48 protein-coding genes and 1 pseudogene (1 of these 49 running past the window's edge) are annotated in these 57,671 nt (G+C 57.7%); 39 read left to right on the forward strand and 10 right to left on the reverse strand.

The window, feature by feature from the left end; translation table 11 throughout:
• Nucleotides 1-704: 704 nt before the first annotated feature.
• The 9 genes from ASH01S_RS17930 (at nucleotide 705) to ASH01S_RS17940 (ending at nucleotide 6,706) form a co-directional block, all read left to right on the forward strand.
• On the forward strand, nucleotides 705-1,130 hold the full coding sequence (locus tag ASH01S_RS17930; RefSeq protein WP_245629025.1) for a reverse transcriptase domain-containing protein: 426 nt from the start codon (nucleotides 705-707) through the stop codon (nucleotides 1,128-1,130).
• Nucleotides 1,131-1,219: 89 nt separating this feature from the next.
• A complete protein-coding gene (locus ASH01S_RS09955; RefSeq protein WP_067927275.1) occupies nucleotides 1,220-1,444 on the forward strand; it encodes a UTRA domain-containing protein in 225 nt (74 codons plus the stop codon).
• 98 nt (nucleotides 1,445-1,542) lie between these two features.
• Nucleotides 1,543-2,286, forward strand: coding sequence for a PTS mannose/fructose/sorbose/N-acetylgalactosamine transporter subunit IIC (locus tag ASH01S_RS19015; protein WP_067927278.1), 744 nt, complete (start codon nucleotides 1,543-1,545; stop codon nucleotides 2,284-2,286).
• Nucleotides 2,279-3,121, forward strand: coding sequence for a PTS system mannose/fructose/sorbose family transporter subunit IID (locus tag ASH01S_RS19020; RefSeq protein ID WP_217996313.1), 843 nt, complete (start codon nucleotides 2,279-2,281; stop codon nucleotides 3,119-3,121). Before ASH01S_RS19015 ends, ASH01S_RS19020 begins: the two co-directional genes overlap by 8 nt.
• 19 nt (nucleotides 3,122-3,140) lie before the next feature.
• Nucleotides 3,141-3,536 carry a PTS sugar transporter subunit IIA gene (locus tag ASH01S_RS09970; protein WP_067927284.1) on the forward strand — a complete coding sequence of 132 codons (396 nt, stop codon included), beginning with the start codon at nucleotides 3,141-3,143 and terminating at the stop codon, nucleotides 3,534-3,536.
• Between the two features lie 7 nt (nucleotides 3,537-3,543).
• Nucleotides 3,544-4,035 carry a PTS sugar transporter subunit IIB gene (locus tag ASH01S_RS09975; protein ID WP_217996314.1) on the forward strand — a complete coding sequence of 164 codons (492 nt, stop codon included), beginning with the start codon at nucleotides 3,544-3,546 and terminating at the stop codon, nucleotides 4,033-4,035.
• Between the two features lie 106 nt (nucleotides 4,036-4,141).
• Complete coding sequence (locus ASH01S_RS09980) at nucleotides 4,142-5,311, forward strand: hypothetical protein (RefSeq protein ID WP_157067084.1); 1,170 nt, start codon at nucleotides 4,142-4,144, stop codon at nucleotides 5,309-5,311.
• Nucleotides 5,308-6,048: a sugar isomerase domain-containing protein gene (locus tag ASH01S_RS09985; RefSeq protein ID WP_083517018.1), complete on the forward strand. Its 741-nt coding sequence runs from the start codon at nucleotides 5,308-5,310 to the stop codon at nucleotides 6,046-6,048. Before ASH01S_RS09980 ends, ASH01S_RS09985 begins: the two co-directional genes overlap by 4 nt.
• A gap of 325 nt (nucleotides 6,049-6,373) precedes the next feature.
• Nucleotides 6,374-6,706: a YmaF family protein gene (locus ASH01S_RS17940; RefSeq protein ID WP_373278567.1), complete on the forward strand. Its 333-nt coding sequence runs from the start codon at nucleotides 6,374-6,376 to the stop codon at nucleotides 6,704-6,706.
• Nucleotides 6,707-6,908: 202 nt separating this feature from the next.
• Here ASH01S_RS17940 and ASH01S_RS09990 read toward each other — a convergent pair whose 3' ends face one another.
• The 5 genes from ASH01S_RS09990 to ASH01S_RS10010 all read right to left on the reverse strand — a co-directional run bounded on the left by ASH01S_RS09990 (nucleotide 6,909) and on the right by ASH01S_RS10010 (nucleotide 13,531).
• Nucleotides 6,909-7,733, reverse strand: a complete 825-nt coding sequence (locus tag ASH01S_RS09990) for a carbohydrate ABC transporter permease (RefSeq protein WP_083517020.1) — start codon at nucleotides 7,731-7,733, stop codon at nucleotides 6,909-6,911.
• 59 nt (nucleotides 7,734-7,792) lie between these two features.
• The gene (locus tag ASH01S_RS09995) at nucleotides 7,793-8,710 is read right to left on the reverse strand and encodes a carbohydrate ABC transporter permease (protein ID WP_217996315.1); all 918 of its coding nucleotides are present in this window, start codon (nucleotides 8,708-8,710) and stop codon (nucleotides 7,793-7,795) included.
• Nucleotides 8,711-8,788: 78 nt separating this feature from the next.
• Entirely contained in the window at nucleotides 8,789-10,060 is a 1,272-nt protein-coding gene (locus ASH01S_RS10000) for an ABC transporter substrate-binding protein (protein WP_067927296.1), read from the reverse strand.
• Nucleotides 10,061-10,139: 79 nt separating this feature from the next.
• Nucleotides 10,140-12,347 (reverse strand): amylo-alpha-1,6-glucosidase, encoded by a 2,208-nt coding sequence (locus ASH01S_RS10005; protein ID WP_067927299.1) that lies wholly within the window; start codon nucleotides 12,345-12,347, stop codon nucleotides 10,140-10,142.
• A gap of 179 nt (nucleotides 12,348-12,526) precedes the next feature.
• Entirely contained in the window at nucleotides 12,527-13,531 is a 1,005-nt protein-coding gene (locus tag ASH01S_RS10010) for a LacI family DNA-binding transcriptional regulator (protein ID WP_067927302.1), read from the reverse strand.
• Between the two features lie 310 nt (nucleotides 13,532-13,841).
• On the opposite strand from ASH01S_RS10010, the gene ASH01S_RS10015 reads away from it, so the two are divergent.
• From ASH01S_RS10015 to ASH01S_RS10075, 13 genes are all read left to right on the forward strand, one after another.
• Entirely contained in the window at nucleotides 13,842-15,197 is a 1,356-nt protein-coding gene (locus ASH01S_RS10015; protein ID WP_083517021.1) for an MFS transporter, read from the forward strand.
• Nucleotides 15,198-15,225: 28 nt separating this feature from the next.
• The gene (gene hutH / locus ASH01S_RS10020) at nucleotides 15,226-16,785 is read left to right on the forward strand and encodes a histidine ammonia-lyase (RefSeq protein ID WP_067927307.1); all 1,560 of its coding nucleotides are present in this window, start codon (nucleotides 15,226-15,228) and stop codon (nucleotides 16,783-16,785) included.
• Nucleotides 16,786-16,820: 35 nt separating this feature from the next.
• Complete coding sequence (locus ASH01S_RS10025) at nucleotides 16,821-18,008, forward strand: helix-turn-helix domain-containing protein (RefSeq protein ID WP_067927310.1); 1,188 nt, start codon at nucleotides 16,821-16,823, stop codon at nucleotides 18,006-18,008.
• Nucleotides 18,009-18,071: 63 nt separating this feature from the next.
• A complete protein-coding gene (gene solA / locus ASH01S_RS10030) occupies nucleotides 18,072-19,214 on the forward strand; it encodes an N-methyl-L-tryptophan oxidase (RefSeq protein WP_083517023.1) in 1,143 nt (380 codons plus the stop codon).
• A gap of 143 nt (nucleotides 19,215-19,357) precedes the next feature.
• Entirely contained in the window at nucleotides 19,358-21,208 is a 1,851-nt protein-coding gene (locus ASH01S_RS10035) for a PucR family transcriptional regulator (protein WP_067927313.1), read from the forward strand.
• A 187-nt stretch (nucleotides 21,209-21,395) separates the two neighbouring features.
• Nucleotides 21,396-22,715, forward strand: coding sequence for a cytosine permease (locus tag ASH01S_RS10040; protein ID WP_245629022.1), 1,320 nt, complete (start codon nucleotides 21,396-21,398; stop codon nucleotides 22,713-22,715).
• Nucleotides 22,716-22,796: 81 nt separating this feature from the next.
• Complete coding sequence (locus ASH01S_RS10045; protein WP_067927316.1) at nucleotides 22,797-23,867, forward strand: S-methyl thiohydantoin desulfurase family protein; 1,071 nt, start codon at nucleotides 22,797-22,799, stop codon at nucleotides 23,865-23,867.
• Nucleotides 23,868-23,928: 61 nt separating this feature from the next.
• Nucleotides 23,929-25,515, forward strand: coding sequence for a hydantoinase/oxoprolinase N-terminal domain-containing protein (locus ASH01S_RS10050; RefSeq protein WP_067927319.1), 1,587 nt, complete (start codon nucleotides 23,929-23,931; stop codon nucleotides 25,513-25,515).
• Complete coding sequence (locus tag ASH01S_RS10055; protein ID WP_067927322.1) at nucleotides 25,502-26,653, forward strand: S-methyl thiohydantoin desulfurase family protein; 1,152 nt, start codon at nucleotides 25,502-25,504, stop codon at nucleotides 26,651-26,653. Before ASH01S_RS10050 ends, ASH01S_RS10055 begins: the two co-directional genes overlap by 14 nt.
• Before the next feature lie 262 nt (nucleotides 26,654-26,915).
• Complete coding sequence (locus ASH01S_RS10060) at nucleotides 26,916-27,818, forward strand: BglG family transcription antiterminator (protein WP_067927325.1); 903 nt, start codon at nucleotides 26,916-26,918, stop codon at nucleotides 27,816-27,818.
• A 217-nt stretch (nucleotides 27,819-28,035) separates the two neighbouring features.
• Nucleotides 28,036-28,506, forward strand: a complete 471-nt coding sequence (locus ASH01S_RS10065; RefSeq protein WP_067927328.1) for a PTS transporter subunit EIIC — start codon at nucleotides 28,036-28,038, stop codon at nucleotides 28,504-28,506.
• Nucleotides 28,507-28,596: 90 nt separating this feature from the next.
• Entirely contained in the window at nucleotides 28,597-30,060 is a 1,464-nt protein-coding gene (locus ASH01S_RS10070; RefSeq protein WP_067927331.1) for a PTS transporter subunit EIIC, read from the forward strand.
• Between the two features lie 139 nt (nucleotides 30,061-30,199).
• Entirely contained in the window at nucleotides 30,200-30,700 is a 501-nt protein-coding gene (locus ASH01S_RS10075) for a PTS sugar transporter subunit IIA (protein ID WP_067927335.1), read from the forward strand.
• 157 nt (nucleotides 30,701-30,857) lie between these two features.
• On the opposite strand, the gene ASH01S_RS18510 is transcribed toward ASH01S_RS10075, so the two are convergent.
• Nucleotides 30,858-31,025, reverse strand: coding sequence for a hypothetical protein (locus ASH01S_RS18510; protein WP_157067085.1), 168 nt, complete (start codon nucleotides 31,023-31,025; stop codon nucleotides 30,858-30,860).
• Between the two features lie 241 nt (nucleotides 31,026-31,266).
• On the opposite strand from ASH01S_RS18510, the gene ASH01S_RS10080 reads away from it, so the two are divergent.
• The 6 genes from ASH01S_RS10080 (at nucleotide 31,267) to ASH01S_RS10105 (ending at nucleotide 39,538) form a co-directional block, all read left to right on the forward strand.
• Entirely contained in the window at nucleotides 31,267-31,704 is a 438-nt protein-coding gene (locus ASH01S_RS10080; RefSeq protein WP_157067086.1) for a hypothetical protein, read from the forward strand.
• 207 nt (nucleotides 31,705-31,911) lie between these two features.
• Nucleotides 31,912-33,483, forward strand: a complete 1,572-nt coding sequence (locus ASH01S_RS10085; protein WP_067927340.1) for a Wadjet anti-phage system protein JetA family protein — start codon at nucleotides 31,912-31,914, stop codon at nucleotides 33,481-33,483.
• A gap of 4 nt (nucleotides 33,484-33,487) precedes the next feature.
• Complete coding sequence (locus ASH01S_RS10090; RefSeq protein ID WP_169794219.1) at nucleotides 33,488-34,159, forward strand: DUF4194 domain-containing protein; 672 nt, start codon at nucleotides 33,488-33,490, stop codon at nucleotides 34,157-34,159.
• Nucleotides 34,156-37,620, forward strand: coding sequence for an ATP-binding protein (locus tag ASH01S_RS10095; protein ID WP_067927351.1), 3,465 nt, complete (start codon nucleotides 34,156-34,158; stop codon nucleotides 37,618-37,620). Before ASH01S_RS10090 ends, ASH01S_RS10095 begins: the two co-directional genes overlap by 4 nt.
• Entirely contained in the window at nucleotides 37,617-38,885 is a 1,269-nt protein-coding gene (locus ASH01S_RS10100) for a Wadjet anti-phage system protein JetD domain-containing protein (RefSeq protein WP_067927356.1), read from the forward strand. The genes ASH01S_RS10095 and ASH01S_RS10100 overlap by 4 nt, the downstream gene beginning before the upstream one ends.
• Nucleotides 38,886-39,013: 128 nt before the next feature.
• Entirely contained in the window at nucleotides 39,014-39,538 is a 525-nt protein-coding gene (locus ASH01S_RS10105) for a hypothetical protein (protein ID WP_067927360.1), read from the forward strand.
• A 12-nt stretch (nucleotides 39,539-39,550) separates the two neighbouring features.
• On the opposite strand, the gene ASH01S_RS10110 is transcribed toward ASH01S_RS10105, so the two are convergent.
• Nucleotides 39,551-40,432, reverse strand: a complete 882-nt coding sequence (locus ASH01S_RS10110; RefSeq protein WP_067927363.1) for a LysR family transcriptional regulator — start codon at nucleotides 40,430-40,432, stop codon at nucleotides 39,551-39,553.
• A gap of 204 nt (nucleotides 40,433-40,636) precedes the next feature.
• On the opposite strand from ASH01S_RS10110, the gene ASH01S_RS10115 reads away from it, so the two are divergent.
• On the forward strand, nucleotides 40,637-42,412 hold the full coding sequence (locus ASH01S_RS10115; RefSeq protein ID WP_083517027.1) for a thiamine pyrophosphate-requiring protein: 1,776 nt from the start codon (nucleotides 40,637-40,639) through the stop codon (nucleotides 42,410-42,412).
• Nucleotides 42,413-42,473: 61 nt separating this feature from the next.
• Nucleotides 42,474-43,919, forward strand: coding sequence for an MFS transporter (locus tag ASH01S_RS10120; protein WP_067927367.1), 1,446 nt, complete (start codon nucleotides 42,474-42,476; stop codon nucleotides 43,917-43,919).
• A 159-nt stretch (nucleotides 43,920-44,078) separates the two neighbouring features.
• Here ASH01S_RS10120 and ASH01S_RS10125 read toward each other — a convergent pair whose 3' ends face one another.
• Entirely contained in the window at nucleotides 44,079-45,017 is a 939-nt protein-coding gene (locus ASH01S_RS10125; RefSeq protein ID WP_174520728.1) for a hypothetical protein, read from the reverse strand.
• Between the two features lie 42 nt (nucleotides 45,018-45,059).
• Nucleotides 45,060-45,728: a FadR/GntR family transcriptional regulator gene (locus ASH01S_RS10130; RefSeq protein WP_067927375.1), complete on the reverse strand. Its 669-nt coding sequence runs from the start codon at nucleotides 45,726-45,728 to the stop codon at nucleotides 45,060-45,062.
• Between the two features lie 253 nt (nucleotides 45,729-45,981).
• Here ASH01S_RS10130 and ASH01S_RS10135 point away from each other — a divergent pair, with 253 nt between their 5' ends.
• The 6 genes and pseudogenes from ASH01S_RS10135 to ASH01S_RS10160 all read left to right on the forward strand — a co-directional run bounded on the left by ASH01S_RS10135 (nucleotide 45,982) and on the right by ASH01S_RS10160 (nucleotide 52,818).
• Nucleotides 45,982-48,171: a dihydroxy-acid dehydratase domain-containing protein gene (locus ASH01S_RS10135; protein WP_083517038.1), complete on the forward strand. Its 2,190-nt coding sequence runs from the start codon at nucleotides 45,982-45,984 to the stop codon at nucleotides 48,169-48,171.
• A 99-nt stretch (nucleotides 48,172-48,270) separates the two neighbouring features.
• Nucleotides 48,271-49,528: pseudogene (locus tag ASH01S_RS10140) on the forward strand (MFS transporter).
• A gap of 45 nt (nucleotides 49,529-49,573) precedes the next feature.
• A complete protein-coding gene (locus ASH01S_RS10145; protein WP_245629023.1) occupies nucleotides 49,574-50,362 on the forward strand; it encodes an SDR family NAD(P)-dependent oxidoreductase in 789 nt (262 codons plus the stop codon).
• A gap of 20 nt (nucleotides 50,363-50,382) precedes the next feature.
• On the forward strand, nucleotides 50,383-51,540 hold the full coding sequence (locus ASH01S_RS10150; RefSeq protein WP_067927378.1) for a UxaA family hydrolase: 1,158 nt from the start codon (nucleotides 50,383-50,385) through the stop codon (nucleotides 51,538-51,540).
• 19 nt (nucleotides 51,541-51,559) lie between these two features.
• On the forward strand, nucleotides 51,560-51,883 hold the full coding sequence (locus ASH01S_RS10155) for a UxaA family hydrolase (RefSeq protein ID WP_067927381.1): 324 nt from the start codon (nucleotides 51,560-51,562) through the stop codon (nucleotides 51,881-51,883).
• A complete protein-coding gene (locus ASH01S_RS10160) occupies nucleotides 51,880-52,818 on the forward strand; it encodes a UxaA family hydrolase (RefSeq protein ID WP_067927384.1) in 939 nt (312 codons plus the stop codon). Before ASH01S_RS10155 ends, ASH01S_RS10160 begins: the two co-directional genes overlap by 4 nt.
• A gap of 54 nt (nucleotides 52,819-52,872) precedes the next feature.
• On the opposite strand, the gene ASH01S_RS10165 is transcribed toward ASH01S_RS10160, so the two are convergent.
• A complete protein-coding gene (locus ASH01S_RS10165) occupies nucleotides 52,873-54,840 on the reverse strand; it encodes a XylR N-terminal domain-containing protein (RefSeq protein WP_067927388.1) in 1,968 nt (655 codons plus the stop codon).
• Between the two features lie 176 nt (nucleotides 54,841-55,016).
• On the opposite strand from ASH01S_RS10165, the gene ASH01S_RS10170 reads away from it, so the two are divergent.
• The 3 genes from ASH01S_RS10170 to ASH01S_RS10180 all read left to right on the forward strand — a co-directional run.
• Nucleotides 55,017-55,526: a 2,4'-dihydroxyacetophenone dioxygenase family protein gene (locus ASH01S_RS10170; protein ID WP_067927442.1), complete on the forward strand. Its 510-nt coding sequence runs from the start codon at nucleotides 55,017-55,019 to the stop codon at nucleotides 55,524-55,526.
• Between the two features lie 144 nt (nucleotides 55,527-55,670).
• Entirely contained in the window at nucleotides 55,671-56,945 is a 1,275-nt protein-coding gene (locus ASH01S_RS10175) for an MFS transporter (protein ID WP_169794220.1), read from the forward strand.
• A 37-nt stretch (nucleotides 56,946-56,982) separates the two neighbouring features.
• A protein-coding gene (locus ASH01S_RS10180; RefSeq protein WP_067927394.1) for a 2,3-butanediol dehydrogenase crosses the window boundary here: on the forward strand, nucleotides 56,983-57,671 show its 5' portion. The gene runs 373 nt beyond the window's last position; 689 of the gene's 1,062 nt are visible here — the first part of the coding sequence; the start codon lies at nucleotides 56,983-56,985; the stop codon falls past the right edge of the window.

Genomic DNA, 57,671 nt, shown 5'->3' on the forward strand with positions numbered 1-57,671 from the left:
CGTGAGATGGAATTCGGAAGGAAACTGGAGGCAAACTCCCGGCCTGAGGCACGCGAACCGCATCCGAGGCTGTCCCAGTCGGACGAGTTGCCATGACACAACGATGTCAGAAGTCGCCAAAGGCTTGGCAGTAGGCAGTAAATGCGGCGGGTAGATGGGAGGAAACAGCCCACTCTTATCCGGGGAGGCCTGCCCGGTACGCCGGTAAAGCCGGTAACTGCCATCGGGAGGTGGCGCTGGGCAGGAGTCAGCAGAGGCTATCGTACGCGGGCGAGCGCTCGTCTGCAGAAAGGCCAAACACGAAACGAGGCTGGACTGGATGCGTTCATGCGACGAGCAACGACAGCAGAATACCCCATACGGAGTCTCCGCTCGAAGGGTAGCGGTCAAGCTGCGAGAGGCCGAGCAGGGAGGGCGGAGTTCGTCGTCGGCACAAGTGCAGATTCCATCCTTCGAAGCAGGGAACTCTCTGTTGGAGAGAATGCTGGATCGGGACTCTGCTCCGGGCCCTTCGCCGAGTCGAAGCCAACAAGAGAGTGCCAGGGGTGGATGGAGTGACCGTAGAAGAACTGCGGTCGTACATCCAGATCGACTGGGCGGACATCCGTCAAGCTGCTCACGGGGACCTACAAATCACAGCCGGTCAGTCGGGGCGAAATTCCGAAACCCGAAGGCGAATGCGGGGCTTTGGGATACCGACCGTGATGGATCGACTCATCCAACAGGCGCTGCTTCAGATACTCACCCCCATCTTCGACCCAGATTTTTCCAAGCACAGCTATGGATTTCGGCCGGGCCGGAGCGTCCATGACGCGGTACAGAGGGCCCAAAAGCACATCCAAGATGGGTACCGATGGGCCGTCGACTTGGACATGGCGCTGTCGATGGATGCGACGAGCGGGATCATTTATCATCTCCAGTCCGTTTCGGGCGGTTGGTTTTTATCATATCCGGCGAAGACTTGGGCGTGGCAAACTCGCTGGTCTAGAGCTGGACCATGCCACTCGACTCCAGTGGGTCGTCATGTGGGCCGTAGCTCCCAAGCGATCCTTGCTGTCATACCCCGAATTCATCCCCATATAGATAGACCAACTTCCCCTTTTCGGCGTTCGCACATTCGACCAGTCTAGACTTCAGTGACCTGACGGTCAGGGGCACCCGACGTAACCCCTAGACTTTTGAATCCGTCAGGAAGACGTTGCCGTGAGGAGAGTTCCGAGTGCTTGATAGACAAAGTTCTGTGCCATTGTACCAACAGGTGAAACAGTGGTTGAAGATGGAAATTCGCGAGGGAACACATTTCGAATGTGAAAGGCTTTCCATTCCGAACGGTGAAACTGTGATTGAACTGCGGCGGCTGCGTTTGGCGGATGGAGCGCCGATGGTACTGGAAACGGCTGTGCTGCCGTTTGCGCTGTGTCACTCGCTCATCGAACTTCCATGAATTGTGGGTATGACCATCGCTCGACTTTAGACGTATCTGGATGGATGCTTGTTTTGGATTTCCGTCACGAGGACCCGTGAAAAGTGAGGTGTATTTTTATGCATTCGTACGCCATTTGGGTTCCGATTGTTTTGGCACTTCTCGCGTATGTAGGCATCGTATTCAATCTTGGGCCCGGCTTATGGATTCAGGAAGCGTTAGTCATGGGACTCATCACGGGCTGGATGGTCGGTGACGTAAAGCTTGGATTGACCATTGGCGCGACACTGACGCTGATGTCGTTGGGCATGTGGACATACGGAGGTGCAACCATCCCTGATTTCATGACCGGTGCCATCTTAGGGACCGCGATTGGGGCATTGGGAGGTGGTGAAACGGCTGGTCTCGCTGTCGCGATTCCGGCATCTATCTTGATGACTCAGCTGGATGTGTTGGGACGCGCCGTAACCACCATCTTCATCCACGCAGCCGACAAGTACGCTGAGCGGGGTGATCTGCGCGGCATTACGTGGATGCATCTATTGGGCCAATTGCCTTGGGGATTGACGCGGGCGATTCCCGTCTTCTTAGCCGTTTGGCTAGGTGCAGGTCCAATTCAAAGTGTGATTCACTCCATGCCGCAATGGTTCATGAATGGCATGCACGTAACCGGGCTCATGCTTCCTGCACTTGGATTTGCCCTTTTACTCAATCAGCTGCCGATTCGTAAACACTGGCCGTTTCTTGTCATTGGCTTTATTCTGTTCGCCTATTTGAAGGTTTCGATTCTCGGGATTGCCTTGGCTGCCCTGGCGGCGAGCTTCCTATACATTCGCTTGAAAGGAAGTGAGGCAGATGCCTAACTCGGAAACTTCTTCGTTGTCCGGGACAGTGACGAAAAGAGACGTCCGATCCGCTATGTGGCGGCACCTCATCACCCTGCAATGGTCCTGGAACTATGAACGCATGCAGGCGCTGGGTTATCTTTGGTCGATGCTGCCGATTTTGAAAAAGGTCTATACTGACCGAAATGACCTGATTCAAGCCATGAAGCGTCATCTGCAGTTTTATAATACGAACCCGCAAATCGGTTCACCGCCCATTTTCGGTGCCACCGTCGCCCTGGAATCGGAGAAACTCGGAGATGCGGTCGACAGTTTGAAGGTCGGGTTGATGGGGCCGTTTGCTGGCATTGGTGACACTATCCAGGGGGTCTTGATTCGCCCCATGATTGCCGTGTTTGCCGCCTCGCTGGCTCTGGCCGGAAGCTGGATTGGATCGGCCCTGATGTTTCTCATGGGATTGGTGTGGTGTATTTTAATGGTTCCCCTTTTCTATCTCGGCTATCGCCGCGGCATCGGTTTCGTGGACGAAGTGGTAGGGGGCGGCTTGATAGACCGGATTACCGAAATTGCCACCATCTTTGGCGTCATGGTCGTCGGCGGCTTTGTGCCGAGCATCATGACCAACCTGAAAACACCGCTTTCCTTCCATAAAACTGTAGAACTTGCCGGCAAGGCGACCACCAAGACCATTTCCCTGCAAGATACGCTGGACAAAATCTTCCCTTCCCTCTTTCCCGTTCTGGTTGTAGCACTTGCCTACTGGCTGATGAAGCGATTCAAACTGTCGCCGGTCTGGGTGTTGTTGATTCTCGTTGTCCTCGCCTTTATCACCAGTGCCATTGGCCTGTTTTAGGCACGAAGGGGGTGCCAGTGTGGGTGGCATTATCATTGTCGGACACGGAGAAGCGCCGGCAGCCTTGCTGGCTGCCGCGGAAATGATTCTGGGTCCACAGACCGGAGTGCGTACGCTGAATCTATACCAAGACACCAACTTGGAATCATTTTCTGAAAATTTATTCGAAATCATACAGAAGATGGAGGACGGTAACGGGGTGCTTATTCTGTGCGATGTGTTGGGTGGAAGCCCAGGAAATGCTGCAACGACCATGATGGGCAAGGGTGTGGAGGTGGTGAGTGGAGTCAATCTGCCGATGTTGTTGGAAGTCCTCGGGAAGCGAAACTTGTCTTGCTCACAGCTGGCTGTACTGGCCAAGACGGCTGGTCAAAACGGGATTGCGAGAGTCAACGATTTGCTGCGCGAGGAGTGAATAATATATGCCGGTGAAACACTTGCGCATCGATAACCGCCTCATTCACGGTCAGGTCACTGCAACCTGGGTCCAGTCGATTGGTGCGAATCACATTCTGGTGGTCAACGACCAAGTCGCCCGTGATCCGATTCAAAAAGTACTCTTACCGAAGGCGGCACGTGGTGTCAAAACGTCTGTGCTCAGCGTGGAGGAGGCGGTGGCGTATGTCCAAGACCCGTCCCATGAGAAGGATAGCATCTTGATGGTTGTCAAGCTTCCCTCGGATGCCCTGCGCGTTTTGGAGGGCGGGGTCAGACCCGCGCAGGTCAACGTCGGTAACCAGGCCCCGACGCCAGGCACCGATTATAAGATGGTCACGAAATCGATAGCCGTAACTGCGGCTGACACGGAGATTTATAAATCCATCGCCGCCAAGGGGTTCACTGTGACTGCACAGATGCTCCCGACAGACAGTAAGCTGGACCTGCTTGAGCTCATCCGCAAGAAGGGGTTCTAAACAGATGATGTTCATCGGTGCGGCGGAGAAATTCTTGTGCCCTCCCAGTCTTCACATGGGTGGCTATATAGATCGGAAGGGTTTGAGCCAAGGAACACACGATGAATTGGGCGTCAAGGCGATGTGTTTCATCGATAGCGAGGTAGCACCTGTCTTCATAGTGTCGTGTGACGTATTGGATATCCCGGTAGATTGGCAGGGGCGTGTTTATGAATCGATCAAGGGTTTCCTTTCCTTGGATGATTTTCATCTTGTCATTGCATCGACACATACGCACGCCGCACCGGATATCCAGTTCGTGAGCCCGCCTGAACAGACATATGCCGAAACTGTGTTTGAAACGATTCTATCCGTGTGTCGTGAGGCCTTTCAGTCGAAAGAAATGTGCACGCGTTTTTCTTTCGGCACGACCTTGATCTCTGATATCGGATGTATTCGCCGTCAGGGACAGAGAATCGCGCTGCCACTCACGGTGCAGGCGTTTTATACTCATTCGCGATCCGATAAGCCCCAAGGTATTATCGTGCACTTTCCTTGTCACCCGACCATCCTGGGCGCCGATAACCGATGGTACTCGGCCGAATATCCGGGTGTCATTGCGAGCCGGCTGGCCAGCGTCTTTGAGGGCGCATGCGTCTGTTTTTTCAACGGGGCTGCCGGGGATATCAGTGCCCGCTGTACGCGGCGGGAGCAGACGTTCAGAGAGATGGAACGTATCGGAAATGAGTTGGCTGAGCGAGCCTGTCGGCTGATCCGTAACCCCGACAAGGTGGTTGGCGTCCGGGAGGACTGGAGTTTCCACGCAGCGAGTCGGGAGGTTCTGTTACAGCCGCAACCGTTGAACGATGCGCTGCTAACAACACTTTCGAACAGTGTAAAGACCGAGACGCGCTCGGCCATGAGCAGTGTCCAAGCGGATCGGACACGACACACTTTGCTGCAAGCATTGCAGGCGTGGCGCAGTGGGTGGCTGGCCAATGCCAAGCCTGTGCGTGTGCAGGTCATGGCTGTATCTTTCTCAGCCTGTGTGGATTACGTTTTTTGGCCCGGGGAGCCGTTTTCAAACTATGCGAAGATCATCCAACACGCGAGAACTCATCCGGTCGTGCTCGTCGGCTACGCCGGAGGCGTCGGATACCTCCCCGATGTGGACGCAGATGATGACGTTTCTTATGAAGTCTTGATGAGTCAGTATGGCCGCGCGGCGGGGCAGCGCCTACTGGCTGCAAGTCGAGGGCTATTAGAAACATGGGAAAGAGGGGAGGCCTGGTCATGATCTCCGCTGTTGCATTTTTTCAGACCGTCGAACAAGTTCTGGCCAAGCTACGGGAGACGCAGTTGGTTGCCATTGAACGTGCGGCTTTTGTATTGGCCGAATGTGTGGAGAATGATGGGGTGGTGCACGTTTTTGGAACAGGTCACTCCAAGGCGTTTGCCATGGAGATGTGCCATCGTGCAGGAGGTATCGTTCCGATGCACATGATGTCGCTGGACGACCTGTTCCTCCGTGGCCTTCGTCCAATCGATGACTTACAAGATCCGTCTTTAGAAAGAGATCCGGCGATTGCTCACCAGCTTTTGGCATGTTACGACATTGAACCGAGGGACGCGGCCGTGGTCGTATCCAATTCCGGCCGCAACGGCGTGATTGTCGAAATGGCACTGGCGCTCAAGCAAAAAGGACTGCCGGTTGTCTGTGTAACGTCACTGGCACACAGCCAAGCAGTTTCGTCGCGCCATCTGTCCGGGAAACGGCTTTTCGAGGTCGCGGATTGCGTCATTGACAACTGTGGGCCAATGGGGGATGCCATTCTGACGGATGAGCGTCTGAGCACGAAAGCTTGTTCTGTGTCTTCCGTCACCGGGGCGGTCATTGCCCAATGCCTGACGGCGGAAGTGATACGGATTCTTTTGCGAAGAGGCGAATCCATTCCGGTTTATATGAGTGCCAACTTGGATGGGGCAGATGAGTGGAATGAAAATATTCGTGCTCGCTACCAAGGGAGGATTTAGCCGGCTTTCATCCTGCATAGTATCCTGAGCCAGGCGTGCGAGCATTCGTGCAATCCTGATATACCGTATGACCGGGTGGGTAGTCATCCTGCCACTCCTGATCGATGGTTGGTTGTGTGCAACTTTTTCACGCGAATTTCGTGCCTGGGTACCTCTTTTCACGAATGCAATTCCGCCGTCGACCGAATACGTCTGCCCCCACCACCCATGTGACCCCCAGCATACATTGGACCACAGGAGTCCGAGTGCAGGGGGAGAAGCAAGAGTGGATTCACAAGCACGTGTTATGGGCGTGGTCTATGAGCATGATGAAACGGGCGGCGCCATGCATTCCCATGAAATGTTTCTCGTAACGTGGGATGGAAGAATTTTGCACACCCATGGATTTTGCGGTGTGACATCTTTTGATGTAGGACATCGCCATGGGTATGCAGGCGTCACTGCCCCAGCTCCAAGTGGTGTGCCGCACACTCATATGTATTCAACGGTGACGACGTTCAACGACGGTCATGTTCATTCCATCAAGGGTCGAACAGGGCCTGCCATTCCTTTACCTGGGGGTGGACACTATCATCTCTTCGAAGGCGTTACGACGGTCAATGGAAGAATTCCGCATCATCATTCCTACTGCGGAAAAACAGGACTTGCCAATGAATAGGAGCCACTTCGAGCATTCCAAAATTGATGGTGGTCGGGGAAGGTGCCCACCCTGCGGATGCAGAGGTCATTTTTCGGGCAGGCAATAGCTTGGAACAGAAACCTTCGCACAACACTGGTAGGGCCAATGTTAAGGAGCGCCTTGGTCGCATTCCTTCGGGACCAGGGCTGTCTCGTGACAACATGGCTATTTGTCCTCCCATTTACTTGATCCCGGTCGTCGAGATACCCTTCACAAACTGCTTCTGGAACACTAAGAACACGATGACCATCGGCAGGGTCAGCAAGATCACACCTGCCATGACGCTGTTCCAGTAGGCATCGTACTGGCCGTAAAATGAATTCAATCCGACTGGCAGTGTGTACATATCTTGGCTTGTCGCAAGGAGTACCGGCCAGAGGAATGAGTTCCAGTTTCCCTGAAATGTGAAAATGGTTTGCGCAGCCAGGAGTGGACGTGACAATGGCAAAAAGATGCGCCAAAAGACCCCCCAGTGTCCTAATCCATCGATTCGGGCAGCTTCTTCCAGTTCTTTTGGCAGACCGAGGAAGAACTGACGGGCGAGAAAGATCATGAACGGTGACATCAGGAACGGGATCGTCAAGCCCTGGTACGTGTCAATCCAGCCCAACTTAGCCAAGAGCATGTAGATGGGTACGAGGACGACCTGGGATGGAATCATCATGATGGCGAGGAAGGCGTAAAACAAAAGGCCGCGTCCCGGGAACCTCAGCCGCGCGAACGCGTATCCAGCGAGCGTGTTCACGCAGAGATTCCCCGCCGTCACAATAACCGCGACGACCGTGCTGTTCAGCAGCCAACGAGCGAACGGGAAGTCGTGTATGATGGTTGCGTAGCTCCCAAAGTTCAGGTGACTGATGGGAACGATGCTGGTAAACACTTCATCCGTCGGTTTGAGCGAAGTATAGACGGACCATACAAACGGCAACAAGGACACGCAAGCGTACAAAATGGCTATGATATACAGCACGTGTCTCGGACGCCGATATACCGCCTCGCGGGACACCGCAATTCCTCCTTCTTTCGCAGTGCAATCGCCAGCACCAGTGCAGGCAGTTGCAACACCTAATCTTCGCGGCCGACCAAGTAGTGTTGAATCAGCGTCAGAATCATAATGATGGCAAAGAGTACGAAGGCCATCGCCGAAGCGTATCCCATCTGCATATCCTTGAACCCTTTAATGAACAGGTCCAGTATGACCGTCAACGTCGCGTTTAGTGGTCCACCTGTACCTCCAGAGACGACATACGCCTGGTCGAACACCTGAAAGGTGCCAATCAACGACATGACAATCACCAAAAAGGTGGTCCTGCGCAACATGGGGATGGTGATGTGACGTGTCAACTTCCATCCACTGGCCCCATCTATCGCTGCCGCTTCGTACAACTCATCCGGTATATCCTGCAGTCCCGCCAAGTAGATGATCATGAACTGGCCGACGGTGGACCAGATGGCCATCACCATGATGGCCGGGAGAGCGAAGGTGGGACTGTTGAAGTAATTGGGGCCCTGAACACCGAACAAGGCGAGAAATTGGTTGACCAGTCCGCGCGGCTGGAACAGAAATACAAACATGACACTGACCGCGACCGTCGAGGTGACGGTTGGCAGATAGTAGGCGACCCGAAAGAACGTTTTCCCCTGGACTCGATTGACAATAATGGCCAAAAACAGGGCAAGAGCAGTTTGTACGGGCACCACACCTAATGAATACAACGTGGTATTCCACAACGCGCGAAGAAAGACAGGATCGTGAAATAAATGAACATAGTTCGCCAGTCCGACAAATCGGTTGGACTGTTCATCAAGGAATGAGAATTGTTGGAAACTGATATAGAACGCATAAAGAATCGGGCCAACCAGGAACACAACCAAGGCGGTCAGCGCTGGCAGGACAAAAAGGTACCCTGCCAACGCTTGATCCACCGAACTCCTTCTTGAGGAGTGGTGAGCCACAACAGTATGCGTGTGCACGCCGTTCACCCTGCATGCCCCCTTTTCGACATGTCACAACGGAAGCCGCTGGTTCCGTCCGCGGCTTCCGTTGTGAGAATCACACAATCATTGAGCCTGCTGCGACATCAGGGTCTGATTTGCCTGGGACAATACATCTGTTGGTGACTGGTTCTGCAGAATACCTGCTTCGGTCGCCTTGTTGATGGCATCGACAAACTCCTGCCCAAGCGTTCCGAACTGATAGGGTACAGCGTGTTTCACGCCATCGACAAAGGCTTTATAGTTCGGGTACTTCTTCAAGAACTCACCTTGCACGCTGGTGCGAGAAGGAATTGCCAGGCCAGATTCCGCGGTCATCTTGAGCGCCTCAGGTCCGGTCAGGTAAAACAACAGTTTCGCGGCCTGAGCAGGATGCTGGGTCGACTTGGCCATCGAATAGCTCACCGTGTAGGTCATGTTGAAGTCTTGCCCGTTGGCCGACGGCAAATCCGCCACCCCGTAATCGAGTTTCGGGGCGGTTTGTTGCATGAACGGGATCAGCCAGGCGCCTTCTAAGACCATCGCGACTTTTCCTTGGGCAAACGGGATGCCGGCCCAATCGCCACCCAAGTCCTTCGGCTGTACGAAATTCTTCTGTTTAAAATTGTCGATGAAGAACTTGAGGCCAGGCACATTTGCCTTCTCGGTAAACGTCGCCTTATTGCTGTTCACATCATAGTAGCTGCCACCAAAGTCTTTCACGAACGGGTAATAACGAGCCACATCAATGGGCATGCTCAGGGGAGTCATTCCCTTTGCCTTCAACTTGGCGGCGTCCTGTTCAAATTCATTCCAGGTCTTCGGGGGCGACTGAATTCCGGCCTTCGCTAGCATGGACTTGTTGTACTCAAGCGCCATCGTGTTCATGTCTTTGGGCAGACCATAGGTGACACCTTTCCACTGAAACGCTTTCAGCAGGGCAGGGCTAAAATCGCTTGTATTGACGTGATCCTGCTTGATGTACTTGTCCAGCGGCATCAGCGCACCCGATGCTTCCAATGTCGGTGCGTACGAGGAATCCACATAGAAAATGTCTGGTGCGGTGTGCGAGGCCAACATCGGCTGCAAAGCTTGCAGATAATCTCCCGTGATGACCTCCAGCGTAACCTTGATGTTAGGGTTCTTCTTTTCAAACGCCTTCACTTGTTTTTCTACCAGTTGTTTTTCAGCAGGGCTCGACGACCACATGCCCAATTTCAGCGTGACGGTTTTGGCCTTGTCACTATTGGCAGTATGATTTCCTCCCGACGTGTTTCCTTGCCCGCAACCGATGACGGCCCCTGAACTGACGAGCAGAATACTGGCAGCCCCGAAATACTTTTTGATTCTCCCCTTCATCAGTCATAACCCCCTTTGGAAAATCAGCCCGATGGTCTTCCCGAGATCACCCACGTACCAATTCCTGCGCAAGGTGTCATCACTGAGTTACGTCTTCTATCACCTCCCTGGGTGAAGTCTGGTGCACGGACAAACCGGTCGTATTTGCGAGGATGTGGCATTGCGTCTGTCCAGCGGATGTCCGGTGCAGATCTATACTCAACTTGCCATTCCCAATCCCGATGGACTCAATCTTGAGCCTTGGGATTGAGATAGGAAGCGAAGGATTCAGGTAAACCCTTCCGGCCGGAACGTCAGGGTTCAGACCGAGCATGGCAGCCAGGATGAGAACAGGTGACGCTGCCGCCCACGCCTGAGGGGAACAGGACACCGGATAGGGGACAGGACGTGACACCCTCTTCGCATCTATGCCTGCAAACAACTCGGGCAATCGGAACAGCTCGAACCCTTCGGCAGCCGTCAACATTCCTTCGACAAGCTGTGCAACCGCGTCGTGGCGGCCGTATTTGGCCATGCCCGCGATGATCAAGGAATTGTCATGCGGCCACACGGATCCATTGTGGTAACTCAGCGGGTTATACGATATTTCGTTTGCGGACAGGGTTCGAACGCCAAAACCACTGAACATATCGTCCCCCAGCATGCGGTCAATGACGCGATCCGCAAGCGTCTGAGGCAGAATTTCGCTCCACAACACTTGCCCCATGTTAGAGGTCAAGGTGCGCACAGGCCGTTTGTTGCCATCTAGGGCCAGGGCAACCGCATCTTCGTCGTCCAGCCAAAAGGATTCGATAAAATGCCGACGGAGTCGATCCGCTCGTTCTTGGCAATGCCTCGCCTGTTCCGGCATATGGAGCCACGCGAAGACTTCGCCCCAGCGACGATAGGCGCGAAAGACGTAACCCTGGACTTCGCACAGGGCAATCGGGCCGGTGGCCAGTGTTCCCTCCTTGTGTTGAATGGCATCACCGGAGTCTTTCCATCCTTGGTTGGATATTCCTTCTGCGGCTTCGGACAGGTACTCCACAAATCCGTCTCCATCCCGATCTCCATACCGCTCTATCCACATGAAAGCCGAATCCACGGCTGGTAAGAGTGTCTGCAGCCACTCTTGGTCGGCTGTCCAGGCCGCATAATCGGCGGCCAAATTCAGGAAGAGTGGGGTAGCGTCGATGGTTCCATAGTAGGGCCCAAACGGAACCTTGCCTGTCCGCGTGAGTTCTCCTGCCCGCAGTTCGTGCATAATCTTCCCAGGCTCCTCGTCACGGGACGGGTCCACAATGCGGCCTTGAAACGCGGCCATCGTGGCGAGCGTTCCTCGGGCCACCTCGGCGTCGGCAGGCAGCATTTGCAGAGCCGTAATCAGGCTATCCCGTCCAAACGGAACTGCATACCAGGGAACCCCAGCTACCGGGAAACGGCCATGACCGATATCGGTCAACAGCATGCGAACATCCCTCAATCCTCTGTAGTACCAGGTGGTGAACGCCTTGCATCCAGAAATCCTGGGAGCTTTATGCAACCAGTTTTCGTAGTCGCGAACAATTTGCCGCCTTTCGCCGTCCACTTGCTTAAGACTGACATCCATTCGCTGTGCCGCCGGGGGTCTGGGACTGGCGGAGGCGCTAGCGTCCATCGCTCCAGCCACGGAAGGTGTGACGGACACAACCCATGTACACTTGCCGCGTGGCGGAATCCTCAGACGCGCCCCCACTTTCGGCAGACCCGGGAAAGGGCTTGGGTGATGATGGTCCGCACTGAAACGAACGGTCGTCGTGCACTTTGTACCGTCCTTTGCCATGTAGCGGAACGTCCTGGACTGCGCTCCGCCTTCCATTTCAATTTGCCGCTTTAGTTGCTCCCGGTCCGCAAGCGTTTGGCCTGCTCGTACTTCAAACATGTCAAGAAAGTCGGCATCCATTTCGTAAGCGACCTCGAGAGTAATCGTTTCCGTTGAGAAATTTTCGATCTCTCCCTGTTCATAAAACCGATGTCCGTCGACAAACTGGCGCCGTGTGGCGTATAGGCTTTCACGCGGAACCACAACGTTTTCGGAAAGTCGCCATTCCCGATTCGTATAGTGATAGATTGCCTCAAAGTTTCGAGACACGTCCGAGGCTAGCTCTACAAAAACAGAGGGGGCCGTGGTCCATGTCCATTGGCTAAGCACGCGTGTGTCTCGTGTGAACAGCCCGTATCCAAACGGATCAAGGGAAGGATGGGGGGCATCTCCAGAACTGTTGGACACAAAAAATAGATCATTTTCCTTGATGACGGTAAACTTCATGTTGAACCCAGTTGCCTCCTTTGTAGAGAGCCAAGGATATCCAAAACGTTTTGGAAACCCCGCAAAAAATCGCCGACACTCCTTCAACAAGAAGGGTTCAATGACCTCACAGGACTATACCGCAGCCACGATGGAAGCGAATATCGTTGTCAGCTGGGCAGTCCTCAGGTCGGCGGCAGTCAGCCGCTTTCGCGGACAATCAGTTCCGGCGCCAGCAGCCTCCCCTGGGGAGGTTCGTTTCGTTCCAGCATACCGATGAGCATTTCCGCAGCGGTCACTCCCATTTCATACCTGTGCTGCCCAACAGTGGTCAACGTCGGTGACACCAGTTCCGTTAAATCGATATTATCGAAGCCGACCACGGCCAGGTCGTCTGGCACACGCAATCCATTGGCCAGTGCTTCACGCATGCCGCCAATCGCCATCAGGTCACTGGCGAAAAAGATGGCTGTGACATCTGGATAACACTGCCGCAGTTCGTGAAAACCTTGAGCTCCTCCTGCGAGGGAAAAATCTGATTCGTAGACTAGAGACGGTTCGAAGGGCAGGCCGACAGTCCGAAGGCCTTCTTTGTAGCCGCGCAACCGATCTGCGCTTACCGCTGCCTGTGCGTAGCCGTTGACGAATCCAATATGCCGGTGGCCTTGTTGGAACAGGTGCCGAACGGCGAATTTCGCACCATTGATGTTGTCTGTCATGACGTATCCGCAGTGGTCGCTGAGCAGAGGCAGGTCGATAACGACGCTGGGCAACGGAGACTCGACCACTTCGTGAACGTACGGATCATCGACACGGATGCCCATGACAATCACGCCTTCAAAGCGCCGCTCGGTGCAAAAGTCGAGATAGGATACCAGGTGCTGCTGTGCCGTTGTGGTGCTCACGAGACTGACATCGTAACCGAGCTCTGCCAGCCGCTCATAGACTCCCGCTAACACATCAAACATGAAGTGATGCCCAGTCCGGGATTTACCGAAGTCTGACACCAGCAAACCGATGGTCTGTGTCCTCTTTCTCACCAAGCTGCGCGCCACGTGGTTTGGACGATAGTTCAGGCGCTCTGCGATTTCGAGAATTCGTTTGCGTGTGTCGGGACTGACGTCGGCATACCCATTTAATGCCCGCGACACGGTCGTAATGGATACTCCGGCTGCTTCCGCAACATCGCGAATCGTCACTGGCACCGACAAACACCCTCACCCAAGTATTGAATATAGTGTATCCAAAACGTTTTGGGCTGTCAAACGGTCAGACGAAGCCCAAAGAAGCCCAAACAAGATAAATCGTCAACGCAGGGTTCGACAAAAGCGCAATTTCGTGCTACTGGATCCAAGGATCTTCCCTACTGTCCAAGTTTTCTCCGTATTTATAATGAAGCCATCCACAATCGGACTAGGTGCGGTAGTTCATATGACCGTATCGCGTCACACGAAAGTACCATTTCATTGACTGGTTATAGTCGAAATATTCCTATCAAAGGAGGCGGATTGGCGGGTGAACGCAGCAAGGATTCAGATTGACGATGCTCCTCTGAACAAATTCCACGTTCGCATTACCGCGTTGACGTTCGGATCGAACTTTTCCGATGGATACGCACTTGGAATCATCAGCATGGCATTGAGTCTGATTGGCCCACAGATGCATTTGGGGCCGGTTTGGCAAGGGTTGTTGGGCAGTTCAGCCCTGATTGGGCTGTTTTTCGGCAGCTTGCTGTTGGGGTGGCTGTCGGATCACATCGGCCGCCAGAAAATCTACCTGACAAACTTTGTGATTGTGACGGTGGCGTCCGCCCTCCAGTATTTCGTCAATGATCCCGTCACCTTGTTTATTCTCCGCATCTTGATTGGTTTGGCCCTGGGCGGCGATTACGCCGTAGGATCGACGCTGTTGGCCGAGTTTGCGCCCAAACGATACCGCGGCGTCCTGCTGTCGGCGCTCAATGTCCTGTGGACCGTGGGCTACACGCTTGCTACGATAGTCGGCTATTATTTGCAGGGGACGCCGGATGCCTGGCGCTGGATGTTGGCCAGCGGCGCCATCCCGGGGCTGATTGTGCTGCTTCTGCGAATAGGCACACCGGAGTCGCCCAGGTGGTTGATTCGCATGGGCCGCGAGCAGGAAGCGCGCTCCATCGTGAAGAAATATGTTGGGCAGAACGTGGAAATCGATGCGATGATTGCGGAAGCCAAAAGGCAGGCCTTTGCGTTTCGGGATCTGTTTGCGAAGAACGTGAGGATGCGTACGGTGTTCGGCAGTCTCTTCTATGTCTGCAATGTCATCCCGTACTTCGCCATCTACACGTTCCTGCCGACCATTCTCAGCAATCTGGGGTTTGAGGACAACTTCGGCATCGATACCATCCTGAACATCTTTCTTCTTGTTGGCGCCATTGCCGGGTTGTGGTTCACGGAAAGGCTGTCTCGCCGCGGTTTTACCATCTATTCCTTTGCCTGTCTCACGGTCGCGCTGTTTTTCATCACCATCCTGCCGACTCATCTGCACACTTTGATCTTGATTTTGTTCATCATCTTCACGTTCATCATGTCGGCCGCATCCAACCTGACGTTGATCTACCCGGCGGAACTGTTTCCTACCGATGTCAGAGCTTCCGGCGTCGGCGTGGTCACCGCTGTCAGCCGTGTAGGGTCCGCTATCGGCACGTTCCTTCTCCCCCTCATGTCGGTGAAGGCCTCAATGTTTGGCATGACTGCGGTGCTGCTGTTTGGCACGCTGGTCTCTGTCCTGTGGGCGCCGGAAACGGCGCGTCTGGCGCTGGATGAGGCGAGCAATCCGTTGCATCACCCGGCTGCGAGTCTCGACGCGGAGGACGCGACACCCGAATTGCAGTGACTTTTATCCACCGTGGAGGTTGTTGGCCATGACGCACAGACCGGGAACAAGACCCCAGGATATTCAAAAAGTCGTTCTCGGCCACGGCGATCCGACCGTGAGCGAACTTGTGGCCGTCTCTCGCTACGGAGCCCAGGTGTCTTTCTGTCCGGCGTATCGAGAGCGTGTCGCCAAGTCGCGCGCGTTGGTGGACAAGTTTCTTGCGGAAAATCGCGTCATTTACGGGATTACGACCGGGTTTGGCAGCAACGTCACCAAGGTGATCTCGCCTGTGGAAGCAGAGGCGCTCCAACGGAATATCGTGCGTTCCCACGCGGTATCCGTGGGGGCTCCTTTGCCCGCGGAACTGGTCCGCGCCACCCAGTTCATGATCTTGGTACAGCTCGGTCAAGGATTTTCAGGCGTGCGCATGGAGGTTCTCGACGCTCTCGCGGCGCTGTTGAACCGGCAAGTGGTGCCATATGTGCCGGGCGACGGGTCTGTGGCGTACCTCTCTCCGGAAGCCCACATGGCGCTCGTGCTGATGGGCGAAGGCAAGGCCTACTATGGCGGTGAATTGCTGAACGGCGCCGAGGCGCTGCAGAAGGCGGGACTCACGCCGCTGACGTTGGGACCCAAGGAGGGATTGTCGCTCCTGAACGGAACAACGTCGACAACGGCCATCGCCGCGTTGGCCTTGTATGACGCCATCCAGGCCACCAAAACCGCCGACATCGCGGCCGCCATGTCCTTCGAGTCCCTGAAGGGCACCATCCGGGCGTTCGACGAGCGGCTTCACCAGCTGAAGCGGCACCACGAACAGGCAGCCACCGCGCGGTATCTGTCCCGGATGCTCGCGGACAGTGAGATAGCGCAGGCGTATCGGGATTATCGGCTGCAGGATGCGCTCAGTCTGCGCTGCATCCCGCAGCTTCACGGCGCGGTCAAGAAGACGCTCAAGGATGCGGCGGCCAGTGTTCGCAACGAGATGGCATCCGTCAGTGACAATCCCATCATCTATGGCCAGGGCGACGACGGAGTCGGGCTGATGGGAGGGAACTTCGATGCCACCTTTATCGGCATCGCGGCCGATTCCATCGCGATTGCACTTGGAAATTTGGCGAAGATGGCGGAAAGTCGGATTGACCGCTTAGTGAACTTTCATGTCAGTGAACTCCCCGACTTTCTGGTCGCTCATCCAGGTCTCAACAGCGGCTACATGATTCCGCAGTACACCGCGGCCGGTTTGCTCTCGGAGATCAAGGCATTGGCGCATCCGGCCACTGTGGACAACATTCCCACATGCGCTTATCAGGAAGACGTGGTTACCTTCGCCTACCAGGCCGCGCGCAAGGCCTACCAGGTGGCCGAAAAAGTGACACACATCCTGGCCATCGAACTGATGGCGGCGGCCCAGGCGCTGGACTTTCATCGACCTCTGAGGCCGTCAAGCGCGACCGCATCTGTCTACCGGGCCATTCGCAGAGAAGTTCCCACACTGGAGGAAGACCGGTATCTGTATCCGGATATCGTGGCCATCTATGATATGATTCATGAAGGAGAGATTGTTCGCCGGGTCGAGGAATTGCTTGGAGAGATTCCATTCTAGCTGCTGTCCTTGTCAAGATGATGTGGGAGGAACATATGGTACAGCACGATCCCGCCCAACTCGCATTCTCGCATTACTTGATCTCCGGCACATTGGTTCACGAAGCTGAGTTCACGGAGCTTCAGCAGCGGTTTGGCGTCTTCGTCCACCCACGGGTGGTTGTCGTTGTATCGATTGACAGGTACCCCGATTTGAAGTTGCAAAATTCCGCCCATTGGCCGCTCGACATCGGCCAGAAATTGATAGATGTGGTTTATGCATGCGTGGACCTTCCCTTCACGTGGATTTGGACCGAAGCGGGGGTCTTGGCGCTGCTTGTGGAGACTCAAGAAGCTACCGGTTCGAAGCCGGGAGCCGGCGGTCCGCTGCTGGTCATGGCCAGGAAGATACAGACAGCAATGCAAAAGTTGGGCATTTCGGTATCCATCGGCATCGGTGGCTATCACGCGGCTCCCGAGGACCTGCATCTCTCGTTTCAGGAAGCGATCCGCGCGATGCATGGTCGCTTCTTCCAGGGCAACCAACTGATCTTCCAACACGGTGCGAATGCCGCTTTGAGCGAAGTCCCGGCCCAAGAATTAGCGGCGGAAAAGACGGAGTTGGTTGCCCTCCTCTGCATCGGAGACGAGCAGGGGGTGACCACGCGCATGCAGGCGTTGCTGGATCGCATGGCCGAGGCTTGTCACTATAATGAAGACGTGTTCAAAGGCCAAGTGCTCGATCTCATCACGATGATGTCGCGTTCGGTTTTGGACATGAGGGTGAGTGCGGCGCGAATTCTGTCCAAGAACGCAGAGTTTACGCATGAATTGTACTCCACCATTCGCTACGACAAGTTCGTCCGCAAGGTGATGGACTACGCGGTGTGGTTAACGAGGCAGGTGGGAGAGACGACGACTCCGGACGTCTCGCCGGTTATTCGCGATGCGATTCAGTTCATGAAGCAGCATCACCGCGAAGACATCACACTCGTCGATGTCGCCAGGCACTGCTGCATGAGCAAGTATTACTTGAGCCATCTGTTCAAGAAAGAGGTGGGGATGGGGGTTATTGAGTATTTGAACAGCATCCGCGTCGAAAAGGCGGCATTTTACGTGCAGACGACGGATCTGCCGATTCAGCAAATCGCCACACTGGTCGGCTTTGATGACGCCAACTACTTTAGCCGCCTGTTTCGCCGCTACATGAATTGCAGCCCGACGGTGTACCGCGCGGCCAGGTAGCCCGGTGCTTAGGCAGCATACCCACCTGTTGCGGCTGCGGAATGGGTTGTGGAGGGATGCTGCTTGTCTAACACGTACGAAGTGATTGTGGTTGGTGCCGGTTCCATGGGCATGGCCGCAGGGTGGCACCTTGCCCAGCGGGGGGTGCGGACACTCCTGGTAGACGCGTTTCATCCGCCACACACGCTGGGCAGCCATCACGGCGATACTCGCATCATTCGCCACGCGTACGGGGAAGGGCGACAGTACGTGCCGCTGGCGTTGCGGGCGCAGCAGCTGTGGCTGGAGCTGCAGGTGGAGGCGGGGACCCAGATATTTGCCCAAACGGGCGTGCTGTCCCTGGGCAGAGCGGGATCGCCGTTTATGGAGGAGGTCGTACGCAGCAGCGCGTCTTTCGACCTGCCGCTTGAGGTGCTCGACGCCGCCGAGATCCGCCGCCGCTGGCCGGGATGGCGGCTGCCGGACGACTATGTGGGCTCTCTGGAGACGTCTTCAGGTGTGCTGTTTTCCGAGCACTGCATCCGGGCCATGCGGCGGCTTGGCGAAGCACGCGGGATGCAGGTGTTGGTCAACACGCCGGTGGACGACATACGAGTGGACGGCCAGGGAGCCAGTGTGCGGGCCGGATTGTCCGTGTATACGGCGGAGCGGGTGATAGTCACGGTAGGCGCGTGGGCCAAACGGCTGTTGGCTGCGGCGGGGCTGGATGTCCCTGTGCTGCCGATGCGCAAGGTCATCGCCTGGTTTGAGTGCGACGAAGACCTGTATGGCGCGGCGGAGTTCCCCGCCTTTACCTGCGAAACGGGCAAGGCTCACTACTATGGGTTTCCCAGCTTTGGTGGGACCGGAATCAAGGTGGGCCGGCACGATGGCGGACAGGCGGCAGACCCCGACACGATGGAACGGACGTTTGGCGCCTATCCCGAGGATGAGGGGGATCTGCGCCGCTTCCTGCAGGATTTTCTACCGCGCGCCAATGGCCGTCTCATCACCGGGAAGACGTGCGTGTACACGATGAGCCCGGACGAGCACTTCATCATCGACCGTCATCCAGAGCGGCCGCAGTTACTGTTCGCCTGCGGATTTTCGGGACACGGCTTCAAGTTTGCCAGCGCAATCGGCGAGGTGTTGGCTCAGTTGGCGGTGGCGGACCGGGCCGAATTGGATGTCTCCATGTTTTCGCTGCGCCGGTTTCAGCCACTATAGGGTTGTGGGAATCGCAGAGTTACGGAGGACCTCCCACAGTTCGTGGACAGGATGGGATTTTCGCGATACGCTTTGCGGAAAGGATGACGCTGTGGGCCGAGCGCGCTGGACCGAGGCGGCAGCAGGGTCAGGAGGTCTCTCCCTTGGTTGACTTGCAGGAATGGGCGGCTTCGCTGAATTTATGCATCTTGGCCGGCCGCGACGGAATCCGTGTGCCGGCGGTGGATGTGCATCTGCTCGGTCCCCATACGGAGTGGGTGCTGGATGCGCAGCCGGGCGAGTTTGCCGGGCGCGTGGTCTTGATTCCGGCGCAAGTGGTGCCCGGTTATTCATCCACCTTTGACGTCCTGGTGCGCATCTTCAAAGGCGCAGGGGCGGCCGCGGTGGTGTACCTTGGTGGCAAGCGCACCGACTTTTCCCAGGGAACGATTCTCCTGTGCGACAATTTGCAGCTGCCCTTGCTGTGGACGGCCAATGATGCGGCGTACACGGACCTCGTGCGGGGCTTTTATCGCCGCTTAGTCGACGCGGAGCAGCGACTCCGCACGGCGCTGGACGCGGCCAGGCAGCGCCTCGAGAAAGGAGCGGACTCCTGCTTTCACCTGGCGGACTGGCTGGACCTGGTGGAGAGGGAACTGGAGGTGGTGGTACACCTCACGGATGGTTCCGCGGCGGGACCACAAACCTCCCGGAGGTCTTCACTTGCGGCCGCGTCCGGCGATGAGCGGATGTCGGAACCGGCCTGGCACACCTGGCAGAACCAACGTCTGTTGCGGGTGCCTGTGCGGATTAGGACGGAGAACCGCCTGGCGGTGTGGCTTGCACCGCGGCCGGGCAGCCGTCTTTATCATGCGGACGCCGAAGACCTGTGGGTATCGGTGCTCGGCGGCGTTCTGCAGGCGCGCACAGAGAACTTCTTGCTTTCCGAAATCCCCGGTGTGACTGGCGCGTTCAAGTGGACGACGAGCTTGGCGGCGGCTGTGTTTGCCCTCCTGTCTTCCCTGCCGGCGATGGACTTTCGGCAGCCGGGGGATGTGCCGGAGAATAAGGAACCTGCTGCAGCGGATTCAGCCTCTTCGCCCCTGTCTGCCATCCCGGAAGTGGCGGCCGGACTGTCTTTGCGGCGCCGCTTGTCTCTGTACGGTTTGGATGTGGTCCGACACCTGTGCATCCTGTGGATAGCGTTGGCGGATGCCAAGGATGCGGACCGCTTGCGGCAGGAGCCGTTTTCGCCGCTGCACACTCCGTACGCCTACCGGATCTTCCGGGAAGATACGCTGATTTTGCGCGACCGGGTTCTTCCTTTGTTGAACCATCCTCGCTACCAGACCGGTGTCTTCGGGGAGAACGTGTGCTGCATTCCCTGGCGGGATTGGGAAGCCCGCGAAGGGGTGGTTGTTCTCTGGTGCGGGGAACGGGAATCGACGCTGCCCTCGATAACGCGGATCCGTTCGCTGGTGGAGCAGTGGGAGGCCCGCCTGCGCGTTCCCCTGCGCGGGCTCTGCCATCGCTTTTCGCTCGGCCAGGACCCGGGGAAGGATGCCCATGCGCAAGGCCAACCTGCGTCCCAGGCGGAGCGCCATGCCGCCCGTCTGCGTCAGGTCATTGAGCGGCTGGATGCCACTTACGCGCAGTTTCTGAGCCTGCCGGAGGGCGTGTACGGCGTGCGTGATGGTCAACAACCCGAGGATGCGGCTTCCATGCTCGTGTTCGGATCCGGACGCAATGCCTCCTACGCGCAAGCCATGCAGCTGCTGCAGCCGATTCTGTCGGATTCCCACGCGGAGACGCTGCTGGCGTCTTTGGAGGCGTACTTGGAAAGTGGAGCCCGGGTGCAGGCGGCAGCGGATCGGTTATTCCTGCATCGCAACACCCTGCGCTACCGTCTCAACCGCGTGCAGGAGCTGATACAGGCCGATTTGGCCAATCCCCAGGTCCGTCTGACCTATCAGTTGGCGCTGCGCGCCTGGCGGCTGCATCACCCGCGCCGCTGACGGCGGCCGGTAAATTTGTGCGGCGCGCACAATCGAGCGGCAAACCTCGTTCGAATTGACCATATGAACGAAATCCACAGGCAATTATAATCCACACCAATACCAGCTTGGGGGATGCCCCGGGGAACCCATCCTTTGCAGGCTGAGACCCTGGGAAGGCCCGACAAGTGGTCTGGGGGGTGTGGATGTGAACGAAGCTCAGGCAAGCGGGAAGTTGGACGACTATTCCCTGGAGCGGGTACCGCAAACCGATAGGCGCAGTTGGATAGGCATTGCCACGATGCGTTTCGGCCAACTGTCGGCCTTGTCGCAGTTTCTGCTCGGTGCCACGCTGGGCTACGGAATGTCGTTCTGGCAGGCGTTTTGGGCGCTGACGCTGGGTTCTGCCATCCTGGAGGTGCTCTCCATCTTCCTCGGCATCGCCGGCATGCGGGAAGGGCTGAGCACGACGCTGTTGGTTCGCTGGTGCGGTTTTGGGCGCATCGGCTCGGTCATCCTGAGCCTGGTCGTCGCCATCTCGCTGGTGGGCTGGTTTGGTGTGCAAAACCAGGTGTTTGCGGATGGACTGAGCCAGCTGCTCGGAGGGCCGGTGTGGGCCTGGTCGATTGCGACGGGTATCTTGGTCACGCTGATTGTCATCTTCGGCTTTCTCTCCATGGGTTACACCGCGTACATTGCGGTGCCCCTGTTTGTCCTTGTCGCTTTGTTCTCCATTGGCAAGGCTTTCTCGCACTATTCACTGGGTCAGCTGATCTCCATGCCGGCGCCGGGCCCGCACATTTCCCTGGCGGATGGGGCGAGCATGGTGGCGGGCGGGTTCATCGTCGGCGCCATCATTACGCCCGATATGTCCCGCTATAACCGATCCGCTGCGGATGTCGTCAAGCAGACGGTGGTCGGCATCAGCCTGGGCGAGTACGTGATTGGGCTCATCGGCGTGCTGCTCGCGCACGCGGTCAAATCCTCGGACGTCATCACCATCGTCATGTCGACGAGCGGTCTCATCGGCACCATCATCCTGGTCACCGCGACGGTGAAGATTAACGACTGGAACTTGTATTCCTCATCGCTCGGCATTGTCAACCTGGCCGATTCGGTATTCGGCAAGCGCATCAGCCGGGCGGGGGTTGCGCTTGTGTTTGGCCTTTTGGGCACAGTGCTGTCGGTGCTGGGCATCCTGGCCCATTTCCAAGGTTTCCTCAGCCTGCTCGGTGTGGCCGTGCCGCCGGTGGGGTCCATCCTTCTCGTCGAATACTTTTTGGTCCGCCGCTACCGGGCCGAGCTGGACGCCACCAGGCCGTTGGACAAGCTGCCGGATACGTACGAGGCTTGGAACCCGTTGACCCTGATTGCCTGGGCGGCCGGTTTTGCGGTGGGCCAGTGGCTGCATTGGGGCATTCCTTCCCTCAATTCGCTGATTGTCGGCGGGGGGATGTACTGGTTGCTGAGCGCGTTGGTTCACGGCAAGCGGGCGGTCACGTACGGATCGGTTCCGACGCGTCGTTAATCGGCCTCAGGACAGCTGCGGGCGGGCCCGTCTCACCCCTGGGGTGAGGGGCCGCCGATTTCACGGGAGGACGGATTCGCAATGAGGACACAGATCTATGCACACGACATCGATGCCCTGGCGCTGGGAGCCACCGTGCTGGGCGCAGGCGGTGGGGGAGACCCGTACATCGGCGCTCTTATGGCGAAACAGGCGATGGAGACGCACGGGCCGGTCGAGCTGGTCAGCATCGATGAATTGGCTGACAACGAATTGGTCATTCCCTCGGCGATGATGGGCGCACCGACGGTCATGGTGGAAAAGATCCCGAGCGGACAAGAGCCGAGCGCCGCCTTTCGGCAGCTTGAGCGGTTTCTCGGCCAGAAGGCGGCGGCGACCGTGTCGGCTGAGGCGGGCGGTCTCAATTCCACGATCCCGTTTGTGGTGGCGGCGGAGCTGCGCATCCCGGTGGTCGACGCGGACGGGATGGGCCGAGCGTTTCCCGAGATCCCCATGACCGCGTTCCACCTCGGCGGCATTTCTGCCACGCCGATGATGCTGGTGGACGACAAGGGCAACACGCTGCTCCTGTCGACCATCGACAACGCCTGGACCGAGGCGCTGTCGCGCAGCGCGACCGTGGTCATGGGGGGATCGGCCATGTTGGCCCTGTACCCTGCCACCGCCGGGCGAATGCGCGCCCATCTGGTGCATGGCACGCTATCGCGGGCGCTCGCCATCGGGCGCATCTTGCAGCAACCCATGGACCGAGCGGATCGGCTCGCGGAACTCTTGGAACAAACCAGCGGGCGGCTGCTGTTCACGGGCAAAGTCACCGACGTGATGCGGCGGACGGTGGGTGGGTTTGCCCGGGGGACGGTGACGATAGAGGGGCTTGCAGAGGATACGGGGTCTGTACTGCGGCTGGAGTTTCAGAATGAAAACCTGGTGGCGCTGCGCGATGGGGCCCCCGTGGCCACGGTGCCAGACCTCATCACGGTGATGGACCTAGAGACGATTCGCCCCATCACCACAGAAGAGGTCCGCTACGGACAGCGGGTGACTGTAATCGGCATGCCGTGCGCTGACGTCTGGCGCCAGGAAGCGGCGTTGGAGCTGGTGGGCCCGCGCTATTTCGGCTACGACCTGGACTACGTTCCCCTCCGGCCGTGAAGGGGACGCCTGGGTTGGTCGCGACGAGCGGCAAAGAGATGCATGACGGAGGGATGAGACAGTGAGTTATCGGCTGGGCATCGACGTAGGCGGCACGAATACAGATGTGGTCTTGCTGGACGGAGACAACCGGGTGGTGGCGAAGAGGAAACGGCCGGACAGCAGCGACATCATGACCGGCATCCGCGATGCGGTGCGCGCGGTGCTCGACGACAGTGGTGTCGATCCGGTCGCCATATCGCAGGCGATGCTGGGAACGACGCAGGTGACGAACGCCATCATCGAGCGGCGCGATTTGAACGACGTGGCGGTGGTGCGGCTGGGCGCACCGGCGACCCGCGCGGTGCAGCCACTGGCCGGCTGGCCGGAGGACCTGCGCCGGCGGTATCAGCGGTTTTCGTACATCGTGGGTGGGGGACACGAGTTTGATGGCCGCGAGATTGCTCCCCTCGACGAGAAGGAGTTGACTCGCATCGCCCGTGAGGTGAAGGGCCAGGTGGGGGCTGTGGCCATTTCCAGTGTCTTTTCGCCGGTCAACGCCGCCCATGAAGAACGAGCGGCGGTGATCTTTCGGGAAGAACTGGGCGAGGATACTCCCATCTCCCTGTCTCATCAGATTGGCAGTGTCGGTCTCTTGGAGCGGGAGAACGCCACGGTATTGAACGCCGCGGTGTCGAAGGTGGCGAAACGGGCCACCGTTTCGTTCCAGGAAGCATTGGCCAGTATCGGCATCCACGCCAACCTTTACCTCGCGCAAAACGATGGCACGTTGATGTCGGTCGAGTACGCGCTCTTGTACCCGATTCTCACCATCGCCTGCGGCCCGACCAACAGCATGCGCGGTGCCGCTTATCTGACTGGGCTGAAGGACGCGATGGTGGTGGACGTCGGTGGCACGTCGACGGATGTCGGGGTACTGGTCCACGGATTCCCGCGCGAGTCGTTCATCGCGGTCGAGGTCGGCGGCGTGCGCACGAACTTTCGCATGCCGGACTTGTTCTCGATTGGCCTGGGCGGGGGGAGTATCGTCCGTGATTTGGACGGGGACCTGCAGATTGGCCCGGACAGCGTCGGCTACCGGATTGTGGAAGAGGGACGGTGCTTCGGCGGATCGCAGACCACGTTCACCGATATTGCGGTGGCACTGGGCCGCGCCCGGGTGGGCACGCACCCGGTAACCCTGCCGCGAAATCGGGCGCAGGCGGCTTATGATTTGGCCATCGCCCGCGTCACGGAAGCGATTGACCGGATGAAGACGAGCGCCAGCGCGGTGCCTTTGATTCTTGTCGGCGGCGGCAGCGTGCTGTTGCCGGACGCGTTCGAAGGGGTCTCCGAGGTTTACCGTCCGGACAACTACGATGTCGCGAACGCCATTGGCGCTGCCATCGCGCAGGTGAGCGGGCGCGTGGACAGGATTTTCGCGATGGACCACAGGTCGCGCGAAGAGGTGCTGGAGGAGGCCCAGGCCATCGCGTTCTCGGAAGCCATTCGCGCCGGGGCCGACGCCTCGACGCTGGAGGTCGTTGAGATGGAGGAGGTCCCCATCGCCTATCTGCCGGGGAATGCGGTGCGCGTCAAGGTAACCGCCGCCGGTACGCTGGCCTCGTACGAACGGAGGGGGGCGAAGGACAGCCATGCGCGTTCATGAGCAGGACCTGGAGCCGCTGTCGGTTGGGGCGGCCATCCTGGGCGCCGGCGGCGGAGGCGATCCGCTCATCGGCAAACTGATGGCCCAGCAGGCGATGGCCGAGCACGGCGCGGTGGAGTTGTTGGACGCGGCCGACCTGGAGGACGAGGCGGTGGTGTTTCCGGTCGCCATGATGGGGGCGCCGACGGTCTTCCTGGAAAAGATTCCGGCCGGCGATGAGACGAGCCTGGCGGTGCAGCGGATGGAACGCCACCTCAACCAACGGGTGACGGCCCTGTGCCCGGTGGAATGCGGCGGCATGAACAGCATGATCCCGTTTGTCGTGGCGGCCCGGATGGGGCTGCCGGTGGTCGATGGAGACGGCATGGGGCGGGCGTTTCCGGAGCTGCAGATGGAAACGTTCCATGTCTTTGGCGTCTCCGGCACACCAGCCTGCATTGCGGACGAGTGGGGCAACGTGGTGCTGTTCGAGACGGTGGACAACTATCGGCTCGAATCGTTTGCTCGCGCCTGCACGGTGAAGATGGGCGGATATTCCCACCTCGTCGATTACCCGATGACCGGGGCGCAGATGAAACAGTCCGCCGTACGCGGGACCATCTCCATGTGCATCCAGCTGGGCCGCGCCCTGGAGGACGCCAAACGCGAGCACCGCAATCCGGTCGAGGCCGTGCTGGCGGCCACGGCCGGTACCCTCTACGGCCACGGAGTCCGCCTGTTTTTCGGCAAGGTCGTCGATGTCTCGCGGCGCACGCGAGACGGTTTCGCCGTTGGCAAGGCTGTGCTGCGCGGGGTGGAGCAAGACGCCGACCGTGAAATGACGATTGAGTTTCAGAACGAGAATCTTGTGGCTCTGGTGGACGGGGAAGTGGTGGCGACGGTGCCGGACATCATCGCTTTGTTAGATCCGGAGACCGGACTCCCCGTGACGAACGAACGCCTTCGCTACGGTCAGCGCGCGGTGGTCATCGGCATTCCGACGCCGCAGATCATGCGTACCGATGCCGCCCTCGCCGTCTGGGGACCGCGGCAGTTTGGCTACGATGTGCCGTTCATACCACTGGAGCAGAAGAACGCGGCGTTTTATCGGCAGGTCGGCGTGCCGAAGGACAAGGAGCACTTGTTGGCGGCAAAGTAGAAAGAAGAGCACACTCGACAGATAGCCGCTGCGGACCTCGGAACGAGGCGCCGCGGCTGTTTTTGTTGGGCCTGCGCTCGCCGATCCATTCCATTTCGGTATATCATATAAACACAGTCAGTGCCCGCATCTGGTGCCGATGGATAAGATTCCATAGGCCCAAACTCTCATCACCAGGATATGCGCCTAGATGTGACAGAGTGTTCCGTTGGTTTAGGCTTTTTGTGCAGCAAGCGTGGATCAGCGGTTGGGGGGCCTGAGCATGTTTGACCGAGCGACCGGCCGGGGCGGAGAGCGCGTTCGTGGCAAGGGCCAGAACGATAAGGGAGCCCGTTTTGTCGTTGAGCGGGTGCTGAACAACAATGTCGTTGTGGTGCTGTCTCCCCGTGATGATGAATACATCTTGATTGGCAAGGGTCTTGGCTTTGGCGCCCGGCGTGGACAACCTATCGCCGGAGATGATCCACGCGTGGAAAAAAGCTTCGCTCTTGTACTTCCCACGCACAGGGCTCAATTTGATCAACTTTTCACCACAGTTCGCCCCGAGGTTGTCGGTATCGCGGAGGAAATTATCAGCTTTGCAGCGGAATCTCTTGGCTGCGAGTTTCACGAGCACATCCATGTCGCTCTACCGGATCATATTGGTTTTGCCCTGTCTCGTCTGCAGGGAAATCTGGTGATTGAGAATCCGTTTGTCGACGAGATTCGAACGTTGTATCCGCGGGAGTGGAGGGTGGCGCAGACTGGCGCGCGTCGGATTGAGGAGAGGTTTCAGATTCCGATTCCCGCCGCTGAAGTGGGTTTTTTAACGTTGCACATCCATTCGGCCACGCACCCTCGTGGGCTGTCAGAGACGATAAAGGTCACGGACGCTGTCAATTTGGCCGTGAGATCCATCGAAGAGGGGTTGGGTTATGAAATCTCAAGAGACCACATGAACTACGCGCGTTTGGTCATCCATCTCCGGTTTTCCATTCAACGCGTGCTGCGTCAGCAGCCGATCTCCAATCCATTGGTGGACGCCGTACGGGAGAAGCTGCCGGAAAGTTACCAAATAGCCCAAAAGGCGTCGGATCTCATCGGCCGTCGAATCGGTTGTGAATTTTCGGCCGATGAGGTGGCGTACTTGGCGATGCATATTGCGCGGATTCGGTCGTCCGGCTGAGAGACACTCCATCCGTGTTTGTTCTGTTACGATCTTTTTTCTGTTGCGAATATTATTGATGCAACCTATAATTTACTCAAGGATAGCGTGTTACTGTCGATGCGAAAGACAGGCATGAGCTACGTGAGTGGCTCGTGCTCTGTCTTTTTTTCGTGTCGCGTTGCGCCATCGGGAGAGACCGGTCTGTTACCGGCTCTTGAAGGAGAGGGGGATTATCATGCAGGCCAGAGTCACCTTGGTCAAAGTCGCTATTCTCATGGGAGTAGTCTTTCTCATGGCGGCCATTCTGTATTGGCTTGGCTTGCCTGGAGCGGTGGACGTGCCTTTTCTGGTCAGTGTCGGTTACGGAGTATTGTCGAATTATGCCGCTATCTTGGCGGTTGGAATTGCTGTCGCTCTGGCGAATGAAAATCAAGGCGCTGCCGGTCTGGCGGCTTTCGTCGCCTATGAGGTGATTATTCAGGGGGCGAGCGCCATCAACAAGTCCATCAACCTCAACGACAAGAGCGCTCTGTTGCTTGTGGCCGGTTTGATATCAGGGGCGCTGGCTGGGTACATGTACAACCGCTTTTACCGCACGAAGCTGCCCAGCTGGCTCGGGTTTTTCGGCGGCCGCCGCTTCGTGCCCATCGTGACCGGGTTTGCGGCTCTATTCATCGCGTTGGTGATTGGACATACGTGGCAGTGAGAATGGTCCAGCACATCCGCGCGTATTCGACCGATGCAGAGGGCGCTCGGTATTTCCCACGGTATCTATGGAAGCAAAGGGGGCTCTTCCATGCTGGGTCAACTTCAGCGAATTGGCAAGGCGCTTATGTTGCCGATAGCGGTCCTCCCGATTGCCGGGTTGCTGCTTCGCCTGGGGCAGCCAGATACACTGAACATCCCGTTCATGGCAGCAGCCGGGAACGCCATTCTTAACTATCTGCCGCTGTTGTTCGCTATTGGCATCGCGGTCGGTTTTGCCAAAGACAATCACGGTCTGGCTGGTCTGGCGAGTCTGGTCTCGTTCGAGATCTTGTCCTATGGTGCCAAGGCCATTGACGCCAGCAATGATCTCAGCTATTTAGGAGCGATTGTTACCGGGCTGTGGACGGGGTGGTTGTTCAACCGGGTGAGCCGCCGTGAGGTAAAAGGCTTGGACTTTATGGGGGGAAGCAAGGCTCTGGCGGTCATCCTCATTGCACTGGTTTCCGTGGTTCTTGCCATCGCGTTTGGTTATGGATGGCCGTACGTCCAAGACGCGTTCAATCAGCTCGGCGTTTGGCTCGGGGAAACCGGCGCCATTGGGGCTGGGCTGTACGGCCTGTTCAACCGTCTCTTGATTCCCTTTGGCCTTCACCATGTCATCAACACATACATCTGGTTTGTGTACGGGACCTATCATGGCCAGCACGGCGATCTGACGCGCTTTCTTGCGGGCGATCCGACCGCCGGCGGGTACATGGCCGGCTTCTTTCCCATCATGATGTTCGGGTTGCCGGGGGCAGCCTTGGCCATGATTTTAACGGCCAAGCCGGAACGCCGAAGAGTGGTGGCAGGCGTCATGGGCAGCGCCGCTTTCACCGCCCTGCTTACGGGGGTGACGGAGCCGATTGAGTTCGCCTTCATGTTTCTGGCACCGTTCCTGTTTGTGCTGCACGCGGTACTGACAGGCATTTCACTGTTTGTCTGTTACCTGCTCGGCATCCGGGACGGGTTTACGTTTTCCGCTGGCCTCATCGATTACGTGCTGAATCGCAACCACGCGACCCATGGTTATTGGTTGATACCGATTGGTGTCGCATTCTTCATTATCTATTTCGTCACCTTCTACTTTGCCATCAAACTTTGGGATATCAAGACGCCTGGTCGTGACGAAGGCGACGACGGAAGTGGCACAAGCAGCTTCATTCTCGACGAGTATCAGGCTGGACAATCCGCAGTGGCTGCCGCAGCCGCCGTTGCACCCAGCGTCGGGTACCGCGCTGCTTTCATGCCCTCGAACACGGGCGGGGAGGTTCAGTCCACAAGTAGGGCGCAGGCATATATCCAAGCCTTGGGTGGAGCGGACAACATTTTGGAAATCGAAGCCTGTACCACCCGTCTGCGCCTGAAGGTAAAAGACATGACGAAACTGGATGAGACTGAGTTGAAACAACTGGGGGCCAGTGGGGTGATCCGATTGGATACCCACAATGCCCAGGTTGTAGTGGGTACCATCGCGGATCTGCTGGTGGACGAAATGAAGGAGATCATGTAGGTTCGTCTTCAATGTCTTTACTTCTAGTGACGAGCCTGTTGAACCTTCCGCTACATGTTGCGAAGCCGGTGCTGACGCGTGCGAGGCGCATGGCGACGTCGGTAAACAGGTGCGGACAACGATGGGGAGTGACTTCGATATGAAGAACCTGTTTAGACGCAAAGCGCAAGAGGAATCCGCGGTGACGATTTGGGCGCCCGTCACCGGCAAATTGATTCCCATTCAGGAGGTGGACGATCCGGTATTCGCCCAGTGCATGGTTGGAGACGGCGTTGCGTTGGTTCCCGAAACGGAAGAGGTCGTGGCTCCGGTTTCCGGCACATTGACACAATTGTTCCCAAGCGGGCATGCGGCAGGGATCACGACGCCAGAGGGCATTGAGATTCTGATTCATGTTGGACTGGATACGGTCGAGCTGAAAGGCGAGGGGTTTACCCGGGTCGTCGAACCCGGCCAGTTCGTTCAAGCCGGAACTCCGCTGATTCGTCTGGACTTGGACAAACTGAAGGTGACCGCGCGGTCTCTGGTGACACCAGTGATTGTATCCAACATGCCCAGTGTCGAGAACATGGAGAAGGCCGCTCCTGCCTTTGTCCATGCTGGCGAGGACTGGGTTTTCAAAGTCTGGCCTAAGCGTTGACGAGAGGGTAAAATTCTGTTCTTCCGATACGTGGATATCGTCGTACTCAGCAGGGCGCGCAGGTTTCATCGGAACTCTTGGTTTGTGCTGAAACCTGATCTCAGCGCCCTGTTTCACTTGCTTATCTCCAAAGATATTGTATTTACACTGTCCACCGTCAATGTGCAATCCGATTGCGCAGTTCCTGCAGCCGGTTCCATTGTTTGCGGAGCAGATCCAGGCGTTGGTCGAAGGGGATGGTATCCCAGTGTTCGTACAAGTGGCGGTTGGCTTCTTCAAACCCCTCGATGGTGTTCAAAAAGGCCTCCGACCTCTCATCGTTCATGGCCGCCCTCCTTTGCTGTTCTGGCAATGGTTCGCCGCTAGGATGTCCATCCGCCGGCTGAACCATGCAGGCAAGGAAGTTGTTGCGGCCGTTTGCAGCCGAACACCTCCACTTTTTTCCCGTTGTCGAAACTATACTTTGTATCATGGACGCGGGTCTTGTCGTGCGGTATGCTTGGGACAGACAGAGGCGCGGAATCCAATGTGTCTGCCGAAACCGTCGAGTGAGGTGGAATTGGGTGGTGGACCTAGAGACACGGTTGGATAGAATAGACGATTTGATGACACAACTCATTGCCAACGTCGGCAGTATGCGTGCCGAGATGACCGAGCGATTTGCGCATTTGGAAGCGCGTTTTGATGATGTGGAGACGCGGCTTGCGGCGGTCGAAACACGGTTGGACGATATGGACAGGCGGATGGCGGCGGTCGAAACACGGTTGGACAATGTGGAGAAGCGGATTGTGGACATGGAAACGCAGCTGGATCGCACGGACAAGCGGATGGAGCGAATCGAGAATCGATTGGAACGGACGGACGGCCGATTGGACCGATGGGAAAATCGGCAGGAATTGATGGCTGGGCAGATCGCGTCATTCGACCGACGGTTGGACTATCAGTTGAAGCGAATTGCGAAGACAGAAGAGGATGTGCATCTCCTCAAAGGAACCCATGCGTAGTCGCACGAAGGTACCTGAGGGCTCAGGTCTCTCCTTGTGTTCCATAGATTTTCTTCTATATTATTGTGCCACTTTATTATTATGCCACTTTACACCACGATATTTTCCAGCAAGAAATGTCGCAGGATTCGACCGGATGCGCTACAATAAGTGGACTACCACATCGTGAGGCAGCGAATCCGAGCCGACTTGACAAGGCGGTCTATCATGCGCGACCTATTTGACATTGTCCCTGACAACCTGTTTTCAATTCTGGCAGCGCCAAACCGTCGCGTCTACTTTCGCGCTTTGATGGTGCTGCGTGATTGCTATCAACGCGAAGTGCAGTTTCGCCGCACCGATTTGGTCACGTATCTCATCAGCCAGTTGGAGGAAGATCTGGCCGCGGTGTCGTTCAACGAAGATGTTAACCTGGCCGATGCGGGCGCGTTGGCTGGGGAGGTGGAAGCGTACGGTGAGGCCGTGGCCGCCGATCCCGCGCAGGCGGCCAGCGAGCCCGGGGCGTCGTCGGTTTCAGGGCGCGCCCATACCTTGGTTCGCAAGCTTATCGACGCAGGCTGGTTGGCGCCGATTACCGAGGCCGACAGTCTAGAGGAGACACTCATCGTCCCCGAGTATGCCAGCATCCTGCTGGACGCGTTCGCCGATATTGTCGATCCGCCCGACAGACGTTACAACGCGTTTGTCTATTCCATCTACTCCACCTTGCGCACGGCCAATGAGGACCGCGACGAGTTCATGCTGCAGGCGCTTCAGAGCGCCTACGACAACACGGTGGCTCTGCGCGAAAGCCTGCGCAGCCTTTTGCATAACATCCACCTGTATTATCAGAAACTGCAAGATCGAAAAGAAATCCGGGAGCTGCTTGAAGAACACTTTGACGAATATCAGGTGGGTGTCGCGTTGAAAGTTTACCACCCACTCAAGACGGTGGACAGCGTGTACCGTTTTCGTCCACGTATTCTCCAGGTGTTGCGGTCATGGTTGCAAGACGCCGACGTGCTTGCGGACATGTCGCGGCGGCTGCGCTTGCAGCACCCGGAGTGGGACGAGTCGGACAGTCGGTATGAAATCGTGCGAATGATCCAGTTCATAGTCGACACGTTCGAATCGATTGATGAGACCTTACGCGAGATTGACCGCCGCAACACCGCTTACAGCCGCGCTTCGGCGGAGCGGTTGCAGTATTTGCTGAACACCGACCGCGATGTCAAAGGCAAGCTGATTGAGCTGCTCAAGTCCTTGCCGCCGTTTGCCGAGGATGTGGACTCACCACTGCTGCGCGAGATGGAAGCCCTGCCGCTGTTTCAAGTGCAATGGGCGGATGCGGATGCTCTGTACAGCGAGCCCAGGCGCCGGAAACGGGGGACGCCGCGCCCACTGCAGGCGTCTTCCCAGGTGGCAGAGGCTGCCTTTGCGGCTGAGGCTCAAGAGATGCTGGAGCGCATGGACTCCGTTTTCTCGGAGACGCGCATCGTCGAATTCATCCTCTCGCAAATGGGCGAAGATGGAGTACTACGGTCGCAATCGCTGCGATTGCGGGAGATGGAAGACCTGCTGCGAACCATGATGGCGTTAATCAAAGCGGATGAGCCGCAGGTTCCGTTCGACGTAGAGTGGGACGAGCAGCAGCGGGCCGTCGTTGTCGGGGGATATCGAATTCCGGCCCTGACATTTGTGCGGACACTGGGCGACGGTGTCGCCGTGCCGATGGAGGTCAAAATGGCCAGCGGCCGAGTGGGTCGTGGCCGTGGCAGTCGCGCACACGGGAGGGCATGACCAATTGGACTGGTACCGCGAATACACGGCCTTGACGGATAGAGACCGAGAGGAGTTCGCCCGTATCGTCAGCGTATTGTTTGAGCAGACGTTTCTGGTGCGGGATGTATGGGATGCCAAGGAACGGAGGACAGTCACCAACCGCGATTACCGGTTTGCGGAACGCGTGCTGCCGGTTCTGCAGGCCTATCTGGCGGTGAGTGGTTTTCTGTTGCAGGTGGACGGGCGACGCGGCGTCATGGCGCTGTATAACCGGTTTGGCCGGAACCGGATGCGCTTGGACAAGCTCACTACGTATGTGCTCTATACTCTGCGTCTGATCTATGACGAGCAGATGGAGCAGGCCTCGATGCGGCGCGAGGTGGTGATTCCCCTGCGCGAACTGGTGGGGAAATTGCACACGCTTGGCTTGATTGACCGCAAGCTGGCCGCCACCCACCTGGAGCGGACGCTGAATCGGCTGCGTCGGCGCAGCGTTCTGGCGCGTGTGGAAGGAAATGTGCAGGACCTGGACAGCCGCTGGCTGATCTACCCGAGCATTACGCTGCTGGTCTCGGACGAGCGCATCAATGTCATCTACGACAGGTTCAAGGTGGACAGTCTGGAACCATCCGACAGCCAGGAGGACGAAGATGTGTCCGACCTGGACGCAGATGACGAGGGGGCGGCGCAGTGATTCAGCTTCGGCGGATGCTTCTTATCAACTGGCACTATATTGTCCACGAGGTGTTGGAGTTTGAGCCGGTCACCTTCTTGACGGGCAAGAACGGGGCGGGCAAGTCGACGATTTTGGACGCCCTGCAGCTGCTTGTTCTGGGTGACACGAGCGGTCATTACTTCAACAAAGCGGCCAATGACAACTCGCGCCGCACCCTGCGTGGATACTTGCGCGGCGAGGTGGCGGAAGAAGAAGAGCGTGGGGTCGTGTACCTGCGCGAGGGTCAATTCTCGTCCTACATCGTGGTGGAGTTTGAGGACACGCGCAAGCACCGGCGGTTCTGCCTGGGAGTGGTCTTTGACAGCTATCCGGATGGCAGTTACGACCACCGATTCTTCTCCCTCGATGGGGAGCTGCCAGACTTTCATTTCATCCGCGACGAGGTGCCGCTGGATATCCAAGCGCTGCGCCAATGGGGACAGAGCAGGCGGCAGCGGTTTGAGCTATACGAGAGCAACAAGCGGTATCAGGAAGTATTTCTGGCTAAGATGGGGCGGCTGAACGAGAAGTTTCTCCGTCTGTTCCGCAAAGCCGTGCCCTTTACGCCCATCATGGACGTGGCCGGGTTTATCTCGGAGTTTGTCTGTGATGTCAGGCACCAGGTCGATATCGACGACATGCGAGAAAACATTCGCCACTATCGCCGCATGGAGCAAGAATTAGAGCATGTCCGCAAACGCATAGAGGCGCTGAAGCGGATCCAGGCGACATACGGTCAACTTGAAACGGTGCGCGGGCGGCTGCGGGTATACCACTACCTGCTCGACCGCGCCGACGTGCAGCGTGTGGAAGACGAACTGGCGGAAGCCAACCGGCGTCTTGCGGCATGCCAGGCGGAACTCGATCAGGTGGAGGCGGAGTTGACCGTGGCCGACAGCGCTCGCCAGGCCTGGCAGGACAAGCGTGACCGGCTGGTGGAGGAGCGAGCCCAATCGGACGTGTATCTCAAGCAGCAGGCGTTGCGGGCGGATCGGCAACTCATTGAGACGCGTTATGCCGATATCCTCCGGGCCGGGGAACGCCAGTCGCGGCTGCTGGTCGAACATGCAGCGCGTTGGCAGGCGGTGCAGCAAGGGCTTGCCGCGGCGACAGGCTGGTTTTCCCTTGCCGCCGACAGCCGCTCTCACGAGGTCGCGGGGGAGGCGACACCGGATGGGGAATTCGATCTCCCGTTTGCCGCGGCGGCCGCGGACTACGAACAAGCGCTCCATCACCTGTGCCGGGCCCTCGTCGCACTTCCGAGCGCGTACGATTGGCACGGCCGCGGCCTGTTGGAAGTCGATGTCTCGGCCTGTCGCATCGATGTGGATTCGTTCGCCACGGCCGTTTCGCACTTTGAGGCCGTCCGGGATGCGCTGGGAGAAGCTCATCGGCGCCTGCGCGACGGGGTGGCCGCCTGGGAGCAGGAGATGGTGGATCTTGAGCGGTCCATTGCCGAGTTGCGGCGCGGCATCAAACAGTACGACGGAACGGTGCTGCGGCTGCAGCGTGCGCTCCGCGAAGGCCTCGCGGAACAAACGGGCTCGGCCGTAGCGGTTGACATCTTCGCGGATCTGTTGGAGGTGCGCAATCCTGAATGGCAGGCGGCCATCGAAGGGTACCTGCATACCCAACGCTTTTATCTGATTGTCCCACCCGAACACTTTGTGGCGGCGCTGCGCATTTACGACCAGGTGAAGAAAACGGAGCGGGTGTTTGACGTGGGCCTGGTCGACATCGGCAAGATTCTTGACGAGCACCCGGAACGTCTTCCCGGCTCGCTGGCAGAAGAGGTGGAAACGGACAGTCCCTATGCGCGCGCCTATGCCGACTTCCTGTTAGGGCGTGTCATCAAGTGTGACCGGGTCGAGGATTTGCGCCGTCACCGCACCAGCATCACGCGCGACGGCATGCTCTACCAAAACTTTGTCGCCCGCCAGATGAACCCGCGCCGGTGGCAGACCATGTACATCGGGAAGCGGGCGATTGCCCAACAGTTGCAGCAGAAGACAGAGCGCCTGTCCGCCGTTCAGCAAGCCTGTGTCATGTGGCGACCGCGTTTGCAGCAGGCCCAAGGGTGGAGCCGCCAACCTGTGCCAACCAGTGCCGATGTGGAGGCGGCCCGTGAGACCGACGGCCTGTTGGACAAGTTAACAGGGCTGCAGGCCGACCTGCGGAAGGTGCTGGAGCAGCTGGCTTCCCTTGATCTGACGCATCTGGAGGCTTTGGAGCGGCAGATTGGCGAGTGTGACGATGAGCTGCATCGGATTCGCGATCAGATGGCCGATTTGCAACGCCGGCGCGGCAGTCTCACCGAGAATCGGGATCGCATTGCGGGCGAATTGCTGCCTCAGCTGGAGGAGCAGCTTCAGGTGGCGAAACTGCGGCTGTCCTCCCAGCATGACCCCCTCTTTGCCGCGGACATCGGTGAACCGCGCTATCGCCAGGAGTTGGAGCGACTCGGCGCCGTCGACAGGATTGTCGCGAACTTCACCCGGCAACGGGCCACGGATGCGAATCGGGAGGCTGAATACCAACGTGAACTGATTGACCTGCGCGCCGCCTACAACAAGGAGTTCCTGGCCGGGTTTGACATCCAGCGCGAGGACAACGAGGCTTACGAGGAAGAGTTGCGCTGGCTGGTCGAGTCACAGGTCACCGAGTATGAAGAGAAGATCCGCGCCGCCAAGGAACGCGCGCAGGTGCAGTTTCAAGAGGATTTCGTCAGCAAGTTGCGCAGCAACATCGAGACGGTGCAGCACCAGATTCGCGAGCTAAACGACGCTATCAAGAGCGTGCCGTTCGGGCGCGATCGCTACGAGTTTGCTGTTCGCCCGAATCCGCAGTACGAGCGATTCTATCGCATGATCACGGACGATCTGCTGCTCGAAGGTTATGGACTGTTCTCGCAATCGTTTCAGGAGCGGCACGGCGATACGATTGAAGAGCTGTTTCACAACATCGTCGATGTGGACGAGCAGGACCCGCTGGTGCACACGGAGTTGGAACAGAATCTGCAAAAGTTCACCGACTACCGCACGTACCTCGACTTCGACCTGTTGGTCAAGGATGAGGAAGGGCGACAATCGCGGTTGTCGCGCGTCATTGCCAAGAAATCGGGTGGCGAGACGCAGACCCCCTTCTACATCTCGGTGCTGGCTTCGTTTGCCCAGATGTATCGCGTACGCCAGATGGGCCTGGACAACACTCTGCGGCTCATCGTATTCGACGAAGCCTACAGCAAAATGGACCACCAGCGTATCCGTGAGAGCATACGCTTGACCCGCGAGTTGGGGCTGCAGTTGATCTTGTCCGCGCCTACGGAGAAAATTGCGGACATTGTCCCGCACGTGGACCGCACGCTGGTTGTCACCCGCATTCGCAGCGTGACGCGCGTCTCCGCCTTTGATGCCAAGCGGGCGGAGGTGGCCAATCGTTGACGCGTTCTCCGTGGGCGGAACGGATGGTGGGTGAACTCATCCATCGCTACGAATCCAGCAAAGCGTTTGTCACCGGCCAGCCTACCGCACGGCGGATTCAGCTGCGGATGGAGGAACGATATGCTCCCGGATATTTTTCCGGCTCGGCCGATCCGGACGTGATTCGCACCTTTCACGCGGACTTGCGGAGCCTGGAGGAGAACGGTGTCCTCGAACTCAAGTGGGTGAAGCACGAGGAAGGAAATCTGCTGGAACGGGTGTATCTGCAGTGGCAGGGCGTGGAACGGGCCTACGCATGGCTGGGCCGGCAGCCACTGCGCGAGCAGTTGGCCGATGTGGCCGAGGAATTGGAGTCGTGGCGCCCACGCCTGGCCACGCCATGGCTGGAGCAGTGGCTTGACGATGTGCAAGCGCAGTTGACGGAGCAGGGACGTTTTCCGACCAGTCTGATTCCGTCCGATCCGCATCGCCGCCGGCTGCTGCTGTCGGCTTTGGCGGGATGGGTAGACAAAGGCGACGAGGAGTTGACCTTGCGCCTGTTCTCCAAGCGTTATCTTCGGTCGAGCAAGGCGTTTGAGCGCCAGGTGCAAGAACGATTCCTGGCGGTCATACGCCGCTATTGGCCGCCTGCCGAAGAATTGGTGCGAGCGGGTATGGGGGACGCAGAACTTTTGAACGAACTTGGCATTCTTTCGAGTCACGACGATGTGGCGTTTGCGGGTCCGCTTAGGATCCGAGTGGGGGGACAGGATGTGGATGCTTCTGCGTTCCCCTACGGGTTGGCGCTGGGGACGGAATCGGTGCGCAGGCTGGAGGTCGTATCCGCACCGGAAGGGCGTGTCCTGACCATCGAAAACAAGGCCAATTACCGCCACTATGTCCAGACGGAGCGGAGGGCGGACGAAGTGGTGGTGTATCTCGCCGGGTTTGCCAGTCCGGTCGTACGCCGATTTTTGCAGGCCCTCCGGGAACACGGACAACGGCAAGGACACCTGCCTCGTCTCGAACACTGGGGCGATCTGGACTATGGCGGCATCCTCATCCTGCAGCACCTACGCGACTCCGTCTGGCCTGAGGCCGTAGGCTGGCGGATGGAGCCGGTGTGGTTGGACCGGCTGCAGGAATATGTCACGCCTTTTGATGAGAGCTATCGCGACAGGCTCTATAGCCTGCTGCAGGATGACCGCTACGCGCCCGAATGGCCTCTGGTGCAAAAGCTGCTTGACGTTGGTGGGACGCTGGAGCAGGAGGCGTTCTTGGTGTAATGGGACGAATGACCCAAAGAAAAATATAGGTACCATGCGTCATGGACGCAGCGGGTCGTCTGGAGTATGCTTTCTGCAGGGACAAGCTTCGCATGTCTTTGAGTCCATGATGAAGGGAAGATCAAACGATGTCGGATACACAGAGTTCACTTGCACGAATTGAAGACATGGTGACTCAATTGATTCGCATGGTCGGTGGCATGCGTTCGGAGTTGACCGCCCTGCGGCAAGACGTTGACGGTCTGCGCGTGAGGCAGGAATCATTTCATGAGGAGCAGCAACACCTGCGCGAGCAGTACGGCGAACTACGGGCGGAGTTCAAGACGCTGCGGGAACAGAATGATGACCTGCGGGCGGAGTTCAAGACGCTGCGGGAACAGAATGACGACCTGCGGGCGGAGTTCAAGACGCTGCGGGAGCAGAATGATGACCTACGGGCGGAGTTCACGAGCTTTCGCGCCGAAATGAACGAGTTTCGGCACGAGGTAAAAGAACAATTTGCTGCAGTGCACAAACGTTTGGACAGGGTCGAACAACAGCAGGAGACATTGGCAGCCCAGGTGGCCCTAACAAATCAACGTCTTGACTATCAGTTGGTGCGGGTAGCCCGCAATGAGGAACAAATTCATCTGCTGAAATCAGCTCGTTCGTAGTGCATATTTTGCTTATCTTCCCCTCGCATAAACATCCTTGAGGATTTCCATAAACGTTTTGGCAGTCTCGTCGACATATGCGTTTTTTGGATAGACAAGTCCCACCGGTTTCCGCCGCGGAGCGCTCTGAATGGGAATAGCCACGATGTCGGACATGGAACGCTGTTGAATGTAGGACTTGGTTAAGATGGCGCCGAGGGAGTCAATGGATAACATATTTACCAATGATTCCAAGCTTGATAGTTCGACGGTGGGGGAGATTGGTACCCCGAACGCGGCCGCATCCTCGTCGACAAATCGACGCAGCACGTAGCGTTTGGGTAGCATAGCCAATGGCACGCTACGCAGGTCTTCCCAACTTACACACGGCGCATCGGCCAATCTGTGGGCGTTGGAAACCGCGAAGTAAAATTCCTCATCGAACAGATGAATAAATTCGAGACGTGCATCTTCAGACATGCGGAAAATGACGCCCAAGTCCAGCTGGTGGTTGAGCAGCGCTTCGATGGTTTCCTCGGTGCGCATGTCCAGAATGGACAAGGTGACATGGGGGTATCGTTCGTGAAACGTTCGGACGGCCTGGATGACGATGTGGTTGCCTGCGCATCCAATGGATAAACGGCCCCGTTGCAATCCATGCAGTTCCTGAATCTTCCTGTTGGCTTCTTCCAGTTCGTAAAAAACTTGCCGTGCGTGCGTGAGCAGAATCTGTCCAGACTGTGTGAGCGCGATACGCTTGCCCGTCCGCTCAAACAGCCTTGTGTTGAGTCTGGTCTCCAACAATTGAATTTGATGGCTGAGCGTGGGCTGCGTGATACCGAGAAGGTCTGCGGCTCGGGTGAAGCTGAGTTCCCTCGCCAGCACCATGAAGTACTCCAAAAGGCGAATCTCCATGCACTTTCCCCCGCACCGGCCGATCTTCAGGATCAATTGATGGCATCTATGACCCCATAGAAATGTCTATATTGATAGTATTTTCGATCTTATTATAAGCTGCAGGTGATACGGCAGCAACAATTGTGGAATCAGGACGCCGACACTGCAGATGAACACGCGCGCGTTTGTTGTCTTGGTGTCTGCGGCAAGGGGGAGATACAGATGGCGGAATCGTGGAACGCGCTTCAGACGACCGCGGCCACCACGGCTAACAGAGCTGCCACAGCCACCGTCACGGCCTCGGACAAGATGATGACAACATTGACAGAACTCGGGGTCGACTGTATTTTTGCCAATCTCGGCAGTGATCACCCGGCCATCATCGAATCGTGGGCCAAACTGCGGGCACAGGGGCAGGCGATGCCGAGAGTGATTATCTGCCCGCACGAGATGGTTGCACTGAGTGCCGCTCACGGTTACGCGCAGGCCACCGGCAGGCTGCAGGCTGTATTTGTCCACGTGGATGTGGGCACGCAAAACCTGGGTGGTGCACTGCACAACGCCCTGCGTGGTCGGGTGCCTCTGCTCATCTTCGCTGGCGCTTCGCCGGTCACGCTGGACGGGGAGAAGACTGGCAGTCGCAACGAGTTCATTCACTATCTCCAAGACATCTCGGACCAGCGTGGGATGGTACGGGCGTATACCAAATGGGATTACGACCTGCATGTCGGCGAAAACATTGACTTGGTCATCAAGCGGGCCGTGCAGCTGGCCCAATCAGATCCCATGGGCCCGGTGTACCTCATGGCCCCGCGCGAGGTACTGGAGGAAACGGTCCATCCCGCGGAACCGGTCATACGGCATCTGTCACCGACTCACCCGTCGGGGCTGGCCCCTGCCAAAGCGCGGGAAATTGCTGCCGCCCTCGCCAGTGCAGAATTTCCGCTCATCATCACGAGCTATTTGGGGCGGAATCGGGAAGCGGTGCGCGAACTGGTGGCGCTCAGCGAGGAGTGGGCCGTGCCGGTCATGGAGGCGGGCCCGCACTACATGAACTTCCCGGCTGACCATCCTATGCACCTGGGATACGAGGATTTTGTGCACGAGAACCCTTACCTGCAAAAAGCGGATGTCGTCTTGGTACTCGACTCGGACATCCCCTGGATGCCACAAAAATCACGGCGCCGGGCGGGATCGACGTTGTTCTGGATTGATGTCGATCCGCTCAAAGACACCATCCCTTTGTGGTACTACTCGGGCGAACACGCCTTCCGGGCCGACATCTGCGTGGCCCTGCGGCAGATTCGGGAACAACTTGCCAACTGCGCAAGGAAGGAATCCGTTCTCCGCGCGCGCCGGGCCTTTGTGGCGGGGGAAGCTGCCCGTCTACGCAGAGAGTGGGAGGTGGCGGAGCAGTTCCCGGCTGATGGAGTGATAACCCCTGAGTTTCTGACCAGGACGGTGCGCGAGGTGACGGACGAGGACACCGTCATCATCAATGAGGCTATCTCCAATTATCAGGTGGTATGGCGACACGTACGGGCCAAGAGGCCTGGGTGTTTTTTCGGCAGCGGGGCGAGTTCGCTCGGCTGGCACGGCGGCGCAGCCATCGGTGTTAAGTTGGCTCACCCCGACAAGACGGTGGTGGCACTTACCGGGGACGGATCGTACATCTTCAGTGTGCCGTCGGCTGTCCATCTGGCGGCCGCCAAGTACGAAGCCCCGTTTCTGACCGTGATCTACAACAACGGAGGTTGGAAATCACCCAAATTGTCGACGCTCGCTGTCCACCCGGACGGGTTTGCCAGTCGAGCATCGGACTTTCCGGTCGACTTCTACCCGGGTGCTCAATTGGAGAAAGCGGCTGAGGTCGTACCCGGCACCTATACGGCTCGCGTGGAGGAACCGGCCAAATTGCGCGGGGTGTTGCTAGAGGCTCTGAGTCACGTTCGAAGCGGCCATTCGGCCGTAGTCAATGTGGTGTTGCGGCCATTGTAGTGGAATGACAGCCGGGTGGGCGGTCGGCTGCGCCCACCCCGGGCCGAGGGGGAGTGAGGAAGTGGAAGCAAGCCGTGGATGGAAGCGCTATCATACCGTATGGGTATGGCTGCTCATAGCCTGGATGGTCAGCGGTGCTGACAGGTCTATCTCTGGCCCTGTCGTCACTTGGATGATTCAAAATAAGGTTTCGTTCATGCTGACTTCAGCCCACCCGTATGCGCTGGGCGGTCTGATTGGCAGCGTGTTTTTCACTGCGTATATGCTGACGCAGTTTCCCGGCGGGTATTTTGGCGACAGGTTTGGCTACCGGCGAGTGATTGTCGTCAGTCTCATCTGGGCTGGGCTGGCCACGCTGGTAAACGGTTTCTTGTTAACGCTGGTTGGATTTGTGGCGCTGCGTGTCCTGACCGGCCTCGGCGAGGGGTTGTATTACGCCAACGACAGGACTCTGATTGCCGAGGTCACTCCCTTTGAAAAACGCAGTCTCGGCATGGGGGTGGTGATTACCGGATTAGCGTTGGGTATCACCCTGGCTTCCCTTCTGCCCCCGTACTTAATCAGCTGGGGCAATTCCATGTTCGGCGCCAACGAAGGCTGGAGGATGCCATTGTTTGTGCTGGGCCTGGCGACACTTCTGTGGGGTGTTCTGATAGCTGTCTACTTTCGCAAACAGCATACCAACCGAGTTGCCTATACGACGACGCTGCTGGGCATTGGCCGTTACACCGTAGTCTTTTTTGTCGCCATCATGATCGTGTTCGTTGTTTGTGACCGCATTGGCATCCCGAGCTGGCTGGCTTCTGTGATTGAACTGGCGTTCGCGGTCGCACTCATCCTGTTCGTTTTTTTCAACAAGGGACGGGAATTGGCTGCAGTTGTACGCAACAAAGACCTGATGCTGATCAACGTAGCCGGTATCGCAGTACTGTGGAATCTGTGGTTCTTCGGGTTTTGGGCGGTTTCCATCATCTCCGACGCGGCTCATTCCTCGTTCCTGCAGGCGGCAGTGACCGCCGCCTTCAACGGCGTGGCGGGCATTCTCGGCTTCCCCGCCGGGGGGTGGCTGGCCGATTACGCGGTGCGTCGAAACTGGGGACGCAAGGGATTCTGGGTTACCTTTACGTTGATACAGGGGCTTTTAACCTGCCTACTGGGCTGTTACATGATGGTGGGTGGACATTCCATCGTCTTGATGGGTGTTATCCTTTTCATCACCAGCCTATTCTTTAATGCCTTACAGCCGATGATGCACGCCATGGTCGGGGACATCGCCCGCCCAAAGCAGCGTGGGGCCGCGTTTGGTATGCTGAACCTGTTTGGCGAGACGGGAGCGGTTCTATCACCCGCCTTGGGTGGTACTCTGCGCGATGCCACGGGAAATTGGACGGCGGCCGTCTTGCTCGACGCCGGGGTGATTCTGTTCAGTTTTCTGTTGCTGCTGTTTGTCAACCAGAGGCGTGGCGAGGCGGCTGCGGCGTGGGCGGAGGAGTCGCTGAAGGGCTGAGTGCCATGTCCACCTGTGGGCGCACTTCGTGGGGTCGGGCGGCCGGGAAAGGAGGCGCGGTCCGAGGTGCCGGGCGTTGGATGGACCAGCCGGCGCCAGCCTCCGTAACCCATCCAAGATTCGTGGGCAGGGGAGACTCCGCGCAGGATGCCGATGGCATCACCGTTTGCGGACGACCGGAATGCCTAAGCCGGCTGCACCCAACTCGGAATCGATTGCCGACGGTGCGTAGCGTTTGAGCAGCTCCAGACCAATGGCAGCCCGACGGACCCGCTCGCGGGTTAAGGCAACTGCCGTGTCTTCGAGATGGCTGCCAGAAGGGTAGATGTTGGGGGCGTTGCGGAGCCCAAATTTGATATAGACGGGAGACAGTATCCGCACAATCTCCGGCAGTTCATAGTGACGGACGAAGCCGCCAAAGTCGTCCGGCGCCTCGACGTACATGTCAATCGGGATGTCCACCACCTGGCGCACCGCCGCCAGCCGGGGCAGGGTTTGATCGGACGCGATGTTGAACGTGCTGGCGCCCAATTGCTGCAGGATGCGAATGGAGACAGGGTTGGACGCCCCTTGCAGGACCGACACCTTGACCACCAGATCGGCGGGGAGTTTGCCGAGGGACTTAAACTCATTCCCCAGCCATACGAGCCCCTCATCGGCCACCAACACGCTGCGGATGCCCAGACTGCAGGCGCGGTGGATGTCCTCCAAGGCGTACACGAGTTGGTCCATGCCCGCGTGGCGCCAGCCGATGTTCTTGCCAGCCTGCGTCAAGGGCTGGGCGGCAATATCAAAAGGTGCCCGCGGCCCGACAAACAGGGAGACTTCGATTTGGTTTTCATATCCGAGTTCCGCCATCTCCAGGATTTCTTCATCTTTCAGCAGCAGGATGCCCGATCCCTGCGAGATGCGGTGCACCCGGATGCCGTACCGGTGTATCTCCTCAATGACGGCTCGCAAGGCCTTCGGTCCTTCGACGCTGGGGATTTCCACCCGGTATTGCGATCCGTCCGGAAACCGCTTCTGGGATGTAGGCAAATCGTATGCATCGCCTGTGGGGAGTTGCAGCGCTTTCAAGCCTTCTTTTGCCCATTTCATGTGCAACACTCCCTGTTCAGTCGGATTGGCTGTCCTATCGGTCTATCTCATTTCGCTCCATAGGTAGGCCATCATGTCGTCGACGTGCGAGGCCATAAGGGACTTCGCTTGTTCGGCGTTCCTTTGGGTGAGAGCGCTGGCAATCATCAGGTGATAGTGTGCGGCCTTCTCAATCATGCCAGGTATCATGTTGGTGAAGCTGCGCCCTTGATGAAATTGGCCCTCAATGGACTGGAACATGCCCAAGAGAATCTCGTTGTGGGCGGCCTGAGCAATCAAGCGATGAAACTGGGCATCCGACTCAAGAAAGTCCTGGCGACGTTCAACCCGTTCTGACATTTGGGCGGCTGCTTGCGAGATGCTCTCCATCTCGTCCATGAATCCGCGCTGCGCTGCGAGAAACGCCAGTTCCGGCTCAAGCAGCCGTCTGGCCTCGAACAAATCTTTCAGGGATGCGGCGTTTAACCCAGGGCTCAATGCCTGTGTGGCGGCCAGGTCGGTGCGGACATACATGCCCCGTCCCTGTTCAATCGTGATGATGTTGCGGTGTTCCAGGATGCGCAGGACCTCGCGCAGGGTGGAGACGCCGACATTCAGTTCCTCCGATAGCTTTTGTATCGTCGGCAGGCGGTCTCCGGGACGCCAAATACCACGGCGGATGTATTCTTCGATGGTAGTCAGCGTCGCTTCGAAGACGCCTTGCTTCGTCATCAGCTACCGTCACTCCTGCCCTGCTCTTGGATGGATACACTTACAGGACAAATCATATGATGAATGTGGGCATATCGTCAACAAGGTCGTGGTTCTTAGCCGAATACATCGGGTCACAGCGCCATTTTGACCGAAGATAACGTTGATTGATCATATCTATGTTCTCTTGTACAATGGCGAATGCGTACAGAGTGTTACTAATACTGTGTCAAAAATGATTCGAATCGGGGTGAGTCAAGTGACACGGCTGACCATGGACAACCCAGTGAATCCCTATACATGGAACGTTCAGGGCAAGGCCAACGAACCCATCACGGTGGCTGGGCTGCTGGACAAGGCGCGATTCATTCTGGGCGCTGACGCGGCGGACATTCCGGTGACTTGGACGCTGGACGAGATCTACACGCGGCTGGAGGAAAATGCGCCGCGCATCGCCATCATTGGCGGATCCTGGGACCATCCGGCGCACGTGATGGACCTCTGGACCGTCGCCCGATCCGCTCTCTCCCTGTGGACTCAAGGCGCGGTGCCGTTCTACGCCGCCATTCCAGTTTTGTGCGATGGCACCGCCCAGAACACGATGGGCATGAGCTACTCCCTGCAGAGCCGTCAGGCCATCGCCGCGATGGTCGTCAATCACCTGGAGGCGCAGTCGTACCACGGGGCATTCGTGATTCAAAGCTGTGACAAGCAGCCGTTTGGCGTGCTGTGCGGATTGGCCCATCTGGACGTGATTCGCCGTCGCCGCGGCGAGGCGCCGGTGATGGCGACGTTTGCCCCGGTGCACGTGCTGAGGGGCGGCACGATTCCGGAGAAGCTGCGGGCGGAACTGGAGGACGTGGCCGAGCGCGCGGAGACGATGGGATTGTCCGATATCGCTCACGACTTGCGCGACGCCATGGCGTACATCCTGCAGTGCTCCTCCAACACCGCCTTCCAAGGTGTGCTCACGCGGGCGGTGAGAGAGGGGGTCATCACGCACGCGCAGCACAAGCTGTACGAGCAGGTGCTGGCGGTCAACACCTGTGACCCAGCGGGCGGTATCTGCGCCTTTCACGGGACGGGAAACAGCTCCCGCGACGCGATGGCCGGGCTGGGCTTGGTGCATCCGGCGGTGGAGCTGTTGACCGCGCCCCCAACCCGGGCGCAGGTGGACGATTGTGTCTCGGCCTTACTGGCGGTGATCAACAAACCGCAGTTCAGCGTATCCCAGCTCATTCGCGCCAACATCCGCAACGCCATCAGGATTCACAGCGCAGCGGGCGGATCGACCAACTTGATGATGCACATCGTCGCCGCCATGGTCTACGCGGGCCAACCGTACAGCCTGTACGACGTGGAGCGGGTGTGCCAGGAGCATCCAATTCCTGATCTGTTTGATTACAGCCTGACCGAGGGACGGGACATCTACACCCTGGCGCTGCAGTGTGGGGCTGGGTATTCACGCGGAATGGAGACGCTTATCCACGAACTGGTGGAACACGGAGTCCCGATGGACCTCGACGCGCCCACCATCACGGGCGCCACCTGGCGCGAGCGCCTGCAGGACAAAACAGGGCTGGCCGCATCCAACGTCCGGGATAACCCCATCATCTTGTCGACGCCGAGACGGCCCTTCAGCGGCGTGGACGTGCTGCGCAGCAACTTCTTCACGAGCGCGGTCGTCAAGATCAGCGGCATGCCGACCGCGCAACTGGATGAGTTCGATGACAAGCTGGCGGTGGTCGTCTATTCTCAGGACGAAGAGGAGGCCAATCAACACTTGCTCGACCCTCGCGTGACAGAGCGCTGGCGCGTGGATCGTATCGTCGATCCGGCCGTCCTTCGGCAGCTGTATCGGCACAATGGCGGATCGGAGCCATCGACGGACGACTACGACGCCCTGTTTCGCGAGATGATGGAGCGGCACCTGCTCAAGGTGGCGGTGGTCATCGCCGGGCAGGGGCCGGAAGCGTATGGGATGCCGGAGATGTTCACCCCGATGCAGCACATCAACGCCAACCGGGCGTTGCAGAAACTGTCAGTTCTGCTCAGTGACGGCCGTTACTCGGGGGTCACCTACGGGGCGGCGATTGGTCACGTGACGCCGGAGGCGATGTCGGGCGGGGGCATTCTCTATTTGCAGACAGGCGACGTGGTGCAACTGGCGTTCCGGACAAAGCGCATCGATTTGCTCGACGACGCGGCGCTGCGGCAGGGCCGGGTGCGGGCGGCCGCGGACGGCTGGCAAGCCAATCGGACGCAGCTGGCTGAGGCGCGCAAGCGGCGCATGCTGGCGCGGCGACGGCGCATCTCGGCGGCCAACCGGCTGACGCACTGCACGGACGCGGCGCACGGCGTGGTGCCGCTGGAGGTGTGGGAGGAGGCTGTAGAGAACCCAGCAGAGAGTGGGGATGAAGCGGGTGAAAATCGCCATCGATCCGTATTTCTCCCGCTCGATTGAGCACCACGCGTGGCCCAGCCGATTGAGGAGGTCGTCATGAGATCAGCACTTCACTCACATAGACCAAGAACGAACGCCCGTTGGTTTATTGCCTTTCTCATGTGGGCGGCTATCGCGATCAACTATATTGACCGGAGCAACCTGTCAGCCGCCGCACCCGTGATTCAGCAACAGCTCCACATCAATTCAGTCGACATGGGGATTGTCATGTCCTCCTTCTTCTGGACTTATGCTTTCTTTCAAATTCCATCGGGATGGTTTGCGGATAGGATAGGTCACCGAATCAGTCTAGCATTCGCGGTTGGATGGTGGTCCATAATGACAGCCCTGATGGCGGCTGCGCGGGGATTTGGTTCCCTTATCGGCATTCGGCTGTTATTGGGCTTGGGCGAAGCGGGGGCCTACCCGAGCAATGCAGGGGTGACCGCAAAGTGGTTTCCCGATCACGAACGGGCGAGAGTCTCTGGCATCTTTGACAGCGGTTCCAAAGTGGGAACGGCAGTGGCCGCCTCTGATTGTCCTGTTGATGTCCCGATTTGGCTGGCAAGTTCCCTTTATCGTTTCTGGGCTGATAGGCCTGCTGTGGGTGGCCGTATGGCTCTGGTACTATCGGGATCCCGAAAAACACCGGTACGCCAATCAAGCGGAACGGATGTACATTCGCGAGGGACAGCTGAAAAAAGAAGGGATGGACGACAGGGCTCCGCTCAAGTGGTACGAACTGTTTCGCTACCGGAGTATATGGGCGATGTGTGTCGGTTTCTTCACTCTCAACTACGCCATTTACTTTTTCATTACCTGGTTCCCCGACTACTTGGTTCACGACCGCGGCATGAAGATGATGACGATGGGCTTCGTGGCGATGATTCCGCCGCTCGCAGGGCTGGTGGCCGAACTCGTCGCTGGTTGGACGATGGATACGCTGTACAAAAAGGGATTTTCCCTGACGGTCGTCCGAAAGATTCACCTGGTTGGCGGCATGGTTGTTGCTACGGCCATTGCTTTGGCGGGACTGGTGCATTCTGCAGTCTGGGCCGTGGTCCTGTTAGCCGTCTCGTATGCTGGCCTGGAATTTGCGGCCTGTGCCATTTGGTCTTTGCCCGGTGATGTAGCACCGGTCAACATGACGTCGACGGTCGGCGGGATTCAAAACTGTGCTTCCAATATTGCAGGGATCTTGGGGCCGATGGTTACCGGGGCGATAGTCGCGAGCGCGCATTCGTTTGTACCCGCGCTTGTACTCTCCGGTGCCATGACGCTTTTGGGTGCGCTCACCTACCTGTTTTGGCTCGGGAAAGTGGAACCGATTCGTCCTCATCGACATAGGGAGGCGTTGGAATCCAGCGCACAAGCGTGAAACCGACACGCGGACATGTGTCTACGCACTTGACGAGGAAGGGTGATGAAGATGAACGGAGAACGTCTGCGTGACAAGGTTTGTCTCATCACAGGCGGTGGCAAGGGCATAGGAGGGGCCACGGCCATCAAGTTCGCGCAAGAAGGGGCAAAGGTGGAGATTGGCGACGTGGACGAAGCGGCCGGACAGGGCGTCGCTCGGCAGATTGTCAGCGCGGGCGGGATTGCAACCTTCACGCCGATGGATGTGACGAGCGAAGCATCGGTCACCGGTTGGATTGCAGGCATTCTGGAGCGGCACGGGCGCATCGACGTCCTGTTCAACAACGCCGGCATCAGCGCCGTTGGGGAGCTGCACAATGTCTCGCGGGAGCTGTGGGATAAGGTGCTGGCGGTCAACGTGACCGGACCGTATCTGGTCGCCAAGGCGGTGCTGCCCGTCATGATGCGGCAACGGTCCGGCTCCATCATCAACATGTCCTCGTGCATTGCCGAAATCGGCCTGGCTCAGCGCGCGGCCTACGCGGCCACCAAAGGGGCGATGCTGGCGATGACCAAGTCGATGCAGGTCGACTACGCGCCATACGGGATTCGTGTCAACGCGCTGCTCCCGGGCACCATTTACACGCCGTTTGTCGAAGACTATCTCAAGCGTTCCTATACCGATCCGGCCGCCGCTATCGAAAGCCTGAAGCGGCGCCAGCTGGGCGGGGAACTGGGTACACCGGAGGACGTGGCTTATGCAGCAGTCTATCTCGCCTCCGACGAATCGAAGTACGTGCTCGGCAGCGGATTGGTCGTGGACGGCGGTGTAACCGGCGGGAAATTGGCATAACGACCGGGGAGGTGACAGGCATGCAGATTCTCGGGTACCGACGCCGGGACGGGCGCGTTGGCGTGCGCAACCACGTGCTGGTGCTGCCGGTGTCCTATGAGGTAAACGCGATCGCGGAGCACATCACACGGGCTGTCCCGGAAGCGGTCACGTTTCGCAATCAACACGGTCTGAACCAGTCCGGCGCCGATCTCGTGCAGACGCGGCGCGTCTACGAAGGGTTTGCCACGCACCCGAATGTGTATGCGGTGCTTCTCCTGGCCTGGGGGAATGAACCGCATGATCTCAAAGGGCTTGTCGAACAGGCGCGAAGGGCCGGAAAACAGGCGGAACTGATAGCTTTGGAAACGGTCGGCGGGGTGCGCGGCGCGGTCCGTGAGGGCGTGCGCATTGTCCGCAGATGGACGGAGGAGCGAGCCGCCGTGGAACGGGTTGAGGTCCCACTCTCGTCTGTCATCTTGGGGACCGAATGTGGAGGCTCGGACGCCTGTTCCGGCATCTCCGGCAACCCGACGGTGGGAGTGGTCAGCGACCTGCTCGTGGAACAGGGCGGTACGTCGATTTTGGCTGAGACCACCGAGTTGATTGGCGCCGAGCATTTGCTGGCGGATCGCGCTGCCACGCCGGAAGTTGGTCAGCGCATCCTGCACATCGTCCGCCGGGTGGAGGAGAACGCCATGAAGATGGGCGTGGACATCCGCGGCGCGCAACCGTCGCCGGGCAACATGGACGGGGGAATCACCACGATTGAGGAGAAGAGCCTCGGCTGCATCTACAAAGGCGGGACGACGCCGATTCGCGAAGTCGTCGAATACGCGGAACGGCCGACGGAGAAAGGGTTGGTCATCATGGACACCCCGGGCCACGACATTGAGCAGATCACCGGCATGGTTGCGGGCGGTGCCCAGGTCGTCATTTTCACCACCGGGCGCGGGACCCCGACCGGATCGCCCATCGCGCCGTGCATCAAGGTGGCGACCAACTCGTTTACGTTTCGCAACATGCGCGACAACATGGATTTTAACGCCGGCGACATCATCGACGGACAGGCCACGGTGGAGCAAATGGGCATGCGCCTGTTTGCCTTGATGCTGGAGGTGTTGAATGGGAAGCAGACCAAGGCGGAACGGCTGGGGCATCGGGAATTTGGCATCTACCGTGTCGGGCAAAGTCTGTAAAGTTCGGAGGTGAGCAGGAATGCGGACAGGGAAACGGTGGATTGTCCAGAACCGGTTGGACGATGTGGCGACCGCCTTGGCGCCTTTGCCGGCCGGAGAGCCGATTCTGGATGTCGACCTGGGCGTGGAGTTGCGGCTTCTGCAGGACATCCCATTTGGGCACAAGTTCTCCCTGCGTGAAATCGCGGCGGGGGAGAAGGTCCACAAGTATGGTCAGGTGATTGGCCGGGCGACCAAGCCGATTCGGGCGGGTGAGCATGTGCATGTGCACAACCTGGAGAGTTTGCGCGGCCGCGGAGATTTGCAGCGCTTCGCAGACGGAGTGCGGGAGGGAAAAGCATGAGCGGAGTCAGGGTGATGCAACGGGACGATGGTAGCATAGCCGTCCGCAATCATTTGTTCATCCTCCCGGCCGTCGTCTGCGCCAATCAGGTGGCGATTGACGTGGCCCGGCGCAACCCGCAGTGCAAGTACATTGAGCACCAGCACGGGTGCGCGCAGATCGGTGCGGACCTTGTGCAGACGCAGCGCATCTTTTCGAATCTGGCGATAAGCCCGAACGTGTTTGCCAGTCTGTTTGTCGGACTTGGCTGTGAAGGTATCCGCACGACCGACTTGTTTCAAGCGACGAAGTCGCGGACGCGCCGCCCGATGGAGTTGGTGATGATTCAGGGCAGCGGCGGCACCTTGTCGGCCCAGGCCAAGGTGGAGACGTGGGTGCAAGAGCAGGAGGCGGCCATGACAGCTTCGGTGACCTCGGCGAAGGTTGAGTGGAGCCAACTGACGGTGGGTCTGCTCTATGATGGTCCCAAGCAGCAACCGGCGCCTGAACCTGTCCAGCTGTTCGTGCAGTCTTTGTTGGACCGTGGCCTGCGGGTTGTCGTACCCGATGATGGACCGATAGCGGGTGATTCGAACGACGTTTTTGCTCACATCGACCACGGGGAGTTGGCCACCGCGCCCATCAGCGTGATGAAGAGCGGATCGCACCTGTTGGAGACGGCGACGGGACAGGCCGCGGCTGGCGTGCACTTCATCATCCATTTCGCTCGGCAGCCGCACGCGTTCGGCAATCCGCTCGTCCCACTGGTCCGGTTTGCGATGGAGGACGCGGTGCACGAAAAGTTTCAGGACGACTTTGACGGCCTGCTGGGGCAGATGCAGGACGTGGACCGTGCCCTGGAGCGGATGCAGGAGATTGTCGAGGGCAGGCCGTCTGCCGCCGAGGAGCTGGGGTTGGACGACTTTGCGCTGTATCGGATTGGGCCGACGGTGTAGAGAGAGGGTAGCAAGCAGGCGTTATCGGGTCTGCCCAAATCCGGGCGGTGTCTCTCAAAACCGGGGCACCGGGAGGTTGGGCAGGCCTTCGTGTTGCCATTTTATTTCTCCAAGGAATAGCAGGGCCTGCAGGGCCTGGTATGTGTTGTAAAAGTCATGAGCTCTGCTGAGTCGTACATGACAGATTTCTTCAATCCTTTGCAGGCGGTACTTGATGGAGCCTGCGGACAGGTTCATCTCTCGCGCCGTTGCCAGCACATTCCCTTTGTGTTCGAAAAAGCAATACAGTGTCTTGAGAAGTTCGCCCCGGTGGCGGGCATCATGTTGCACCAACCTGCCCAACACGGAAAATGCAAAGTATCGCAATTCCTCCGTGTCTCCATCCTGGGCTAGCCTGGCCAGGAGGCCCAGATCCTCAAAGGAGACAATGGCGGGCTGCGATGTACGTGCGCGGGCCGTGGCCAGCGCTTTGCACGCTTCATGATAGCCACGTTTGTAATCGGTTACATGGTATTGCGGAGAACTGATGCCGACGCATACCATGCGCCCAGAGCACTCTTGGCTCAGATCCCGAGCCAGGATTTGGCCGAATGTTAGGGCGGTCATGGACAGCTGTTCAAGCCGGTCAGAAGGCACCAGCAGAATGAAGTGGTCCTGATGAACGGACATCATCGGTGATGGGATGTATTTCTCCACTGCAGGCAGCGCCATTTCAATCATCTGGTGCTGTTGTTCCGAGGGCAGCTGTCCATTGCGTGACAAATCTATCGGCCCACCCTTGGCTTGGTCGGCCGGACTGCGGATGTCGATGAGATATATCCGGTGCGGACGGTCGGGGGCATAGCCCAATGCTCTTAACCGGTGTATCCAACTTTCCGGGTTGCCCGAGTGGATAAGGAGTTCATCCATCAATTGTCCCTTCACACGTTGCTCAGCCTTAGCAGCAGCACGTTCATTCATCATCGAGATGGCCCAGACGATGGCCGCTTGTTTCAAACACAGCCGTTCTATCTCGTCGAAGTCCCCTGTCTCCTTGATCAAGGAGAGGTAGCCAGTGACTTTGTTGAGAACCACGATAGGGGCCATAAGCCGTTCATGGGCCCAACCCACCTCCTGGGGAACGGCCAGCCGGATGGTTTGGTGATCGCGCCGAAGACGCGTCAACTGTGCGCGGCGACTTGCGTTGCTTTGAAAAAAATCAGAAAGTCTGTGTTCTCGATAAGTGCCGTACGACTCCACGAGGCGAAAAGAGGTATCCTCAAAGGCGATGCTGACGCTTAGGTGCCGTCCAAGAACGGACATGACACTTTGCATCTGCTCCTGCTGAAGCAATGCCCGAGCAAGTTCCTGATAAATGGCTAGAACCTGTCCGAGAATTTCTTTTTGGCGTTCCATGCGCACGTACGCTTTGTCCAAATCTATGGCCAGATGGTCTTCACTGTAGTACGTCAACTCCTTTTGGATATCGTCACCCCAATCTTCGACAGGCTTGGCAATCCAGTGGCAGCGTGGGTCTCCTCTGCCAACACACTCGATTTCCTTAAATATCACGCGTCTTCCGAGGTGTTCACTGACGTATCCACCGGCAAAGCTGACAAGCGTGAAACACACAGGTTCATGATGAATCCCAAAATGCTTGATGTGCTGCTCAGCCTCGTATGAGTGATGCCAGAATCCCTCGGAGTAATACGCTTTGGTCTGCGGATTGAAGTGCAGCACCGATACCTCAACGCGCACGTTTCCCGTCATTTCATGAATTTGCGGACCTGCGTACAACCAGTCTGCATCCTTGCCCATCGGTAGAAAGGATTTGAACGTTCGCGCTGCGTTGGTTCCATGATCCCAACCATGGCGAAGCAAAAATGCCTTGGCTCGATCCATACCCAAAGCGGCTATCAGGTCCCTGCGGAGCGCCCCAAGCGAGTCGGCCTCCATGAGGATCACGCGCTTATCGTTGAGATAAATCCGGCGCGATTCGGAATCGAACAGCATCAGTTCTTTCACGGGGATATTCTCCAGCATAACAGATACCCCCTCTATCCATATTGGCAAGAGAAGCATCCTGAATGTAATGACTATGATCAATAACCCTCAATAACAACCGGTCTCATTTTGACAAGTTCAATTATACAATTTATATGGAATCATCAATATACTTTGGGGTGTGGAGGATTTAGATGTACAAAGGGGGAAATGACATGCAACTGGAGTTGGAGAACTACGTAAGGGTGGAGAAGCGGCTGGACAAACGGCGCGATCAATTTGCGCTCTCCGAGGGTTACATCAATGCTTCGGAAGACGCCTCACCTTGGATTCCGTTCGTCGAGAATGTTTGGATACGACACCTGACCTTCGACGTTCGCAACAATTCGGCAACTAATGTTCTCTGGGTGGCCGCCGGCGGAAAGCTCGGCCGCCACCGGCATCGCGGTCCGGTCAACGGATACACATTGGAAGGAAGTTGGCGCTATCTCGAATATGACTGGGTGGCACATCCTGGGGATTATGTGCGTGAGAGTCCTGGACGTTGTCATACGCTCGTCTCCGAAAGTGGCATGAAGACCATCTTTCAACTCAATGGTGCTCTGGAATTTCTGGATGAGAACGAAAGGATCATTGAAACGGTCGATGTCTTTTGGTTTATCGATCACTATTTAAGTTACTGCGAAGCACATAACCTTCCAATCAATGAAAGACTGTTTTTGTAACCCAGCTTCTTGCCCCAGGAGCAATCCCCTTAATGCGCCTCCCCAAAAGGCCCTTATACCACCATGTTCGCCCGGGGAGGCTCGTTTCTTGGCTGCCCGGTTCCTCTTTTGTAGGAATGAACATCCGAAATGAGGTGGGCGAGCTTGCAGAGCCGTACCAGACGATGGTGGTCCTATGAAAATACGGTTTTGGCCATCCTTTCGCTTGGATGGGGGTTCTTGTTTCTTGAGCGGCTAGACATCAATTACCTCATGCCGTTCATGGTCAAGTCGTTGCACCTGTCTAACGCACAGGTCGGTTTTATTGCCGCAGGTTTTTCCCTCACATGGTCTGTGGCCGGTTACTTCGGGGGATTTTTTGGGGACTACCTCAAGAAACGAAAACTGCTGCTCATCATTTGTGTGCTTTCGTTTTCGCTGTGTTCGTTTATCACAGGGTTGGCCACCGGATTTGTCATGTTGGTGATGTTTCGCATGATCATGGGACTCCTTGAAGGTCCGTTCTTGCCGACAGGACAATCGGTTCTCATGGCTGAGTCTTCCGTATCCCGCAGAGGGTTTAATTTAGGGTTTTTACAAAATTTCTCGTCGAATGTGCTTGGCGGGATGGTGGGGCCCATCGTCATTGTCGCCCTGGCCACAGCCGTAGGATGGCGAAACACGTTCTTTTTCAGAATCATTCCGGGGATTGTGGTGGCTATCTTAATATGGAAATTTCTCCGGGAACCACAGCCTTCCTTGGACGATCCGTCCGGATCGATGAATAAGGACGAAGACACCGAGGAGAAGGACAACCCGTGGCATGTGTTCAGATACCGAAATATTATTGTATGCTTGATTATTTCCGTCTGCCTCATCCCTTGGTATACTCTACTATTTACGTATGCACCCCTGTATTTAACGGAAGTCAAGGGGATGCCGACGAACCTTATGAGCTACATCATGTCCATCGTCGGTGTCAGCGCGGCCGTATGGGGATTTGTGGTGCCGATGCTATCGGATCGCTGGGGAAGAAAATCAATGATGATTCTGTTTTCGCTCATTTCTATCGTAGGACCGCTATCCATTCTGTTCCTGGACGGTCCCATTTGGCTACTCATGATTCTTGTTTTTATTGGTTGCGCCCGACCCGGACCGATGGCCCTATACATGTCCGTCATTCCCGCTGAGACCATTCCGCGAAAGTATGTGGGAGCGGGGGTGGGCTTGACGATGGGGTCCGGAGAGTTGCTTGGAGGCGTGGGTATTGTGTCGGCTGGCGGCATGCTGGCGAACCATTTCGGATTGGTGGCTCCGCTCGTCATGTCGGCGGTGTTTGCCTTGATTGCGGCAGGTGTCGGGCTGTTGTTGTCCGAAACAGCGCCGGCCAAGCTGATGCGTACGACACGAGATCCCAATCTGCAGCCGGTGCAGAGCTGACGTGGATGAATCTCTTCTGCTGGGAGGTGGAAGTCACGTGAAAGCGGCGATGTGGTTTGGCTTGCGCGATGTTCGTGTCATGGATACAGATGAGCCGGCGGTCGATACCGGGATGGTGAAGATCAAAATCGAGTGGTGTGGCCTTTGCGGGAGCGACTTGCACGAGTTCGTGACGGGTCCAATCACCATTCCCGTACACGCTCCGCATCCCTTAACAGGTGAGGTGGCGCCTGTCATCCTGGGACATGAGTTTTCCGGCACAGTGGTGGAAGTTGGGGACGGGGTGAATGAGCTTCAGGTTGGCGACCGGGTAACTGTCGAACCGATTCTGTCGTGTGGCAGATGTCCGCAATGCAAAATGGGTCGGTACAACCTATGTTGCCAACGCGGGTTTATTGGAATTACCGGCGGGGGAGGCGGGTTTGCCGAGTACATCACTGTCCGCTCGGATTTGGTCTACAAGTTGCCTGTGAACGTTTCCTTTGAAGAAGGGGCCATCGTCGAACCGACAGCCGTGGCTCTACACGCCGTTCAGTCAAGTGATCTTCGCCTAGGCTGTTCATGCGCTGTATTTGGTGTGGGACCGATTGGTCTGTTGATCATTCAGGTTGCCCGCGCGGCCGGAGTTCATCCCATCATTGCCATTGACCTGTCGGAAGAGCGTTTAACGAAGGCTGGCGAACTCGGGGCTACGCAGGTGGTCAATCCTGTGAGCCACAGTGCTGT

Source organism: Alicyclobacillus shizuokensis NBRC 103103 (genome assembly GCF_001552255.1).
GTDB lineage: Bacteria > Bacillota > Bacilli > Alicyclobacillales > Alicyclobacillaceae > Alicyclobacillus_G > Alicyclobacillus_G shizuokensis.

Coding starts and splice junctions, on each gene's coding strand:
- ASH01S_RS17930 (WP_245629025.1), top strand. CDS start 705: ATGGATCGACTCATCCAACAGGCGCTGCTTCAGATACTCACCCCCATC.
- ASH01S_RS19015 (WP_067927278.1), top strand. CDS start 1,543: ATGCATTCGTACGCCATTTGGGTTCCGATTGTTTTGGCACTTCTCGCG.
- ASH01S_RS19020 (WP_217996313.1), top strand. CDS start 2,279: ATGCCTAACTCGGAAACTTCTTCGTTGTCCGGGACAGTGACGAAAAGA.
- ASH01S_RS09975 (WP_217996314.1), top strand. CDS start 3,544: ATGCCGGTGAAACACTTGCGCATCGATAACCGCCTCATTCACGGTCAG.
- ASH01S_RS09985 (WP_083517018.1), top strand. CDS start 5,308: ATGATCTCCGCTGTTGCATTTTTTCAGACCGTCGAACAAGTTCTGGCC.
- ASH01S_RS17940 (WP_373278567.1), top strand. CDS start 6,374: ATGCATTCCCATGAAATGTTTCTCGTAACGTGGGATGGAAGAATTTTG.
- ASH01S_RS10000 (WP_067927296.1), bottom strand. CDS start 10,060: ATGAAGGGGAGAATCAAAAAGTATTTCGGGGCTGCCAGTATTCTGCTC.
- ASH01S_RS10005 (WP_067927299.1), bottom strand. CDS start 12,347: ATGAAGTTTACCGTCATCAAGGAAAATGATCTATTTTTTGTGTCCAAC.
- hutH (WP_067927307.1), top strand. CDS start 15,226: ATGACGCACAGACCGGGAACAAGACCCCAGGATATTCAAAAAGTCGTT.
- ASH01S_RS10025 (WP_067927310.1), top strand. CDS start 16,821: ATGGTACAGCACGATCCCGCCCAACTCGCATTCTCGCATTACTTGATC.
- ASH01S_RS10045 (WP_067927316.1), top strand. CDS start 22,797: ATGAGGACACAGATCTATGCACACGACATCGATGCCCTGGCGCTGGGA.
- ASH01S_RS10055 (WP_067927322.1), top strand. CDS start 25,502: ATGCGCGTTCATGAGCAGGACCTGGAGCCGCTGTCGGTTGGGGCGGCC.
- ASH01S_RS10060 (WP_067927325.1), top strand. CDS start 26,916: ATGTTTGACCGAGCGACCGGCCGGGGCGGAGAGCGCGTTCGTGGCAAG.
- ASH01S_RS10065 (WP_067927328.1), top strand. CDS start 28,036: ATGCAGGCCAGAGTCACCTTGGTCAAAGTCGCTATTCTCATGGGAGTA.
- ASH01S_RS10070 (WP_067927331.1), top strand. CDS start 28,597: ATGCTGGGTCAACTTCAGCGAATTGGCAAGGCGCTTATGTTGCCGATA.
- ASH01S_RS10075 (WP_067927335.1), top strand. CDS start 30,200: ATGAAGAACCTGTTTAGACGCAAAGCGCAAGAGGAATCCGCGGTGACG.
- ASH01S_RS18510 (WP_157067085.1), bottom strand. CDS start 31,025: ATGAACGATGAGAGGTCGGAGGCCTTTTTGAACACCATCGAGGGGTTT.
- ASH01S_RS10085 (WP_067927340.1), top strand. CDS start 31,912: ATGCGCGACCTATTTGACATTGTCCCTGACAACCTGTTTTCAATTCTG.
- ASH01S_RS10105 (WP_067927360.1), top strand. CDS start 39,014: ATGTCGGATACACAGAGTTCACTTGCACGAATTGAAGACATGGTGACT.
- ASH01S_RS10110 (WP_067927363.1), bottom strand. CDS start 40,432: ATGGAGATTCGCCTTTTGGAGTACTTCATGGTGCTGGCGAGGGAACTC.
- ASH01S_RS10115 (WP_083517027.1), top strand. CDS start 40,637: ATGGCGGAATCGTGGAACGCGCTTCAGACGACCGCGGCCACCACGGCT.
- ASH01S_RS10125 (WP_174520728.1), bottom strand. CDS start 45,017: ATGAAATGGGCAAAAGAAGGCTTGAAAGCGCTGCAACTCCCCACAGGC.
- ASH01S_RS10130 (WP_067927375.1), bottom strand. CDS start 45,728: ATGACGAAGCAAGGCGTCTTCGAAGCGACGCTGACTACCATCGAAGAA.
- ASH01S_RS10135 (WP_083517038.1), top strand. CDS start 45,982: ATGGACAACCCAGTGAATCCCTATACATGGAACGTTCAGGGCAAGGCC.
- ASH01S_RS10145 (WP_245629023.1), top strand. CDS start 49,574: ATGAAGATGAACGGAGAACGTCTGCGTGACAAGGTTTGTCTCATCACA.
- ASH01S_RS10150 (WP_067927378.1), top strand. CDS start 50,383: ATGCAGATTCTCGGGTACCGACGCCGGGACGGGCGCGTTGGCGTGCGC.
- ASH01S_RS10155 (WP_067927381.1), top strand. CDS start 51,560: ATGCGGACAGGGAAACGGTGGATTGTCCAGAACCGGTTGGACGATGTG.
- ASH01S_RS10160 (WP_067927384.1), top strand. CDS start 51,880: ATGAGCGGAGTCAGGGTGATGCAACGGGACGATGGTAGCATAGCCGTC.
- ASH01S_RS10165 (WP_067927388.1), bottom strand. CDS start 54,840: ATGCTGGAGAATATCCCCGTGAAAGAACTGATGCTGTTCGATTCCGAA.
- ASH01S_RS10170 (WP_067927442.1), top strand. CDS start 55,017: ATGCAACTGGAGTTGGAGAACTACGTAAGGGTGGAGAAGCGGCTGGAC.